The organism is Burkholderia sp. L27(2015), assembly GCF_009765705.1.
Classification (GTDB): Bacteria; Pseudomonadota; Gammaproteobacteria; order Burkholderiales; family Burkholderiaceae; genus LMUX01.
Genome location: NZ_LMUX01000016.1, coordinates 142,661 through 184,695 on the forward strand (window position 1 = coordinate 142,661; position 42,035 = coordinate 184,695).

A 42,035-nucleotide genomic window follows, 5' to 3' on the forward strand; every position below is an offset into this window, starting at 1 on the left:
TGCATAAGTGCGGCCCGAAGACCGCCCTCAAGTGGCTGGACCAATACCAAACCCTCGAAGGCGTGATCGCTCATGCCGGCGAGATCAAAGGCGCAGTAGGCGATAACCTGCGGCAGGTGCTCGATTTCCTGCCGCTGGCCAAGCGGCTGGTGACGGTGAAAACCGATTGCGTACTGGCGCCGCATGTCGAGACCATCGAAAGCACCTTGCCCGCGCGTAGCGAAGCGCACGAACTGCTGCGCGATCTGTTCGTCAAGCATGGCTTCAAGACCTGGGTGCGAGAACTTGACGGTGGCGGCAGCGGCGGCAGCGGCGGTAATGGCGCCGGCGCCGCAAGCGCGGGCACGCCGCGCACCTACGGCAACGATACCAGCACGGTAGCGGCGCCGCAGATCAGCGCCGTGCCGCGCGAATACGAGACGGTACTGACCTGGGCGCAATTCGACGCATGGCTGCACACCATAAGCACCGCCGAACTGACCGCCTTCGATACCGAAACCACTTCGCTGGACGCAATGCAGGCGCAGTTGGTGGGAATTTCACTATCGGTGGAAGTGGGGCGCGCTGCGTATATTCCGTTGGCGCATCGCGGGCCGGGCGTGCCCGAGCAACTGCCGCGCGCAGAAGTGCTCGAACGGCTGCGTCCATGGTTCGAAGACGCGGGCCGCAAGAAAGTCGGCCAACACATGAAATACGACGCGCAGGTGCTGGCGAATTACGGCATCGCGCTCAATGGCATCGAGCACGACACGATGCTGCAGTCGTACGTGCTCGAATCGCATCGCACGCACGACATGGACAGCCTCGCGATGCGCCATCTGGGCGTGAAGACCATCAAGTACGAGGAAGTGTGCGGCAAGGGTGTGGCGCAGATCGGCTTCGATGAAGTCGCGCTTGAAGAGGCTTCGGCCTACGCGGCCGAGGATGCTGACATCACCTTGCGCTTGCATCAGGCGCTGTACCCGCAGATCAGCCAGGAAGCCGGGCTGGAATATGTGTATCGATCGATCGAACTACCGACGGCTCGCGTGTTGCGTACGGTGGAGCGCAATGGCGTGCTGATCGACGGCGCGTTGCTGGGGAAACAAAGCCATGAAATCGGCGGCAAATTGATCGAGCTGGAAAGCGAGGCGTACAAGCTCGCGGAAGGGCCGTTCAATTTGAATTCGCCGAAACAGATCGGCGAGATCTTCTTCGAGCGCCTGCAATTGCCCGTCGTCAAAAAGACGCCGAGCGGCGCGCCTTCCACCGATGAAGAGGTGTTGCAAAAGCTCGCCGAGGACTATCCGTTACCGAAAATTCTGCTCGAGTACCGCGGCTTGTCCAAGCTCAAGTCGACCTATACCGACAAGCTGCCGAAGATGGTCAATCCGCAAACGGGGCGCGTCCATACGCACTATGCTCAAGCCGTGGCGGTAACGGGACGGCTGGCTTCCAACGATCCTAATCTGCAGAATATCCCTGTGCGTACGGCAGAAGGGCGGCGCATACGCGAAGCCTTCGTGGCGCCGCCGGGCAGCCGCATCGTGTCGGCGGACTATTCGCAGATCGAGTTGCGCATCATGGCGCATATTTCGGGCGATGAGAGCCTGCTGCGCGCATTTGCCCAGGGCGAGGACATCCACCGGGCGACCGCGGCTGAAATCTTCGGCGTGACGGTGTTGGAGGTGGGCGCCGATCAGCGCCGGGTCGCCAAGACGATCAACTTCGGTTTGATTTACGGCATGAGCGCGTTCGGGCTGGCAGCAGGCTTGGGCATTACGCGCGATGCCGCCAAGCTGTATATCGACCGGTACTTTGCGCGGTACCCGGGCGTCGCGCTCTATATGGAGGAGACGCGCAACTCAGCCAAACAGCGTGGTTATGTCGAGACCGTATTTGGGCGCCGTTTATGGCTGCCGGAAATCAATGGCGGCAATGGGCCGCGGCGACAGGGCGCGGAGCGCGCGGCGATCAATGCGCCCATGCAGGGTACCGCTGCCGACCTGATCAAGCTCTCGATGATTGCCGTGCAGGACTGGCTGGAAAGTACGCACAAGCAATCGAAAATGATCATGCAGGTGCATGACGAACTGGTGCTCGAAGTGCCGGACGCTGAGTTCGATGAGGTGCGCGTCCGATTGCCGGAACTGATGTGCGGGGTTGCAAAGCTGAAGGTGCCGCTGGTTGCCGAAGTGGGCACCGGGGCCAACTGGGAGGTGGCGCACTAAGTCATAGCTTCTCGAACCCTAGCATCATCGAGCGGTAGCATCATCGAGCCATCATAAATCGAACCAGCATAAGGGGTGACGCATGCATAGGATTATCGTGGTGGGCGGCGGTGCAGGGGGGCTGGAACTCGCGACGCGCTTGGGAGACCGCTTCGGTTCCGAGAGTCGGGCCCCGCGCGCCCAGGTGATACTGATCGACCGCAATCCGACCCATATCTGGAAGCCGCTGTTGCACGAGGTGGCGGCGGGCAGCATGGATCCGTTTACGCATCAGCTCGAATACGCTGCGCAGGCTCGCTGGCATGGCTTCGAATTTCAGCAGGGCGAGCTGGTGGGAGTGAACCGCGCTGCGCGCACCGTCACCGTAGGCCCGTTGATCGATACCGACGACCACGTGGAATTGCTGCCGCAACGCGTACTGCCTTATGACACGCTGGTTATCGCGATCGGCAGCACCACGCATTTCTTCGGCGTGCGTGGGGCGCAGGAGCACGCGTTGGCGCTCGATACGGTGTGGCAGGCCGAGCGGTTTCGCCGGCGCCTGATAGCAACCTGCATGCGGGCTCAGTCACTGCCGCTGGCGATGCAGGCCGTCGAAGCGCCGGATGTGGCGGAGATCGGCGTAACCGATGTCAGGCCACGGCCGCGCGTGGAAATTGCGATCATCGGCGGCGGGGCGACCGGTGTGGAGTTGTCGGCCGAATTGCGCGCCACGGCCAAGGTGCTGGCCAGCTACGGTTTGCACCAGCTCGATCCGCAACACGATATCGGTATTACGCTGCTCGAAGCCGGCTCGCGGATTTTGCCCGCGCTGCCTGAACGCGTCTCGTCAGCCACCGCGGAATTGCTGGCCAAGCTGGGCGTAACGGTGCGCACCGATCAGCGCGTCATGGAGGTGACGCCGAGCGCGTTGCACACCGCGAGCGGCGAGAACATCCGCGCCGATCTGACCGTCTGGGCCGCGGGCATCAAGGCGCCCGCGGTGCTCTCGGAACTCGATGGCCTGGAGGTGAACTCGCTCGGGCAGTTGAACGTGCGCGCGACGTTGCAAACCACGCTCGACGACAATATTTTCGCGCTGGGCGATTGCGCAGCCTGCGCTTGGCCCGAAGAGAAGCGCAACGTGCCGCCGCGGGCCCAGGCTGCGCATCAGCAAGCTAGCTTCCTGATGCATACCTTCCAGGCGCGGCTCGATGGTGCGGCGCTGCCCGATTTTCATTACCGCGATTTCGGCTCGCTGGTTTCGCTCGGCCATTTCAGCGCGGTCGGCAGCCTGATGGGTGGCGTGATCGGGCGCAATATGCTGGTCGAGGGCTTGTTCGCGCGCTTCATGTATATGTCGCTGTATCGCTTGCATATCGCGGCACTGCACGGCTGGCCGCGCATGGTGCTGGACACGGTGGCGCATTGGTTGCATCGCTCGACGATGCCGCGCGTCAAGTTACACTGAGTTGCATCGGCGTTTTCGTCTGAGCTTGAGCCCGCGGCTCGGAGTTTGAGGTCTATCCGGATGCGCCGCACGCTTTTTTTGCCGATTATCGGTCCAGCTATCGGCCGGCCGATGCTAAAGACGGTTGGCAGCGTTGCCTTGCCTGGTTCCGCTCGCACGGCGTTGCCTAGCGAGTTTTATCAGCGTTAGGGATTGGGTCCGGTCGCGATCGGCCGGGCTGGGTTCGCACACCATTCGCTCCAGGACCCGCCGTAGAGCGCCGAGCCTTGCAAGCCGGCAAGTTCCATTGCCAGTGCGTTGTGGCAGGCCGTCACGCCCGAGCCGCACTGCAGCACGACGCGCTGCGCAGGTGTGTCGCCGATCAGCGCAGCAAATTCGTCGCGCAGAGTATGACCGGGTTTGAAGCGGCCTTCGGCGTTCAGGTTATCCATGAAAAAGCGATTGCGTGCACCCGGGATATGGCCGGCGCGCGGATCCAGCGTTTCGTTTTCGCCCCGATAGCGGTCGGGGGAGCGGGCATCGATCAGCAACTGCGCATGGCGCGTCAGGTTCTGTTCGACCTCCACAACGCCTACGGTCGTTGTCAGCGGCGCCGCGGGCACGAAGCTACCGGACGCACTGGGTGAAACCGAAACTGCAGAAGTGTCGATCGGGTGGCCGCCCGCTACCCAAGCGTGCAGACCGCCATCGAGCACGGCCACCGTGTCGTGACCCAACCAGCGTAGCAACCACCACAGCCGCGCCGCGTACCTGCCGTCTTGCGCGTCGTACGCGATCACTTGCACATCGCGCCGCATCCCTCGGCTTTCAAGGGTACGGGCAAAGGCGTCGCGTTGCGGCAGTGGGTGGCGGCCGTTCAAGCCCGTTTTCGGGCCGGAGAGATCGTCGTCGAGATGCAAATAGTGAGCACCCGGCAAGTGGCCGCCGGCATACGCCGTAGTCCCCGCCGCGGGATCGGCCAGGTCGAAACGGCAATCGAATACCAATACGCTTTGGGGCGCGGCGGCCATGCGCTGAGCCAGCGTATCGGCGCCGATCAGGGTGGTATAGCGAGTGTGCGGCATGGCGTGCGTCCCCTTAGATGGGCCCCAGTTGCTGGCGTAGAAACTCATGGAAGTGCTGCATCCCGTCTTCCATCGGGCTTTGATACGGCCCCACTTGCGATTCGCCGCGTTGCATCAGGGCCAGGCGTCCGGCATCCATGCGTTCGGCGATTTCATCATCTTCGAGCGCGGTTTCCTGATACGCAGCACGCTCTGCCTCGACAAATTCCCGTTCGAACAGCGCGATTTCCTCGGGATAGTAAAACTCGACGATGTTCGTGGTGTGCCTCGGCCCGCGCGGAATCAGCGTGGAAACGATGAGGACATGCGGATACCACTCGATCATCACGTTCGGGTAGTAGATCATCCAGATTGCGCCGAATTCCGGCGCCGTGCCGTCGCGGAAATTCAATACCGCGTCTTGCCATTTGCGGTATTTCAGGCTGCCCGGCTTGGAAAGGTCGGCATGCACGCCCACCGTCTGGACACTGTACCACTCGCCGAATTGCCATTTCAGGTCTTCGCAGGACACGAAACTGCCCAGGCCCGGATGGAACGGAACGACGTGATAATCCTCGAGGTAGACCTCGACAAAAGTCTTCCAGTTATAGGCGCACTCATGCACTTCGACATGATCGAGCAGATAGCCGTCGAAGTCGAAGTAATGCTTGGTGGTCATGGCGGACAGATCGTCGCGCACGTCGCGGGTGCCCGCTTCGAACAGCAGGCCCTGCCAGTTTTGCAGCGGCGTGGCGCCCAGATTCAGGCAGGGATTGTCGGGAAAATGCGGCGCACCCAGCAATTGACCCTTCAAATCATACGTCCAGCGATGCAGCGGGCAGACGATGTTGTCGGTATGACCGCGCCCGTTCAGCATGATGGCTTGACGATGGCGGCAGACGTTGGACAGCAGTTCGACCTGCTTCTCTGCATTGCGCACCAGCACGCGGCCTTCGCCCTCGCCTGGCAGCGCATAGAAATCGCCGGCCTCGGGCACCATCGACGCGTTGCCGATGTAGCGGGGACCGTTTCTAAATAGAGTAGCTATCTCGCGCTTGAAAAGCGCTTCGTCAAAGTAAGCCGTGACAGGCAGCTGACTATGTATACTTTTCAGCTGCAAAGCAGTGCTCAGATTGGACATTCCCACTCCCGGAAAAAGCGTGAAAGCAGTGAACAACCCAACCATCGAAAATTCGATTTAGGGAACCTGAGATTATACTCAATTCATGCACTTGGGGGCGGATAAGCCCCCGATCTTTGTTGGTAAAGGTTGACGCAACTACCCTGTTTGGGCCGCTTTAGACCGCGGCTACCGCGCAGATGCCGCGCTTGTGCCACGCTAGCATAGGCATCTTGTCTCGAACTCGACCGTTTTTGCCGTAAAATAGCGAATTAGTTACATTTTCCTCATTCCATGGCAAAAACAGCAGGATCCAACGAAGCATCCGAGCCGCAGGCCTCTGCCATCGCGGCGCCGGTTTCCTATGAAGCTGCGCTAGCCGAGCTGGAGGCTTTGGTCGGCCGTATGGAAGGCGGGGCACTCAGTTTGGAAGACTCGCTAGACGCCTATCGGCGCGGCGCGACTTTGGTAGCCTTCTGCCAGCAACAGCTCGAAAAGGTCGAGCAGCAGGTACGCGTGCTCGACGGCGAAAGCCTCAAGCCATTACCTGTGGAACTCGTCGACGATATTGGGGACGCATGATGGGCGCAACACAGCCAAGTATGAAACAGGGCGATAGCGCGCCTTTAGCCGATTTCAAGTCATGGATGCAAGCCGTCCTCGATCGCACCGAAATCGCACTGGACGCGTTTTTGCCCGCGGCAGACGTGCTTCCGCAAGGCTTGCACGAGGCCATGCGCTACGCAGTGATGGGCGGGGGCAAACGGGTACGTCCATTGCTCGTCCATGCAGCCGGCGAAGCGGTTGGCGCACAGGCCGAGTCGCTTGATGCGGCGGCCTGCGCGATCGAAATGATCCACGTATATTCGCTAGTGCATGACGACATGCCGGCGATGGACGACGACGCGTTGCGACGCGGCAAACCCACCGTCCATATCCAATACGATGAGCCTACGGCGCTGCTGGTAGGCGATGCCTTGCAATCCCAGGCGTTTGTTACGCTGGGCGCGCCGGCCTTGGCGCCGCTTCAGCAGGCCTTATTGACGCGTGAACTGGCGATGGCCAGCGGTTCGGTCGGCATGGCGGGCGGCCAGGCAATCGACCTTGCCAGCGTCGGTAGGCAACTGGCTCGCGCCGAGCTGGAGACCATGCATAGACTCAAGACCGGGGCGCTGCTGCGCGCTGCGGTCAGAATGGGTGCATTATGTGGTCCGGCGGCGCAGGCCAGCGCCAGCGAACGAGACGCGCTGGACGCCTATGCCGCGGCGATTGGACTGGCTTTTCAAGTGGTGGATGACATTTTGGACGTCACCGCCGATTCCGCTACGTTGGGCAAGACCGCGGGCAAAGACGCGAAGGATAACAAGCCCACTTACGTGTCTATCCTTGGGCTGGACGCTTCGCGTGCGCTCGCCGAGCAGTTGCGCGGCGACGCACATTCGGCGTTGTTGGCTTTTGGGCCGCGGGCCCAGCGTCTGGCCCAACTGGCTGACTTGGTGGTCGACCGGGCGAACTAGGCGCGTTCTGGCACAATCCCGCATTTGGGGAACCAGACGGCTTGCGAAGCAGACCAAACATTAAACCGGAGCTGATGCGCTGCAGGACCAAGTGAACAGCTCCCAGAATGGAATGACGATGTACGATTTGCTGAAAACCATCAATGATCCTGCCGCTTTGCGTCAACTCGACCGCACTCAATTGCGGCCGCTGGCTGACGAGTTGCGCGCTTTTGTCCTTGAAAGCGTTTCGCAGACCGGCGGACACCTGTCGTCGAATCTCGGCACGGTCGAGCTGACGATAGCGTTGCACTATGTGTTCAGCACGCCGGAAGACCGGATAGTCTGGGACGTCGGGCATCAAACCTACCCGCACAAGATCCTGACCGGGCGGCGTGACGCCATGTCGACTCTGCGTCAAGCGGGCGGCATTTCGGGTTTCCCGCGCCGCTCGGAGTCGCCGTACGACACCTTTGGCACGGCCCATTCCAGCACCTCGATTTCGGCCGCGCTGGGCATGGCGATCGGCAGCAAATTGCGCGGCGACCACCGTCATGCGATTGCCGTGATCGGCGATGGCGCGATGACGGCCGGGATGGCATTTGAAGCGATGAACAACGCGGGCGTTTGCGATGATCTTCCGATGATCGTCATTTTGAACGACAACGACATGTCGATTTCACCGCCGGTCGGCGCGTTGAATCGTTACTTGGCGCGCCTGATGTCGGGCAAGTTCTACGCTGCGGCGAAGAAAGGCGTCGAACGCATGCTCAGTGTTGCACCGCCGATGCTTGAGCTCGCGCGCAAGCTGGAAGAGCATGCCAAAGGCATGGTCGTGCCGGCCACCATGTTCGAAGAATTCGGTTTCAACTATATCGGACCGATCGACGGTCACGACTTCGAGTCCTTGATCCCGACCCTGCAGAACATCAAGGGCTTACGCGGTCCTCAGTTCCTGCACGTCGTCACGCGCAAAGGGCAGGGCTACAAGCTGGCCGAAGCCGATCCGGTGCTCTATCACGGCCCGGGCAAGTTCAACCCGGCCGAAGGCATCAAGCCGGCCGCCAAGCCCAGCAAGAAGACCTACACGCAGGTATTCGGCGAATGGTTGTGCGACATGGCGGAACTCGATTCACGCGTGGTCGGCATTACCCCGGCCATGCGAGAAGGTTCCGGCATGGTCGAATTCGAAAAGCGCTTCCCCGATCGTTACTACGATGTCGGCATCGCCGAGCAGCATGCGGTGACCTTTGCCGGCGGTATCGCCGCAGAGGGGCTCAAACCCGTGGTGGCGATTTATTCGACCTTCCTGCAACGCGGCTACGATCAGTTGATCCACGACGTTGCACTGCAGAATTTGCCGGTGGTGTTCGCGATCGACCGGGCCGGTTTGGTCGGCGCCGATGGCGCGACCCATGCGGGCGCGTACGATCTGGCTTTCCTGCGCTGCATCCCGAACATGATCGTGATGGCGGCGTCGGACGAAAATGAATGTCGCCAGATGCTCTACACGGCGGTTCAGCAAAACAGCCCGACCGCCGTGCGTTATCCGCGTGGTGCGGGTGGCGGCGTCGAGACGGTCAAGCAGATGACGGCCTTGCCCGTTGGCCGAGGCGTGGTGCTGCGCGAGTCGACCCAGCCCGCCGGCAGCCGCATCGCTATCCTGGCTTTCGGCACGATGGTTGCACCGGCTTTGGCGGCCGGCGAGACCTTGAACGCGACGGTCGTCAACATGCGGTTCGTGAAACCGATCGACGCCGCCTTGATTGCCCAATTGGCGCAGACTCATGACGCGTTCGTCACCGCCGAAGAGGGCTGCATCATGGGCGGCGCTGGCTCGGCCTGCGTCGAAAGCCTACTCTCGGGTGGGGTTATTCGCCCGGTATTACAATTAGGGCTGCCCGATCAGTTCATCGATCATGGCGATCCAGCGAAACTGCTGACGTCGTGTGGCCTTGATGCAGCGGGCATTACCGCTTCGATCCGCAAGCGCTTCCTGGGCGCTGAACAAGGAAGTGCTGGTAATAACGTCGCAAAATTGGTCGCATAGTGAAATCCAATTTGTAGCGAGGGCGTCGCTCCCGATTCCGCGGAGCGATGTTCGGTCAGGCGGGTTGGCGTGCCTGGTAGAAGTCCTTCAGGTATGTCGCTTGACCGGCCAAACGCTAGATCTGCTGAAACAATACGTACTGGATGAAAAGCATGGCCGCGCGGGTAGGTAAAACGCTGCGGTCGGCGACCTGTCGTCGGGGGCAGCCTCGAGGTCGGTCTCGGGGTTGGTCTCTGCGTTGGTCTCCGAGTCAGGCCAAGGGGTCTGACTATCGGCGGCGAGTCATCCAGCGCGCACCAAAGGAATTTTGATGAATCAGATGAATCCCGCGTTCGTGATGCCAGACGTGCAGAGTACCGTCGATACGCGTCAAATCCCCATCCAGCGCGTCGGCGTCAAATCGGTACGTTATCCGCTCTCAATACGCACGGCCACGGGCGCGGTGCAGGCGACGATAGGCACGTTCGGATTGGACGTTCATTTGCCGGCCGATAAAAAAGGCACGCACATGTCGCGTTTTGTCGCGTTGCTTGAAGATAGCGCGCAACCTCTCGATGTCGCGGCTTTTCGCACCATGCTCGCGAAAATGCTGGTCAGGCTGGAAGCGAATGCTGGGCGTATCGAGGTGAGTTTTCCGTATTTCATCAAGAAAGTGGCGCCGGTCTCGGGTGTCGAGAGCTTGATGGACTATGAGGTGTCGCTGATCGGCGAAGTGCGGGACGGCGTGACGCGCGTATTCCAGAAGGTTGTGGTTGCGGTCACCAGCCTGTGTCCGTGCTCGAAGGAGATCTCGCAATACGGCGCACATAATCAGCGCTCACACGTGACGATCAACGTCGAGTTGGCGGCAGACCTGCCCATCGAAGCGCTGGTGCGCATAGCCGAAGAAGAAGCGTCGTGCGAATTGTGGGGCTTGCTCAAACGCCCCGATGAAAAATTCGTTACCGAGCGCGCCTACGAGAATCCCAAATTTGTCGAGGATCTGGTGCGCGATGTGGCCGTGCGTTTGAATGAGGAACCGGCGATTGCCGCCTACGTGCTCGAAGCCGAGAACTTCGAATCGATACACAACCACAGCGCTTATGCGGTGATCGAGTTCGACAAGCGGACTGCGGTCCTGTAGTTCGGCTATCGATCTGGCGGGGCGGCCTGCAGTGGTTATCAGACGCCTGCCAGGCTCGTCAAATCCCAGCGCGGTTTGACCGTAAACGCGTAGTCGCAGCCGGCTTGCTCCGGCCAGCGGGCCAAGCGCAACGCGCCTGCCAGCGCGATCATCGCGCCGTTATCGGTACAGAGCGCCAGGTCCGGGTAGTGCACGCTAAAGCGTCGCCGGGCCGCTGCGCGATTCAGCGCCTCGCGCAATTGCTGGTTGGCGCCCACGCCGCCCGCCACCACCAGCCGGTTCAAACCAGTTTGCTTGAGTGCGCCTAGCGACTTCGCCACGAGTACGTCGACCGCTGCGTCGACAAAGCCGCGCGCGATATCGGCCTTGGCTTGTTCGCACAGGTTGCTTGCGCCCAATTTTCGCACTTGCGTCAGCACAGCGGTCTTGAGGCCGCTGAAACTAAAATCGAGATCGCCCGAATGCAACATCGGTCGTGGCAAAGTGACCGCGCCGGGCACACCGAATTCAGCCATGCGCGACACCGCGGGGCCGCCCGGATAACCGAGTCCGAGCAGCTTGGCGGTTTTGTCGAACGCTTCGCCTGCCGCGTCGTCCAGGGTTTCGCCTAGCGTTTCGTAGGCGCCGACGTCAGTGACGCGCATCAACTGGGTGTGACCGCCCGAAACCAGCAACGCGACAAAGGGAAAGCTCGGCGGCGCATCGGCCAGCAGTGGCGAGAGCAAGTGGCCTTCGAGATGATGGATGCCGATGACGGGTTTTTGCCAAGCCATGGCCAACGCATTGGCGACGCCGGCGCCGACCAGCAAGGCGCCAGCCAAGCCAGGCCCCTGGGTAAATGCGATTGCGTCGATTGCCGCAGGCGCGGTTTGGGCTTGAGCTAGGACTTCTTGGAGCAGCGGCAGTACGCGGCGAATATGGTCTCGCGAGGCAAGTTCGGGCACGACACCACCATATTCCCGGTGCATGGCGATCTGCGAATGCAAGGCGTGCGCGAGCAGGCCGCGTGTCGTGTCATAGAGCGCGAGACCTGTTTCGTCGCAGGAGCTTTCGATACCGAGAACAAGCATGGGAGAGCAGCATTACTGCGCCGCACACGTGCGGCGCAGATCAATAGGTAGGACCGTGGAGTATAGCAGCGGGGCGCTCATGCTCATGCTCATGCTCATGCTTACGTTGTTGCGCTGGCCCGGCTGAGAATTGCCTCCACGTCGAGACCGCCGATATCGATCGCGCCATAGACCCGGCCTTGGCTCGCGGCTCCTGCGCCCAGCCGGGTCGCGACAAATGCGTCCGCGACTGCGCTGGGCGCGAATTGCCGCAGCAAGCTGGCCTGCGCCGTCAGCACCAGGCGCTGGGCCAGCAGACGCGCGCCGGCTTCCAGCGTCTGCGGCGCCGCGCATGCCGTGCGCAGCGCTTGTATTTCGGCATGGATCGCAGGGTCTGTGCCTGCTGCTGCCGAAAGCTCGTCGAATAGCGCGCCGACAGCCTCAGGCTCGCGGCCGATTGCACGCAAAACGTCCAGGCACATGACATTGCCCGATCCTTCCCAGATCGAGTTGACCGGTGCTTCGCGGTACAAGCGCGCCATCGGTGCATCGTCGATGTAGCCGTTGCCGCCAAATATTTCCATCGCCTCGCCCGTCAATTCGACGGCACGTTTGCAGACCCAAAACTTGGCAGCCGGCGTCACAATGCGCTTCCAGGCGCGTTGACTGGCGTCGTCCGCTGCTTCGAACGCTTGTGCGAGGCGCATCATCAACAGTGCCGCGGCTTCGCTTTCGAGCGCCAGATCCGTCAGCACGCTGCGCATCAGCGCATGTTCAATCAGCGTCTTGCCGAACGCGCGCCGCAGCCGAGTGTAGTGGAGCGCTTGCACGACCGCTTGGCGCATCAGCGCCGCGCTGCCGATGACGCAGTTCAGTCGCGTATAGGTGGCCATCTCGATGATGGTGGGAATGCCTCGGCCCTCTTCGCCGAGCAAGATGCCCCAGGCATCCTGGAATTCAACTTCGCTGCTGGCGTTCGAACGGTTGCCCACTTTGTCCTTCAGTCGCTGCAACTGCACGGCGTTCCGGCTGCCGTCCGGCCTCCAGCGGGGCACATAGAAGCAAGAGTGGCCCGCGTCGGTGCTGGCTACTACCAGATGCGCGTCGCACATCGGCGCGGAGAAAAACCACTTGTGACCCGTCAACGTATATTCGCCGCCGCGCCCGCCGACGGTAAGCGGCGTCGCGTGCGTGGTGTTGCTGCGCACATCCGAGCCGCCCTGTTTTTCGGTCATGCCCATGCCCACCCACATCGATTCTTTGGCTTCGATCGGGACATCGCGAGGATCGTAGCGCGGTGAATACAGCTTTTTGCGCAAGGTGTCGAACAAGGCCGGCTCTTTTTGCAGGACCGGGATACTGGCCAAGGTCATTGTGGCGGGACACAATGCGCCGCCTTCGATTTGGCCGTGCAGATAGAAGGCCGCCGCATAAGCGCTCCAACGCCCTGCGCGGGTCTGCGCGAACGGTTGGGCCGCGAGTCCATGGGCACGGTAAAGCGTCATCAGTGCGTGCCAGCTGGGATGAAAATCGACCTGGTCGATGCGCCGCCCACGGTGGTCGAACGTCTGCAGTTGCGGCGGATGACGGTTCGCCTGTGCGGCTAGTTCGAAGGTTGCGGCGCACCCCAGTTCGGCGCCGTAAGACGTCAGCTCATCGGTGTGCCAGCCGGCTTGCCCGCGTTGCACCGCCTCCTGCAGCGGCAGATCGGTGGTGTAGAGGTTGTAGTCCTGCAGCTCGTCGACTTGATTGGTGATCTCGTGGGTCTGCCAAGGCATGGTGATCTCCGCGCGGGGATGGTCGGTGAGTCATTCGGCCGTGAATCATTAGGCCGTGAAGCGTGAGGCCATGCGAATGGCCCCATGCTTCGGTCGGCAACTAATCATAGACGATTGCGCTCGAGCTACGGCCCGCGGTTACAATGCGCGCCATGGAACATTTCGATATTGCCGTGGTCGGTGCGGGCGCCGCTGGGATGATGTGTGCCGCGGTCGCTGGCCAATTGGGGCGACGCGTGGTGCTGATCGACCATGCAGAAAAGCTCGCGGAAAAAATCCGCATATCCGGCGGCGGGCGGTGTAATTTCACCAACCTGCAAGCCAGCCCGGCGAACTACCTTTCGGATAATCCACGCTTTTGCCGCTCGGCACTGGCGCGCTACACGCCGCGCGACTTTCTCGACCTGCTGGCTCGGCATCGTGTGGCCTGGCACGAGAAGCATAAGGGGCAACTCTTTTGTGACACGTCGAGCCAGACCATCATCGACGTCCTGCAGCGCGAGTGCGAGACGGGGCGCGTCAGCTGGCGCAGGCCGGCCGTGATACAGCAAGTGCAGGGCGGCGCGGATCAGCCATTTCATCTGATGACCAGTGCGGGGCCGATTGCCGCACGCGCGCTGATCGTTGCAACCGGCGGCCTGTCGATTCCAAAAATAGGCGCGACCGATTTTGCTTATCGTCTCGCGCGGCAATTCGGCCTGAAGCTGATCGAGCCGCGTCCGGCGCTTGTGCCGCTGACCTTTACCGCGGCCGACTGGGCGCCTTTTGCGGCGCTTTCCGGCTTGTCGCTCGAGGTGGCCGTGCGCACGGGCGCTGGGCGCCAGCGGCAGGAATTCGTCGAGGACCTGCTGTTGACCCATCGGGGCCTGTCCGGGCCGGCTATTTTGCAGATTTCGAGCTACTGGAAGCCGGGCGAGCCGCTGGAAGTCGATTTGTTGCCCGGCCAGGATCCGGTGGCGGCATTGCTCGAAGCCAAAGGCGGCTCGAAACGGCAATTGGCCAATTTGCTGGGAAGCTGGCTGCCCGCGCGTTTGGCCACAACCTGGGTGCAGGCGCAAGGCTTGTCCGCCGAAGCACGGTTGGCGGATCTGCCGGATCGCGCATTGCGCGCGCTAGGCGGTGCGTTGGCAAGCTGGTCGCTTACGCCCAGCGGGACAGAAGGTTGGCGCAAGGCAGAGGTGACGCTAGGCGGCGTGGACACCCGCGAATTGTCGTCGACAACGCTGATGGCCGAGCGCGTGCCCGGCCTGTATTTCATCGGTGAAGCGGTGGATGTGACGGGCTGGCTGGGCGGCTACAACTTTCAGTGGGCCTGGGCTTCCGGCGTTGCCGCAGGGCAGGCGGCTGCGCAAGCGACCCGTACAGCCTAGCCGTTCGGTGAGCGGCGGTGAAATAGCGAAGATCAAACGGCGTAGATCAAACAACCAGCGCTAGCAACCGGGCTAACGACCGGCCTCATAACGGCGTTCGAACAACGGGGCCGGGGGCGCCGCCGCAAATTCGCCTGACGAATTCAAACGTAGCGCCGGGCGTGATATTATCCGGGGGATTACATCAGACATTCCCGTGCGTCGCCCGATATGACTCATGTCACCGTGCAACCCAACGCGGCGCGCCTGCGCGCGATAGTTGGCACGGTAGTTTTCAACAAGCCAGATTCTGACACAGCTCGTCCGGCGGTCGCGCGTTGGAGCGAACTCGATGGAGCAAATCCGCTGAAGTAAACCCGCTTTGGGACCGTTGTCCCCCAGCGGGTTTTTTGTCTGGCCTGGCGCGCAAGCGCGCTCCGGCGCCTCTAAAGACCCACTGAAATTCAGGACGTTGTCGATGAGCCTCAAAGAACGCATTACCGAAGATATGAAAAATGCCATGCGCGCCAAAGATACCGAGCGCCTTGGCACGATCCGGCTGTTGCTGGCAGCGCTCAAGCAACGGGAAGTCGACGAACGCATCGTGCTGGACGACGCGGCGGTGGTCGCGATCACAGACAAGCTGATCAAGCAGCGCAAGGATTCGATCAGCCAGTTCCAGGCGGCCAACCGCCACGACCTCGCCGACAAGGAAGCCGCCGAGATCGTGGTATTGCAAGCCTACATGCCGCAGCAGTTGTCGGCGGAGGAAGTCGCCGCGGCGGTCAAGGCGGCGGTGGAGCAGACGGGGGCGACAGGCGCGCAGGAAATGGGCCGCGTGATGGCGGTGCTCAAGGCTCAGTTGGCCGGGCGTGCCGATATGACCGCGGTTTCGGCGCAGGTCAAAGCTGCGCTGTCCGGTGCCAAATAAGGTCGACGCGCGCTGATGATTCCGCACGCCTTTTTACAGGACCTGTTGAACCGGGTCGACATCGTCGATGTCGTGGGCCGGTTCGTCCAACTCAAAAAAGGCGGCGCGAATTTCATGGGGTTGTGCCCCTTCCATAACGAAAAAAGCCCGTCGTTCACGGTCAGTCCGACCAAGCAGTTCTACCATTGCTTTGGCTGCGGTGCGCACGGCACCGCGATCAGTTTCCTGATGGAACACACCGGCGTGACCTTTCCCGAAGCGGTCAACGATCTGGCTCAATCGGTGGGCATGACAGTGCCGCACGAGGCGCCGTCGGGGCAGTTCGGCGGGGGCAGCGGCGTGGGCGGTAGCCCGCGTGCACCGGCCTCGCCCGCGCTGAGCGACGCGATGCGAGTTGCCTGCGATTACTATCGCAAGCAACTGCGGGGCGCGGCCAACGCGGTCGATTATCTGAAGCGGCGCGGCCTGACCGGTGAAATTGCTCTCCATTTCGGGCTGGGCTATGCGCCCGAGGGCTGGCAGAACCTCGAAGCGGTATTCGACAACTATCGCGACGACGCGCTGGTCGAGGCCGGCCTGCTGATTACCAGCGACAAGACCGATTCCCAGGGACAGCCGCGGCGTTACGATCGTTTTCGCGATCGCATCATGTTCCCGATCCGCAACGTCAAAGGCCAGGTGATTGGCTTCGGCGGACGGGTGCTGGACAGCGGCGAGCCCAAATACTTGAATTCGCCCGAAACACCCCTATTTAGTAAGGGCAGCGAGCTTTACGGCCTGTTCGAAGCGCGTCTTGCGATTCGCGAAAAAGGTTATGCGCTGGTGGTCGAAGGCTATATGGACGTGGTTGCGCTGGCGCAGTTGGGGTTTCCAAACGCGGTGGCGACACTGGGCACGGCCTGCACGCCGGTGCATGTCCAAAAGTTGTTCCGTCAGACCGATACGGTGATTTTCAGCTTCGACGGTGATAATGCCGGCCGCAAGGCGGCGCGGCGTGCACTGGATGCCTGTCTGCCGCATGCGGCAGATAACCGGACGGTGAGGTTTTTATTTTTGCCGACCGAGCACGACCCCGATAGCTATATTCGCGAGCAGGGGGCTGACGCCTTTGCCCAGGCCGTCGAGCGCGCGCAGCCGTTGTCGCAGTTTTTGCTTAATGAAATCGCCGCGGGTAAGCAACTCGACCAGCCGGAGGGGCGGGCCAAGGCCCTGTTCGACGCCAAACCGCTGATACAGGCGCTGCCGGCCAATGCGTTGCGGGTGCAGATTTTGCATATGTTGGCCGACCGGCTGGCTACCCCTTTCGAGGAGGTCGCGGCATTGTGCGAAGTCACCGGCCGCGCGATCGCACCGCAGCGCGCGGCGCCTGCCAAGAGCGACCGGCGCCGCGTAACCGGTAACGAGCAGCGCGCATTGCGCAATCTGGTGATGTTCCCGCGTATAGCGCAGACCTTGAACGCCGAGGACGAAGCGACGCTGATGGAAGTCGCACGCAATCGCGAGTTGTTCGAGGAAGTGTTGGTCCATGCCCGCGCGCTTGGGGACGCTGCAAAATTTACCGTGTTGTCGACTTCGCTGCGGGCGTCGCCGAACGCGCCGTCGTACGAGGAAATTTTTCGCGAAATTCTGGTCTATGATGAAAATGTCCGGGACGTGATGTTGCACGACCCGGACATTGAAGCTGATACGCTGCGCCACGAGGAGCAGGAGCGCGTGGCGGCCGAAGAGCTGCGCGCCGCGATTGCCCGGCTGCGCTACGACGCTTGGTGCGAGCGGCTCGAACGGCTGTCCAGGCAGGCGCGGCTCGAACCGGAAGAAACCGCCGAATTCACGGAATTGTCGCGCCGAGCAGCGGAATTAAAGAAGCAGCTGGCGACGCCTTCCAGTTCGAGCGGCCTCGCGTGATATAATTGAAGGTTTTCAGCGTTTCGTTTTCTGTAAAGGGCGAGATCAGGATGGCAAAGACTACGAGCGGCAAGGCAGCGGTAGGCAAGACGTCTGAAGGACAGAAGAAGGCCGTAACGGCCGCCAAGACTGTTCGGATCGACCAAAAAGGGGCGAAAACGACTGTTTCCGAGTATGGCCAGGAAGCAGGTAAGCAAGACAAAACCACGGTTGCGGTAACCGCCAAGGGGGCCAAAGGGCCTGCCAAGGTCGCTGCACAGCCTGCGGGCAAATCGGTCGCCAAGTCAGCTCAAGCTGTCAAGATAGCGTCCGAAGCTGCGATCACAGGTACCGACAAGCGTGGCGTCGTGAAGGGTGCTGCAAGCAGCACCGTAAAGCAAGTGAAAGAAGCCGCGGCTGCCTCCGGGACAGCCGCACGCTCCAGTAAAGTACCCAAGGCTGAGGCCGCTGAAGTTGAAGTCGAAAGTCAGCGTGTCGAAATCAAAGCCGCTACGGCGAGTTCCATGAAGAAACAGTTGAACGAAGTACCTGTCGGGGAAACGGCTCCCGTCACCGAACCTGCGCAAGCCGCAGTGCCGGAAGTGCCTGTCAAGGTGGAAAAGTTGAAAGCCCGGGACCGTCGCGCCAAGGAAAAAGCCCTGCTCAAGGACGCGTTCGCGTCGCACCAGCCGGGTACCGCCGAAGAGCTCGAGGAACGGCGTGCCAAGTTGCGCGCGTTGATCAAGCTCGGCAAAGAGCGCGGCTTCCTGACGTATGCCGAAATCAACGATCACTTGCCGGATAATTTCGCCGAAACCGAAGCGATCGAAAGCATCATCAGCACGTTCAATGACATGGGCGTGGCTGTCTACGAGCAGGCTCCCGACGCCGAGACGCTGCTGCTCAACGACAACGCACCGGCCGCAACCAGCGATGATGAAGTCGAAGAAGAAGCCGAAGTGGCTTTGTCGACGGTCGATTCGGAATTCGGTCGGACCACCGATCCGGTGCGCATGTACATGCGCGAGATGGGTACGGTCGAACTGTTGACGCGCGAAGGCGAAATCGAGATCGCCAAGCGGATCGAAGAAGGCCTGAAGCACATGGTGCAGGCTATCTCCGCCTGCCCGACGACGATCGCCGACATTCTTGCGATGGCTGAGCGCGTTGCTGGCGAAGAAATTCGTATCGACGAACTGGTCGATGGCCTGATCGATCCGAACGCCGCGGACACCGACGGTTTCAATGCGGCGCAAGCCGAGGAAATCGAAGCGGAAGTGGTCGAAGAGGTCGAATCGGAACCGGTAGAAGAGGAAGAGGACGATGACGGCGCTGCCGCCGCGTCGGCCAATGCTGCCCAGCTCGAACAGCTCAAGCGCGATGCGCTGGAGCGCTTCGCACAGATTAGCGAATGGTTCGACAAGATGCGCCGCGCCTACGAGAAGGAAGGCTATAAGTCGAAGGCCTACCTGAAAGCGCAGGAATCGATACAGTCGGAATTGATGTCGATTCGCTTCACGGCCCGTACAGTCGAGCGTTTGTGCGATACATTGCGTGCGCAGGTCGATGAGGTGCGTCAGGTCGAGCGTCAAATTCTGCATACGGTCGTCGACAAATGCGGCATGCCGCGTGGCGAGTTCATTACCCGTTTCCCGGGTAATGAAACCAATCTCGACTGGGCCGTCAAGATTTGCGACGAAAACCACGCTTATAGCGCGGTGCTGATCCGCAATACGCCGGCGGTTCAAGAGCAGCAGCAAAAGCTGATCGATTTGCAGGCTCGCGTGGTGCTGCCGCTCAAGGATTTGAAGGAAACCAACCGTCGGATGGCGGCCGGTGAATTGAAGGCGCGCCAGGCCAAGCGTGAAATGACCGAGGCCAATCTGCGTCTGGTGATCTCGATTGCGAAGAAGTATACGAACCGCGGCTTGCAGTTCCTCGACTTGATCCAGGAAGGCAATATCGGCTTGATGAAAGCGGTGGACAAGTTCGAATACCGTCGCGGGTACAAGTTCTCGACGTATGCGACATGGTGGATACGCCAGGCGATTACGCGTTCGATCGCGGACCAGGCACGCACTATCCGGATTCCCGTCCACATGATCGAAACCATCAACAAGATGAATCGGATCTCGCGCCAAATTCTTCAGGAAACGGGCCTTGAGCCCGATCCGGCGACGTTGGCCGAAAAGATGGAGATGCCGGAAGACAAGATTCGCAAGATCATGAAGATTGCGAAAGAGCCGATTTCGATGGAAACACCGATTGGCGACGACGACGATTCGCATCTGGGCGATTTCATCGAAGACACCAATACCGTTGCGCCGTCGGATGCGGCACTGCATGCCAGCATGCGCGATGTCGTGAAAGACGTGCTGGATTCCTTGACGCCGCGCGAGGCAAAGGTGCTGCGGATGCGTTTTGGTATCGAAATGAGCACGGATCACACGCTTGAAGAAGTCGGCAAGCAGTTCGATGTAACCCGCGAACGGATCCGTCAGATCGAAGCCAAGGCACTGCGCAAGTTGCGTCATCCCAGCCGTTCAGACAAGCTGAAATCGTTCCTCGAAGGTAATTGAGGTACAGGCAAACCCAAGTTACCGTGCGGTGGGTTCGCACGGTAACGGCAGGCGGCATTGCCGCCTGATAGATCGGGCCTGTAGCTCAGTTGGTTAGAGCAGAGGACTCATAATCCTTTGGTCGTCGGTTCAAGTCCGACCGGGCCCACCAATCAAGACGAAGCCCTATGGGATCTCCATCCCGTAGGGCTTTTCTTTTGCGTCACGCGACCCCGTTTGCCCCCGCCAGCAGGACCATGGCCGTATCGAGCAGTGTTTTGGCAATCCGGCACTACAAAGAACAATTGCATCGCCAGATAGCTCCCGGCAATATCGCTGAGCAGGCCGCTAATCGATATTGGGCGAAATTAGCTCGCACACTTATTTCATCGTCACGGGGGGTGCCTTGGTGCGTGATATCTCATATATTCAGCAAACGACAGAATCCAGCAATCCGTTGGCTCGCTTTGCGCATCGAGAGCGCATGGCCTTGGCGTTGAAGCTGGTGATGGAGTTCTGCGGGCCATCGGGGACAGTGGTCGATTTTGGCTCCGGTCCGGGCCTGTTCCTGCACACCTTGGGCGAGTCCAGGCCAGACATATGCTTGATCGGCCACGAACCGTTCATGGAGGGTCAGTATCCCGAGGTCAGGTACGTCGAGTCGCTCGACTCGCTGGCGCCCCGTAGCGTCGACGTGCTGACCGCCTTCGAGGTTTGCGAGCATCTCTACGCGCACGAGATCGCTGGCCTGCTCAGCGACGTCGACCGGGTCTTGAAGCCCGGCGGCACGCTCATCATCTCGGTGCCCATCATGTACGGCCTGGCGGTCGTTCCCAAGGTACTGAACTGGATGGTGCGCAGTCGCAAACTGAAGACTGAATATAGCTTCGCCGAAATATTGAAATCGGCTGCCGGTATTTCGGTGCCCCGTCCGGAGAATCCCCGTCCTACTCACAAGGGCTTTGATTTCAGAGATTTGCGAAAGACCATTAATGAACGATTTCCAATCGACCGTGTTTATCACAGCCCGGTTGCGCTCAGTCCGTGGTGGATGAGTTCGCAATATTTCATGACCTGCCGCAAATCCGCATAAATCAATCTCGGATTCAATCCGATCTCCTTTGAGTTCGCTCAATGCCCGGCCGTCGAAGTTGCATCGACGGTGTCCGCTTTCCGGGCATTTAGCGAGCTTAGTCCGAATGCACAGCGACATGCACTGTTACGGTTCGCCGGCGCACCGTAAAGACACGCATCGTCGGCGCGATGTTTCGAGCGTGAACGCTTGATAAGCATCGTCGTGACACGCGGTTTTTCTTGCTAGGGTTTACGCTCGGCAGCGTGTCACGTTTTCTTGCCACGCGGGAATCGAGAGTAGTCCGACATAGGCAATTTGGCTGACTTCCGCACGGGCAAGAAAATTAAATGCGCCAGCCAATTTCGGACCCCGAATAAGCACGCAATGTCCTTACAAAATAAGGGTTTAAGCCAATTTTTCAAGCCCGTGTTGCGACTGGGATAAGGGTAATCATGGGGGCAGCCGGTGATGTGGCGCTTTCACAACGGGGCAGTGCGGAAAACGTACGGAATACTGGGATAAACCAGTCACGTTTGGTATCGTTCACTCGAACTTCTCGCGAAGTCGCGTTAGCAAGGAATTATGGCTAGTAGCCTTGTTACGGAAAAAACTAAACGACACAATTGATTGGAGATCATTCGATGAAAAAGTCGCTTCTCGCTCTAGCAGCTCTGAGCGCGTTCGCTAGCGTCGCACATGCGCAAAGCAGCGTTACTCTGTACGGTATTATCGACGAAGCTGCAGTGTATGAGAGCAGCCAAAAAACCAGCGGCGCCAATACGGCTGCTAGTCCTAACGTCGGTGGCAAAAAGATTGCGTTTGATTCGTTGTCGGGCCTGAACGGTAGCCGTTGGGGTTTGAAGGGTACTGAAGATCTGGGTGGCGGCCTGAAAGCCGTGTTCCAATTGGAAAACGGTGCCAACATCAACACCGGCGGCTTCGGCCAAGGCGGTCTTGAATTCGGTCGTCAAGCTTATGTCGGCTTGAGCAGCGCGCAACTGGGTACGGTAACCATGGGTCGCCAGTACGACTCAGTGGTTGACTTCATCGGCCCGATGATTTTCGCTGACCAGATCGGTTCGGCCTACTCGGCACTGCCGGGTGACGTGGACAACGCTAACAACGGTCAACGTATCAACAACACGATCAAGTACACCAGCCCGAACTTCAACGGCCTGTCGTTCGAAGGCGTGTATAGCCTCGGTGGTGTAGCAGGTGAAATCACCCGCAACTCGGTGTATTCGGGTGGTGTCGGTTACGCGAACGGCCCGTTTGCATTGGCTGCTGCGATCTTGCACGTCAACCAGCCCAACGTTTCGTACTTCAGCAACGGCGCGATTGGCGCAAGCACGATCGGCACCGCGGCTAGCAGCGTCACGACCATCAGCAGCCCGATGTACGGCGGCTACGTGAATGCGAACTCGTTCCAAAGCGTTGCGGCCGGTGGTACTTATGCACTGGGTCCGGCTAACTTCGGTTTGATCTACTCGAACGTTAAGTTCTCGAACCTGAACAGCGGCTTGTCGGCAATCAGCGCCACAGCGGGCGTCCCGGCTGGCAACGGTGTAGGCTCGGCGATCTTTAACTCGCTGGAAGCGAACTTCACGTGGCACTGGACGCCGGCCTTGCAGACTGGCGGTGCGTATTCGTACACCAAAGGCACCAGCGTGCAGTTTAGTGGTGCGCCGCTCGCCGCTACCGGCACGAACAACACGGGTGGCGTGCATTACAGCCAGTTCAGCTTGTCGACCGACTACGCGTTGTCCAAGCGTACCGATGTCTATATCCTGGGCGTTTATCAACTCGCTTCGGGTGTCGACTCGACGGGCACCCGCGCTACTGCATCTATCAATACGCTGAGTGGCTCGACCAACAACCACGAAGGTGTGGTTCGCGTGGGTCTGCGTCACAAGTTCTAAGCTGTTGTTTAAACAGCTGTTGTAGAAAAAGCGCCTTCGGGCGCTTTTTTTATTCGTAAGACAATTTCCCCGGCTTTAGCGGCTTGTTTAGTGGCTTGAATTCGCGCGGCGGGCGCTCACGCTAAACTGTCGATACCGCATCTTCGCGGACATTCCCTTAGGTCCCCGTCATTTTCCAGGAGCGAGTCCTGCCATGCCTCGCAAACAGCGCTTGCGTGCCAACGACGGCATCACCTTGCACCAGGTCGCCGAGCAATTGGGTGTCAGCGCGATTACCGTCTCGCGGGCGCTACATAATCCGGATAAGGTCTCCCAGGCGTTACGCGCGCGTATTCTGAGCGCGGTCGACGAACTCGGCTACGTGCCCAACCGTTCGGCGCGCTCGCTGGCGTCGGCTCGTTCCCGTACTGTAGTGGCGCTCGTGCCTTCGCTATCGAACACGGTGTTTATCGAAACGCTCGCCGGCATACACGAGGTGTTGCATCCGCTGGGCTACCAGGTCCTGATAGGCAACACCGGTTACAACACCGAAGAGGAAGCGCGCTTATTGCGCACGTATCTGGAGCACGCCCCGGACGGTATCTTGCTGACCGGCTTGGGACAACCCGAGACGATACGCAAGTATCTCGAGCGCCTGGGCCTGCCTACGGTCTACATGATGGATTTAACCGACGACGGGCGTGCGTGCGTTGGATTGTCTCAAATCGATGCCGGACGCAGCGTGACGCAGCATTTGCTGGCGCGAGGCTATCGCCGCATCGCCTATCTGGCGGCTCAACTCGATGAGCGCGTGATGAAGCGAGCTGCGGGTTACCGAGTGGCGCTACAGGCGGCTGGATGCTACGACGCAGGGCTCGAGTACCTGAACCCTGCGCCGTCGTCTGTAGGGCTCGGTGCGCAGATGGCGGCAAGGCTGCTCGCCGAGCGTCCCGACTGCGATGCCGTCTTTTGTTGCAACGACGATCTGGCGTTGGGGGTCTTGTTTCATTGCCAGCGCAATGGTCTTGCGGTGCCGCAGCGGCTGGCCATTGCGGGCTTCAACGATCTTGAAGCGTCGGCCTGGACTTGTCCGCCGCTCACATCGATTGCTACCCCGCGGCATCGGATCGGCGTCGAGGCGGCGCGTATGCTGATCGAAATGATGGATGGCGCGACCCTCAGCGAGCGGCAGCGCGATCTGGGCTTTGTCTTGCAAGCACGCGGTAGTAGTTAACCTTGATAGTCAAGAACGAAAGATAGCGCTAACATTTCGCCTCGAATCGAGGTCTAAGCGGGGTCCGAGTTGGATCTAAGCTGAGCCTGAGTTGAATGAAGCGGAATCTGCGCTGCATTCGGGCTGAATCTACGCCGAATGCAGGGCGAATTTGCGTACAGGCACGTAATGAAGGTAACGCAATGAATGCTGTCACCGGGCATAACGACCCCACAACGCCAGTCGGTGCACCGAACCTCGTGGTCATGGGGGTATCCGGGTGTGGCAAGAGCCTGATCGGCACGCAACTGGCCGCCGCCCTGGGATTCGAGTCGCTGGAGGGCGACGCCTTTCACAGTGCCGAGAACATCGCGCGCATGTCCGCCGGCATCGCTTTGACCGATGAGAATCGAGCCGGCTGGCTCGCGAATCTGAGCGAACGCCTGGCCCAAGCGCGTGCGCAGGGCCGACACATCGTGCTGTCGTGTTCGGCGCTGAAACGTCGTTATCGAGACGTCTTGAGGCAGGGCGATCCGCAACTCGTATTTGTCTATCTGCACGGCGAGCGCGCCGTGATCGAGGCCCGCATGGCCAGCCGGACTCACCACTTCATGCCGGTCACCTTGCTCGATAGCCAGTTCCACGACCTGGAAGTGCCCCAGGCCGACGAAGATGCGCTCACCGTGAATATCGAACACTCTCCCGAAGAAATCGTGAATCAGGTGGTGACGGCTTTGCGTGTCCGCACGTAGAAAAACAAAACAGAAAAATAAACAGGAGACAGCATGAGCGACACCTACGCTAGTACGCCAGCGAGCAGCGCGAAGCGCATTCCAAGACGCCGTTGGGGGATCGGCGCGTTGCTGGGTGTGGGCGTGCTGATCAACTATTTCGACCGGATCAACCTATCGGTGGCGGGACCGCAACTGCAGGAAGCATTTCACCTGTCGCCCGGTCAATTGGGCCTGCTGTTCAGTGCATTTTTCTGGTCCTATGCGATGCTGCAAATTCCGACGGGCTTGCTGCTCGATCGTTTCGGCGTGAAGCGGGTGGGGCGGTGGGGTGCGTTCCTGTGGGGTGTCGCGTCGATCATTACGGCGCTGGCCGGTGGCTTCGGCGGCATCTTTGCTGCGCGCGTGCTGCTTGGCGTGGCCGAAGCGCCGGGCTTTCCGGCAAGCTCGAAAGCCACGGGCTACTGGTTTCCGCGTCAGGAACGCGCGCTGGCGACGGCGTTGTTCGATGCCGCCGCCAAGTTTTCCAATGTCATCGGCGTGCCACTTGTCGCGTTGGCGGTAGTGGGACTAGGCTGGCGCTGGGGATTTGCCGTCACAGCGATCCTGAGCCTCGCGTATTTCGTCGCGTTTTATGTTTTCTACCGCGATCCGAGCGAAGACCGCAAACTCAGCGACGCCGAACGCGACTATATCCGAGCCGGCGGCGCGACCCAGGAGGGCAATAGCGCGACGAATTCGCTAGGCATGCTCGCTTACTTGCTGAAGAACCGCAAAGTGTGGGGGCTCACGATCGGTTTTGCCGCTTACGGTTATTCCTTTTATCTATTTTTGACCTGGCTGCCCGGTTACCTGGTGCAGACCATGCACATGAGCATCCTCAAATCGGCCAGCTACGCGGCGATTCCATGGGTATGTGCGACGCTCGCCGATTTGTTGGTGGGCGGCTGGCTGATCGACCAGCTGATCGGACGTGGCGTTGATGAGACGCGCGTGCGCAAGAGCGTGCTGGTCGTCGGTATGCTGTTCGGACTCGCCGTGTTTGGCGCAACGTTGACCCAGGATCCGCACTGGGCGATCGTGTGGATTTCGGTGGCGCTCTCGGGGCTGGCGGCGGCCGCCCCGGTCGGCTGGTCGATACCTTCACTGATCGCGCCGACCGGGGGCACGGCTACGGTCGGCGGTATCATGAACTTCGCCAACAACCTGATGGGCGTTGCGGCGCCCATCGTGACCGGTTATATCGTTGGCTACACGCAGTCGTTCACCAACGCGTTCCTGGTTGCGGGGGTTGGCTTGGTCCTCGGTATTATTTCATTCGTCTTCGTCCTCGGACGCATCGAGCCGATTCCCGATGCACCCCGCGGCGACTTTTAAAGCACCCTGCTCATGCGCTACAAGCACTACAAAGGCGGCATCTACGAATTTGTCTGCGAAGCCACGCTGGAATCCGACCCGTCTGTCACGATGATCGTCTATCGTGCCTACGATGGCCGGATCTGGACCCGGCCATCGACGGTTTTCTTCGAAATGGTCGAGGTGGATGGTCAACAAGTGCCGCGGTTCGCTCCGCTGGATTGACTGGCTGGACAGATTGAGCGGCACAACCGTGTCCGAAGGCATCGACTGATCGGACGACTTGCGAAATCAATCAGGCCTATGCAGTAAATCTATTGGATGAAATTTTTGATAGTCGTTACATTGCGAGTACTGACTCTAAACCCTCGCTTTTTAACGCATCCAGGAATTCACCATGCAACGTCCGGAAATCAAGACGCTACAAAACCTCGAATCGGCATTCGCCGGCGAATCGATGGCCCACGTCAAATACCGTTATTTTGCCAAGCTGGCGCGCGCCGTCGGTGACGAAGAGACGGCACGCACCTTCGAGGAAACGGCCGATCAGGAACTCCTGCATGCTTTTGGGCACCTCGACTTGCTCTACCCGGCGGCCGAAATGACGCCTGCGAAATCGCTGCAAATAGCGATCGACGGCGAGACGTACGAATACACCGAGATGTATCCGGGGTTTCGCAAGACGGCGGAAGCCGAGGGCAACGAGGCTGCGCTCAAGGAGATCGACGAGCAGATCGTCGAATCGAAAGAGCACGCCGAGCGGTTTCAAGCTACGCTAGCCAAAGCGGCCAAGCGTTTTGCCGCGCTCGCCAAAGTGGAAGAGCGGCATGCCAACAATTATCGTGCGGTACTCGAAAAAGTTAGTGTCTGATGCCTAGGAGCCGAGTGCCGTGCGCGCCTTGGCCGCGAGCAGCAACCAACCTTGAAATGAAATGACGGAGTGATTTGATGAAAACGTGGGAATGTATCGTGTGCGGTTTTATTTATGACGAATCCAAGGGCTTGCCGGAAGAAGGTATCGCTGCCGGCACGCGATGGGAAGACATCCCCGACGATTGGGAGTGCCCTGATTGCGGCGTGGCGAAGTCCGACTTCGAAATGGTTCAGGTGGCCTGAGCGGCACGGTATCATCGTGCCTGAGCGCGGAGCTTGAGCAGGGTCACATCGGGGACCCTGGCCCCTCGGCTCTTATTGCGCATCGAGTAATACCCCATGGCGGGATTCGGCGAGCAGCGGATAATGCGCTCGCCGATTGTTTTTTCAAACCCGTTTCCAAACCCGTTACTAAAATCGTTTTTTAAAGTCGAAAACGGCCTCGCACTTTTCCTATTCTCTCAGACTGTAGATCGCTTATGGAACCCGTCATCATTGTAGGCAGCGGACTTGCCGGATACACCGTAGCGCGTGAATTCCGCAAGCACGACAAGACCACGCAAATCATCATGATCACGCAGGACAACGGCGACTTCTATTCGAAGCCGATGTTGTCCAACGCTTTTGCGCAAAAGAAGACGCCCGAGCAACTTGTTTCGAGCCCGGCCGCAACCATGGTCGAGCAAATCAACTTGACGCTGCTTGCGGGCGCCAAGCTGGGTGGCATCGATGTGGCCAAACGCCAGGTGGATACGAGCCTGGGCCGCTATGACTACAGCCGGCTGGTGCTGGCGCTGGGCGCCGACGTGGTGCGTCTGCCGTTTGGCGGGGACGCGGCGGATGAAATCCTGTCCGTCAATGATCTTGGCGATTATGCGCATTTTCGCAAGAAGGTCAGCTCGGCCAAACGGGTGGTGGTCATCGGCGCCGGCTTGATCGGCTGCGAATTTGCCAACGATTTGCTGGCGGCCGGCATCGCGCCCACCGTGGTCGATCCGATGAGCCATCCACTGACCGCGTTGCTGCCCGAATCGGCCGGCCTCGCCGTCAAATCGGCTCTGCAGGCTGCCGGGGTCGAGTGGCGATTCGGCACGACCGTGCAGGCGGTCAACCGTGCCGACGGCTCCGACGGTGCTGACGGAGCCTACCGCGTGGCACTGGCCGACGGCAGCGTCGTGGCGACGGATCTGGTTTTGTCGGCAGTTGGCCTACGCCCGCGCACTGCGCTTGCACGTGAGGCAGGCCTGACGGTGAACCGCGGGATCGTGGTCGATTCCCTGGGCAAAACCAGCAACGAGGATGTCTACGCGCTAGGCGATTGTGCCGAATATGAAGGCGCAGTCCTGCCTTACGTGCTGCCTATCATGACCGCTGCGCGCGCAATCGCGCAGACGCTGGCCGGCACACCTACGGCGATCGCGTTTCCTCATATGCCCGTGAGCATCAAAACGCCGGCTCATCCGGTTTCGGTACAGCCGGCCAAGGCGGGTGTCGCCGGCACGTGGGAAATCGCCGTTTCCGAGGACGCGGGACTTAAACTGCTATTTACCGATGAGACAGGCACGCTGCGTGGTTTTGTATTGACGGGTGCGCGCACAGTCGAGCGTGCGGCTATCGTGAAGCTGCTGGGGTAAATTGCGTGTGCGATGGGGATGGCATGGGTTGCCGTGCGTCCCCCGCGGGTTTGCTATCGCGCTTGCTATCAGGTTTGCCATCGCAGTTGCTATCGCAGTTGCTATGTTAACATCGCGGCCCTGACCCAATCGGATCGTCCGGTTGAGCCAACCCGTTAGCCTGCTTTAGGAGATCTCGATGACCTACTCAGCCCGAATCGGCACCCCTCTCACTGCTTCGGCGACCCGCGTGATGCTGCTCGGAGCCGGGGAGCTCGGCAAGGAGGTCATCATCGCCTTGCAGCGCCTTGGTTGCGAGGTGATCGCGGTGGATCGCTATGCCAACGCGCCTGGCCACCAGGTCGCCCACCGTGCGCATGTGATCGACATGACCGATCCGGCGGCCTTGCGTGCCTTGGTAGAACAGGAGCGGCCGGATCTGATCGTGCCGGAAATCGAGGCGATCGCAACCGATGCGCTGGCGCAGATCGAAGCCGACCAACTGGCTGAAGTGATCCCAACCGCACGCGCCACCCAACTGACGATGAATCGCGAAGGCATACGCCGATTGGCTGCCGAGGAACTGGGTGTGGCCACTTCGCCCTATGCCTTCGCGCAGTCGTATGAGGAATTGCAGGCCGCCATCGATGCCGGCATCGGCTATCCGTGCGTGGTCAAGCCTGTCATGTCGTCGTCCGGCAAAGGCCAGTCGGTGATACGCAGTGCCGCCGACGTACGCAGCGCATGGGACTACGCGCTTGCGGGCGGCCGCGTGAATCGCGGTCGCGTAATTGTCGAGGGCTTTATCCGTTTCGACTACGAGATCACGCTGCTGACGGTGCGCGCGATCGATCCGGCCACCGGCGACGTGGCGACTTCCTTCTGCGAGCCTATCGGCCATCTGCAAGTGGACGGCGACTACATCGAATCGTGGCAACCGCAACCGATGTCGGCGTTGGCGCTGCATCGCTCGCGTGAGATTGCCGACAGGGTTACGCGTGCGTTGGGCGGGCGCGGCGTGTTCGGGGTCGAACTATTCGTGCGTGGCGACGAGGTGTGGTTTTCGGAGGTCAGCCCGCGTCCGCATGACACGGGATTGGTGACCTTGTGCTCGCAACGGCTCTCCGAGTTCGAGCTGCACGCGCGCGCTATCCTCGGCCTGCCGGTCGATACCGCTTTGCGCGAGCCGGGTGCCTCGGCGGTGATCTATGGCGGCCTGGACGAAACGGGAATTGCGTTTGAAGGCGTCGCGCAGGCGCTGGCGGTACCGCGCGCGGACTTGCGCTTGTTCGGCAAGCCCGAGAGTTTCCGCAAGCGGCGCATGGGCGTGGCGCTCGCCGTGGGCGTGTCGGTGGAGCAGGCGCGCGAGCGTGCCAAAGCCGCGGCAAGCAAAGTCAAGCCAGTCAGTACTGTCAGTGCAACACCGGCCTGATCGACACGCACGGGTCGGCGGTGCCATCCGATCGCGTGAGGGTGGTACAATCCCTAACTTATGTGATAAGCAGGTTCCGATTTATCACGCCATCCCCAAAGGCGCTGAATCAACAGGCCGTCGCAGTCGCCCGAATTCGGTCTGGCTGCCTAAGTTTCAGCATGGCGGACTGATAGTCCGCGCGGGTTTGCCCCGCAGCCCCGACCTATAAGCGAAAGTTCAATGTCCGATACACCGGTTTCTCCCGTCGATTTGCCGACCAGCACGCCCAGCGCGTTACCAGCCGATGCAAGTGTCGCCGCTCCTGACCTCGATGCGGCAGTTAGCAAAACGCCCGTGGAAGCCGCCCCCACCAATTTCGATGGGTTCGGGCTACACCCCGATATTCTGAAAGCCGTGCTGGAGTCGGGTTACACGATTCCCACGCCGATTCAAGCGCAGGCGATTCCCGTGGTGCTGGCAGGCCGTGACATGATGGGCGCGGCGCAAACCGGCACCGGCAAGACGGCCAGCTTCGCGCTGCCGATCATCCAGCGCCTGTTGCCGCTGGCGAGCAGCAGCGCATCGCCGGCACGCCATCCGGTGCGCGCACTGATCTTGACACCCACCCGCGAGCTGGCTGACCAGGTCGCCGACAACGTCCACAATTACGCCAAACATACTGCGCTACGCAGCATTGTCGTGTTCGGCGGAGTCGACATGAACGCGCAGGCCGCTGAATTGCGGCGCGGCGTTGAAATCCTGATCGCGACGCCGGGCCGCCTGCTCGACCACGTGCAGCAGAAAAACACCTCCTTGAGCCAAGTGCAGATGCTGGTGCTGGACGAAGCAGATCGGATGCTGGACATGGGCTTTCTGCCCGATTTGCAGCGCATCCTGAATCTGTTGCCCAAGGAACGCCAGACCTTGCTGTTTTCGGCGACGTTTTCCAACGAGATCAAAAAGCTCTCGTCCAGCTATTTGCGCAGTCCCGTCACCATCGAGACGTCGGTGCGCAATTCGACCGCAACCAACGTCAAGCAGATCGTCTTCGAAGTCTCCGAGGGTGACAAAACGGCGGCGGTGGTGCAGTTGATTCGTGAACGCGGTCTGAAGCAAGTGATCGTGTTTTGCAACAGCAAGATCGGCGCGGGTCGTCTGGCACGCCAAATCGAGCGCGACGGCATCGTCGCTTCGGCGATTCATGGCGACAAGTCGCAACTCGAACGGATGCAGGCGCTTGAAGCGTTCAAGCGCGGCGAGCTGGTTGCTCTGGTCGCAACCGACGTGGCGGCGCGCGGCATCGATATTTCCGACCTGCCGGCCGTGATCAATTTCGATCTGCCGTTCAATGCAGAAGACTATGTGCACCGGATCGGCCGCACGGGACGAGCAGGTGCGTCGGGCGACGCGCTCTCGCTGTGCTGCCCGAACGAGCGCAAGCAATTGGCTGATATCGAAGCGTTGATCAAGCGTCCGCTTGAACGCGGCACGCTGGTGGTCGACAACCCGTCTGCGTTGCGTGAACGCAGCTCGGCGTCAGGGGAGCGCGGCCGCTCTTCGGGAAGCAGCAGGTCTCGCTACGAGGACGACAGCCGTCCGGCACGCAGCGCATATGCCGCGCCGGTGGATCGTGACCGTACGCGTCACGCGCGGGCTACGCCGCATAAAGTGGAAGACGAAATCTTTTCGAAGCCGTATGTGCCGTCGCAGACCAGTCGTGCGGCCGATACCGTCAACGACGGCGTTCATGGCAGCAAGAAGCCCGCGCCCAAGCGTCAGGTTGCGGCACTGCTGGGTGGTTTTCCACGCAAGCCGGCATAAGCCAGTTGGCACATCGCTACAGCCCAGCGTAAAAACGGGTGCCGTAAAACGAGTGCCATAGAACGAGTATGACTGGGGCGGTTTGCTAGCCCCTTCCAAGCAACCCTCTGCACAATCTTCTAAGCAATACCGCGAGCACTGGCCCAGGCCGCGCACGCGTTTCGATAAAACCCTTCGAGTGTGTCCGCCTGTATTTCCAGGCCCAGATGCCGCGCCGCAATTTTCAATTCGGTCAGCGGTTGCTTGGCGTCGAGCGCCGTCGCGCCGGTCTGTTTGCTGAGTTTCTCGCCCGTATCGGCTTGCACCACGGGTACATGCAAGTACGTCGGCGTTGCCATTGCAAGCAAACGTTGCAGATAGATCTGGCGCGGTGTCGAATCGAGCAAGTCTGCCCCGCGGACCACATGCGTGATCTGCGCGTCGGCATCATCCACCACGACCGCCAGTTGATAAGCCCATAGCCCATCGGCGCGCTTGAGCACGAAATCGCCCACGTCAGTGGCCAGGTTTTGCGTAATCGGACCTTGCCAACGGTCGACAAAGGTCAATTCAGGCTCTCGTGTTGCCGGCACGCTGCCGAGCGTCACTCCAGCGGCTCCAGCGACTTCGGCCGCGTCAGTTCCTCCACTCGCGGTCGGCACGCGAACCCGCCACGCGCGCGCTGGCCGGCCGTTCAACCCGTTGCGGCAGGTTCCCGGATAAGCCAGCGTGGCGTGCCGCTCATGACCGCCCACCAGCGAATCGGCGATCTCCTTGCGCGTGCAACCGCACGGATAGATCCAGCCATCCGCGCTCAGACGTTCTAGCGCAGCCTGGTAGGCCGCATCGCGGGTGCTTTGCCAAAGCGGCGGCGCGTCGCCATCCATGCCGTAAAGCGCCAATGTCTTGAGGATATGCTCCGCCGCACCCGGTTGAGTGCGCGGCGTGTCGACGTCTTCGATACGTATCAGCCAACGCCCGTGATGCGCACGCGCGTCGAGATAGCTGGCCAATGCGCTGACCAACGAACCGAGATGCAGCGGGCCGGTGGGCGAGGGCGCAAAACGGCCGCAATAAGACGAAGACATGTCGACCGAGCCTAGCGCTTGGCTTCGGCTGCGATGTTCGCCGCGTGCTCAGCCGCGACGTTAGCCGCGTAGTCAAGCGCTACGTCCGTCGCTGCGGTCACCGCTGGTGCCGCCGGCTTGAGTGCCGGGTCGAGCGCGGTGCGTTCATCGAAAACAAAACAGTCGCCTTGATAATGCGCCGCGCCCACTTCCTCGAAGTACTTGAGGATTCCGCCTTCGAGTTGGTAGACGTGATCGATGCCGAGGTTGCTCATATGGATCGCGGCTTTTTCGCAGCGTATGCCGCCGGTGCAAAACGACACGACGGTTTTATCGGTCAGCGCGTCGCGATGCTCGGCCACGGCCGCGGGAAACTCGCTGAATTTGCCGATACGGTAATCGATCGCGCCTTCGAACGTGCCGAAGTCGACTTCGAACGCGTTGCGCGTATCGAGCAACACCACAGGGCGTCCATCGTCGTCGTGACCGCGATCGAGCCAACCTTTGAGCGTGCGTGCATCGACCGCTGGCGCGCGACCGGCCTGCGGACGAATCGCCGGTGCGTGCATGGTAATGATTTCTTTTTTGAGTTTGACACGCATGCGCCGAAACGGCTGATGTTCGGAGAAACTCTCCTTGACCTGCAAGTCGGCGAATTTACCGTCAAAAATTGCAGCGGTACGCAGGCTCAGCAGCAATTGTTCGACCGGCTCGCGCCCGCCGGCCACGAACAGGTTGATGCCTTCGGGCGCAAGCAGGATGGTGCCGCGCAGGCCCAGCGTCGTGCAACGCTCGAGCAGATACTCCTGGAGCGCCGGCAAACCGTCCAGCGAGACAAATTGATAAGCGGCAAGATTGACTACATTCATGGCAAAAACCAACACCTTTTCTCAAAACCTGGCAGGATGCGCCGCGCGCGGGGTATCCGGGTCGTGTACTAGCGCACCAAACGTGCGAGCCGAACCCGCGCATTAAACCCGTATTATCCCGCAAGCGGCCACCCGCTCCAATTTATCCGTTCGGCCGGTCGTGTATCCGTTCATCCCGCCGTGCGCCGTGTCGATCGTGCCCGTTATTTTGCCGCGTGCAGAAACGCGAATCGAGCGGGGCGACGCGTTACAATAATCGCTATGCCAAATCCAAGCTTCGTTCATCTACGCCTACACTCCGAATACTCGATCGCCGACGGTACCGTGCGCATCGACGACGTGGTCAAGGCTGCCGCCGCAGACGGCCAAGGCGCACTCGCGCTGACCGACCTGAGCAATACCTTCGGCCTCGTCAAGTTCTACCAGGAGTCGCGCCGTGCCGGCGTCAAGCCGATTGCCGGCTGCGACGTCTGGATCACCAATCCGGGCGACCGCGAGAAGCCGGCTCGGCTATTGCTGCTGGTCTGCTCGCGCCAGGGTTACCTGAATTTGTGCGAGTTGCTCACGCGCGCGTGGCTCACCAATCAATACCGGGGCCGTGCGGAAGTCGACGCAAGCTGGTTCGAGGAGGGCCTGGCCGAGGGGCTGTTGGCGCTGTCCGGCGCGCTGCTCGGCGACATCGGCATGGCGCTGGTCGCCGGCAACTCCGAGCTCGCAACGCTGCATGCGCAACGTTGGGCGCGCGTGTTCCCGCAGCGCTTCTACATCGAGTTGCAACGCACCGAACAACCGGGCGTGGCGGCCTACGTGAGGCATGCTGCGGCGCTGGCCGCGCAAATCGGTTTGCCGGTCGTGGCGACGCATCCGGTGCAGTTCATGACCGGCGACGATTTCATGGCGCACGAAGCGCGCGTATGTATTTCCGAGGGGGACATGCTGGCCAACCCCCGGCGCTCGAAAAAATTCACCACCGACCAGTATTTCAAGTCGCAGCAGGAGATGGCGGAGCTGTTTGCCGACATCCCTTCGGCACTGGCCAATAGCATTGAAATTGCGAAGCGCTGCAACCTGACGCTCGAGCTCGGCAAACCCAAATTGCCGCTGTTTCCGACCGACGGCATGTCGCTCAACGACTACTTGGTCCATCAGTCCAAGGAAGGCCTGGAACAGCGGCTCCTGCAACTCTATCCGAATCAGGCCGAGCGCGACGAACAGCGCCCGACCTATTACGCGCGTCTGGAATTCGAGTGCAGCACCATCATCAAGATGGGCTTCCCCGGTTACTTCCTGATCGTTGCAGACTTCATCAACTGGGCCAAGAACAACGGCGTGCCGGTCGGCCCAGGCCGAGGCTCCGGCGCAGGTTCGCTGGTGGCTTATGCACTGAGCATTACCGATCTCGACCCGCTGCAATACAACCTGCTGTTCGAGCGCTTCCTGAATCCTGAACGCGTTTCGATGCCCGACTTCGATATCGACTTCTGTCAGCAGGGTCGCGATCGCGTCATTCAATACGTGAAGGAAAAGTACGGCGCAGACGCAGTGTCGCAGATCGCCACCTTCGGTACGATGGCGGCCAAGGCTGCGGTGCGCGACGTGGGCCGTGTGCTCGATCTCGGCTACAACTTCACCGACGGCATTGCCAAGCTGATTCCGTTCAAGCCCGGCAAGCATGTCACGATTGCCGACGCGATGAAGGAAGAGCCGCTGCTGCAGGAACGGTTCGACAACGAAGACGAAGTGCGTCAATTGATCGAGCTTGCGCAGCGCGTCGAAGGGCTGACTCGCAACGTCGGCATGCACGCCGGGGGGGTGCTGATTGCGCCGGGCAAGCTGACCGATTTCTGCCCGCTGTACTCGCAAAGCGGCAGCGACGATGGCGGCGGTGTGATCAGCCAGTACGACAAGGACGACGTCGAAGCGGTCGGTTTGGTCAAGTTCGACTTTTTGGGTTTGACCACGCTGACCATCCTCGACTGGGCCGAACGGTATATCCGACGGCTCGATCCTGCGATGAAGGACTGGAACTTGAGTCAGGTTTCGCTGACCGATCCGGCCGCTTTCCAGATCCTGAAAAAAGCCAACACGGTGGCCGTGTTCCAGCTGGAAAGCCGCGGCATGCAGGGCATGTTGAAAGACGCGCAGCCCGACCGGTTCGAGGACATCATCGCGCTGGTGGCGCTGTATCGTCCGGGCCCGATGGACCTGATCCCGAGTTTTTGCGCGCGCAAGCACGGTCGCGAAGTGGTCGAGTATCCCGATCCTCGCGTCGAGCCGGTGCTCAAGGAGACCTACGGCATCATGGTCTACCAGGAGCAGGTGATGCAGATGGCGCAGATCATCGGCAACTACTCGCTGGGCGGCGCCGACTTGCTGCGCCGTGCGATGGGTAAGAAAAAAGCCGAGGAGATGGCGCAGCATCGCGAGCTGTTCCGCGACGGCGCGGCGCAGAACGGCCTGAGCGCTGCCAAGGCCGACGAAATTTTCGACTTGATGGAGAAGTTCGCCGGTTACGGTTTCAATAAATCGCACGCCGCCGCTTACGCCTTGCTGGCGTATTTCACCGCATGGCTCAAAGCACATCATCCCGCCGCGTTCATGGCCGCCAACATGAGCTTGGCGATGGACGACACGGACAAGGTCAAGATCCTGTTCGAGGATTGCTTGAACAATGGCTTGGAGGTTCTGCCGCCCGACGTCAATCATTCGGCTTACCGCTTTGAGCCGGTGGCGCCGGAGGTCGCGACGGCACCGAATTCAGCGAACGCAGCATCTGCGCGCGCCGCCGCACCCAGCAACACATCCAGCAACACACCGCCGCCTGCCACCAAGATTCGTTATGGTCTGGGCGCGGTCAAAGGCAGCGGGCAGGGCGCCATCGAGGAAATTCTGCGGGCACGCGAAGAACGGCCGTTCACCGACCTGTTCGATTTCTGCATGCGGGTGGACCGCCGTGTCGTCAACCGCCGCACGATCGAATCGCTGATACGTGCCGGTGCGTTCGATGCCTTGCATGCCAACCGCGCCGCAGTGCTGGCGTCGGTCTCGCTGGCCATTGAAGCGGCCGAGCAAGCCAGCGCCAACGCGCATCAGGTCGGCCTGTTCGATATGCCCGACGGCGAGCCGGATCGACATGATTTGATCGTCGAAACGGAATGGCCCGAAAAGCGCCGCCTGCAGGAAGAAAAGGCCGCGCTGGGATTTTATCTGTCGGGCCATCTGTTCGATGCCTACGCGAGCGAGGTGCGTCGCTTTGCTCGGCAAAAACTGGTCGACCTGAAAGAGGGGCGCGACAAACTCGTGGCCGGCATCGTGACTGGTTTGCGTACGCAGATGACACAGCGCGGCAAGATGCTGATCGCGTTGCTCGACGATGGCACCGGCCAGTGCGAAGTGACGATTTATAACGAGCAGTTCGAAGCCAACAAAGCGCTGCTCAAAGAAGACGAACTGCTGGTGGTGCGTGGTCAGGCCCGCTTCGACAGCTTCAGCGGCGGCTTGCGCTTTACGGCCGATACCGTGATGGATCTCGAGCGCGCCCGGCGTCAGTTTGCCGATGCGCTCACGCTGTCGGTCAATGGCAATGCCAATGCCGGCCGTCTGCGCGAATTGCTGCAGCCTTATTGCGTGCCCTTGGACGAAGGCGGCGCACAGATTGCCCCGGCGCCGGCGTATGCCGCGAGTGCGAAGTCAGGCGGGGGGCAGTCCGGCGGCTATAGCCGCGGCGGTCAAGGAGGGCAGGGCGGCGGTCGCGAGCGACGTAGCGAGCCGATTCCGCTGCCGCCCGGGCTGAAGGTGCGCGTCCACTATCGCGGCGAAGGCGCGGAATGTTTATCGGAACTCGGCGACACATGGCGCGTGCGGCCTAGCGACGATTTACTGAGTTTGCTCAAGCAGGAATTTACCGGCGAAGCGGTCGAGATCTCATACGGGCCGCGCTGACGTTTGGCGCCTGACGCTTGCATGGAGCGTCAGGTAAGAAGCGATGGCGCTGCACAATCGAGTACTCATCCGGCTCATCTGGTACTCATCTGGCGCTCCCGCAGCACTGCTACGGCGTGAGTTCCCCGATTCCCACCTCGGCACGCGTGGTGCGATCGGCGAGTCGCGCGACCACCTTGTCGTAGTTCGGCCCTTCTCGATCTCGCGGTTGCTCGCGATGCCACAGATGAAAAATCTCGGTCGCGTACGCGCCGAGCTTGCGGTCCACTCCTGCATTGAATAGGCGCGCAACCAGATCGGCGTCCTCATGTCCCCAGCCCACGAAGGTTTCGTCAAAGCCATTGACGCGCTCCAGATCGTCGCGCCACGCACTCATATTGCAGCTTTTGATGCCGCGCCATTTGAAGCGATCCAGGCGGCGCCAGGCGCGATCCGGCAATTTGGCCCACAGCGGCAAGATCTTGTTGACGTTGCCGCCGAGCCGCTGTTTAAACCAGAAGCCGGGGTGCGCATCGGGCAGCGAAAGCGGCTGGTCGATCACGGCGCGCGTGAGAGTCTCGTTGAGCAGAATGCGGCTGCCGGTGACCACTGCGTCTTCTTCCGAGAGGCGACGATGCTGGGCGATAAAATCGTGCTGCGGCACGCAATCGCCATCGAGAAAAATAATGTAATGACCGCGCGCGCGGGCGATGCCCTTATTGCGTATCGCTGCGGCGCGAAAGCCTTCGTCCGGATGCCACACGTGCTCGATGGGAATGGGTGTGGTTTGCGCGAGCCGCTCGACGAGTGCGCGCGTGTCCGGGCCCGATCCATCGTCGGCGACGATGAGCTCGTAATACGGATCGTACTGCGCCATGCATGCGCTGAGCACGCGCTCCAAGGCGTCGGGCCGGTTGTAGGTGGTAATCACCACCGAAATCAGCATCTTGTTGTTCATGACGACTCTCGCTCATCTTTCAGCTCAGCCAGCAGCATCAGCTTCAGGTAACGGTAATACGTCCCTTCCGCGTTCGAGATCGCCAGAATCAAACCCATGCGGCCATCGAGAAAGCCGCGCTGGATAAAATACGTGCGTGCGAAACTCCAGAAGCCGTGCAGAAGTGCTTTACGCAGGCTGCCACGCTTGCCGCGCACAGCGCCCTGCGTGGCGCCGTAGGTCGAGTAGCTATCGACTTTTTGCAGCACCTCGGAGAAGTCGCGGAAGCTGTAGTGGATCAGCGCATTGCGCAAGGTGCCGAGCGCAACGTCCGCATGCGGGCGCAGCGTTTCATGTACCAGATCGGGCGAGAATTGCGCCGAATCGCGCTGGAACAGACGCAGCACGTAGTCGGGCGACCAGCCCGCATGCTTGATCCACGTACCGCAATAGCTCGACTGGCGCGGCATTCTATAGACCTTGGCGGCGGGGGCCGCGACGGTCTGCAAGATTTCGTCGCGCAGGGCCGGCGAGACCCTTTCGTCCGCATCGAGCGATAATATCCAGGGTCCGCGCGCAGCACTCAGCGCGCGTTGCTTTTGCACCCCGAAGCCCGGCCAGTCGGTTTCGCTGACCTGGGCGCCCAGCTCGCGGCACAAGGCCTGCGTGCCATCGGTGCTGCCGGAATCGAGCACCACGATCTCCTGTACCCAGTCACGCACCGATTCGAGACAATCGCGGATATCGTGCGCCTCGTTCTTGGTAATGACGATGACGCTGATGGCCTGAGCCGAGTCCGCCAAGTTCGCCGAATCTGCCGAATCCCTCAAACCGATATCGGTCATGCCCGGCCTCCAGCCCTAGCGTACGGCAAGCGGATATCGGCATGGTGTTGCGCCGAAGGCGGGGCTGCACACGGGGCTGTAGGCAGGGCCGCACACGGGGTTGCCTGATTCGGTTCGAACAATGAAGTAAGCAATGGTTATTTCCTGCAATAACGTATCGGTCGGATTGGCGGCACGGCGAGGAGGTGCTCCCGGTACAATACGGCATTCTGACGCGGCGGCAGGGCGCTTGGAGCCGGCCAGCCGCAGTGGCAACGACCGCTTTAACGACAAATCCGGCACCCCTCGCGCCCGCCTTCGTGCATCGAGTGGCGCCCGCCGCGCATTCTCTAATTTTGAGGCCGCATTGAGTATACAAGGAAATTCCGCCGCTCCCGGCGTCGCCAAGCCCGTTGCTACCCCCAAGGTCATGGCGCGTCTATGGCTTTATCTCAAGCCGCATATCGGGGTATTGATACTCGCGATGGTCGCGATGGCCATCGTCTCCGCGACTGAACCCGCCGTACCCGCGCTGCTCAAGCCCTTGCTCGACAAGGGCTTCGGTTCGCACGACCACAGCAGCGCGCGATGGTGGATTCCGCTTGCCGTGGTCGGCTTGGCGTTGTTGCGCGGGGTGGCGCAGTACGCTGCCAACTACCTGCTCTCATGGGTATCTAACCGAGTGCTGCTCGACCTGCGCTTGAAAATGTTCGAGCAGATGCTGCATGCGCCTGCCGCATTTTTCCAGCGTGAGACAGCCAGCACCATCATCAATGCCATCGTCTTCGAAGTGAACCAGGTGTTGAACGTGTTGACCGGGGTGTTGATTACCCTGGTGCGCGATTCGTTCACGGTGATCTTTCTGCTCGGCTACCTGTTCTACCTGAATTGGCGCTTGACGCTGATCGTGGCGGTGATACTGCCGGGCATAGGCTGGCTGGTCAGCAAGATCAATCGGCGGCTGCGGCGCTTGAACCGCGAAAGCCAGATGCTGACCAACAAGCTGTCGTATATCGTCGAAGAGACGGTAGGCGGTTATAAAGTGGTCAAAGTGCACAATGGCGAGCGCTACGAGCAAACCCGCTTTGAAGAGATGAGCCGGCGGCTGCGCGGTTACTCGATGCGCATGACCGTATCGGGCGGCCTGGCACAGCCTCTCACGCAATTTCTGGCCTCGATCGCGCTCGCGATCGTGATTTCAATCGCGGTGCTGCAATCGTCGAGTGACCAAACCACGGTCGGCGGTTTTGTCGCGTTCGTGACGTCGATGCTGTTGATCATTTCGCCGCTCAAGCACTTGATCGACGTCAACCAGCCCTTGCAACGCGGCATGACCGCGGCCGAGCTGATCCTGGGGCTGATCGACGAGCCGGCCGAACCCAAGGGTGGCGATATTGCGCTTGCGCGCTCCGCAGGCAAGGTGCAGTTCGATCACGTCGCGTTCACGTACGGCGCGGTGCCGCAGCCCACGCTCGACGATATCTGCTTTACCATCAAACCGGGTGAAATGGTGGCGCTGGCCGGGCCCTCCGGCAGCGGCAAGACCACGTTGGTCAATTTGCTGCCGCGCTTTTTCAACCCGACCGGTGGCCGTATCCTGATTGACGACGTGCCGGTCGAAGATTATCGCTTGGCCGATTTGCGCAGCCAGATTGCGTTTGTCAGCCAGGACGTGGTGCTGTTCAACGATACGATCGCCGCCAACGTCGCATATGGCCAGACGGTCGATCGCGACAAGGTGAACGCGGCATTGGAGGCGGCCAACCTGATCGGAGCCGTGGCGGCAATGCCGCACGGCATCGATACGCTGGTCGGCGATAACGGCATGCGTTTATCAGGCGGCCAGCGTCAGCGCCTGGCGATCGCCCGTGCCATCTATAAAGATGCACCTATCCTGATTCTCGACGAAGCCACGTCGGCGCTCGATTCCGAATCGGAACGCTACGTGCAGGCGGCGCTCGAAGTGTTGATGAAGGGCCGCACTACGCTGGTCATCGCGCACCGGCTATCGACCATAGAACGCGCCGACCGTATTCTCGTGCTCGAAGGTGGGCGCATCGTCGAGCAGGGCAGCCACGCGCAGTTGTTGCAGCATGGCGGCCTCTATGCCAATCTGCATAAAATCCAGTTTCAGAAAGAGACTGTCTAAACGCGCGTCGCGCTGCACCGACGCGTTTTCAGCAAGCGGGGCGCCAGACCCCGCTAGACCCGCCCGCGGGACATCTTGCGCCCCAATGACGAGTTCTACACGATGGGCCGCGCGCCTAAAGCGTGAGATAGGGCGGCATAGCGGGCCGTCCCCAGCCGCCAACCGCTAGACTGGTGCCGCCTCGCGTACGGCGGGCGAGCCTGCGTCGTGCTATATGAGATGATAACGGCGGGGTTGGCTCGCGGGGGCTGAAT

31 protein-coding genes, 1 tRNA gene and 1 pseudogene are annotated in these 42,035 nt (G+C 60.6%); 25 read left to right on the top strand and 8 right to left on the bottom strand.

Annotated features, from left to right (window positions below; genetic code table 11):
* From polA to GSQ77_RS08615, 3 genes and pseudogenes are all read left to right on the top strand, one after another.
* Positions 1 to 2,210, top strand: a 2,210-nt coding sequence (polA, locus tag GSQ77_RS08605) for a DNA polymerase I (protein WP_158901071.1), incomplete at its 5' end; no start/stop codon positions are given.
* Positions 2,211 to 2,292: 82 nt separating this feature from the next.
* Positions 2,293 to 3,660 carry an NAD(P)/FAD-dependent oxidoreductase gene (locus GSQ77_RS08610; RefSeq protein WP_158901074.1) on the top strand — a complete coding sequence of 456 codons (1,368 nt, stop codon included), beginning with the start codon at positions 2,293 to 2,295 and terminating at the stop codon, positions 3,658 to 3,660.
* A 29-nt stretch (positions 3,661 to 3,689) separates the two neighbouring features.
* Positions 3,690 to 3,830, top strand: a pseudogene (locus tag GSQ77_RS08615) (dienelactone hydrolase family protein); the annotation flags it as partial.
* A gap of 15 nt (positions 3,831 to 3,845) precedes the next feature.
* Here the strand turns inward: GSQ77_RS08615 and GSQ77_RS08620 are convergent.
* Both GSQ77_RS08620 and GSQ77_RS08625 read right to left on the bottom strand, forming a co-directional pair.
* On the bottom strand, positions 3,846 to 4,724 hold the full coding sequence (locus GSQ77_RS08620) for a sulfurtransferase (RefSeq protein ID WP_158901076.1): 879 nt from the start codon (positions 4,722 to 4,724) through the stop codon (positions 3,846 to 3,848).
* Between the two features lie 13 nt (positions 4,725 to 4,737).
* Positions 4,738 to 5,844, bottom strand: a complete 1,107-nt coding sequence (locus GSQ77_RS08625; RefSeq protein WP_158901078.1) for an aromatic ring-hydroxylating dioxygenase subunit alpha — start codon at positions 5,842 to 5,844, stop codon at positions 4,738 to 4,740.
* A 273-nt stretch (positions 5,845 to 6,117) separates the two neighbouring features.
* Here GSQ77_RS08625 and GSQ77_RS08630 point away from each other — a divergent pair, with 273 nt between their 5' ends.
* The 4 genes from GSQ77_RS08630 (at position 6,118) to folE2 (ending at position 10,492) form a co-directional block, all read left to right on the top strand.
* Entirely contained in the window at positions 6,118 to 6,405 is a 288-nt protein-coding gene (locus tag GSQ77_RS08630) for an exodeoxyribonuclease VII small subunit (protein ID WP_158901080.1), read from the top strand.
* A 20-nt stretch (positions 6,406 to 6,425) separates the two neighbouring features.
* Entirely contained in the window at positions 6,426 to 7,340 is a 915-nt protein-coding gene (locus GSQ77_RS08635) for a polyprenyl synthetase family protein (protein ID WP_254067526.1), read from the top strand.
* A gap of 118 nt (positions 7,341 to 7,458) precedes the next feature.
* A complete protein-coding gene (dxs, locus tag GSQ77_RS08640) occupies positions 7,459 to 9,369 on the top strand; it encodes a 1-deoxy-D-xylulose-5-phosphate synthase (protein WP_158901082.1) in 1,911 nt (636 codons plus the stop codon).
* 310 nt (positions 9,370 to 9,679) lie between these two features.
* Complete coding sequence (folE2, locus tag GSQ77_RS08645) at positions 9,680 to 10,492, top strand: GTP cyclohydrolase FolE2 (RefSeq protein ID WP_158901084.1); 813 nt, start codon at positions 9,680 to 9,682, stop codon at positions 10,490 to 10,492.
* 38 nt (positions 10,493 to 10,530) lie between these two features.
* Here the strand turns inward: folE2 and tsaD are convergent, their stop codons facing one another.
* Both tsaD and GSQ77_RS08655 read right to left on the bottom strand, forming a co-directional pair.
* On the bottom strand, positions 10,531 to 11,562 hold the full coding sequence (gene tsaD, locus GSQ77_RS08650) for a tRNA (adenosine(37)-N6)-threonylcarbamoyltransferase complex transferase subunit TsaD (RefSeq protein ID WP_158901086.1): 1,032 nt from the start codon (positions 11,560 to 11,562) through the stop codon (positions 10,531 to 10,533).
* A 101-nt stretch (positions 11,563 to 11,663) separates the two neighbouring features.
* Positions 11,664 to 13,319, bottom strand: coding sequence for an isovaleryl-CoA dehydrogenase (locus tag GSQ77_RS08655; protein WP_158901088.1), 1,656 nt, complete (start codon positions 13,317 to 13,319; stop codon positions 11,664 to 11,666).
* Between the two features lie 152 nt (positions 13,320 to 13,471).
* Here GSQ77_RS08655 and GSQ77_RS08660 point away from each other — a divergent pair, with 152 nt between their 5' ends.
* The 16 genes from GSQ77_RS08660 to GSQ77_RS08735 all read left to right on the top strand — a co-directional run bounded on the left by GSQ77_RS08660 (position 13,472) and on the right by GSQ77_RS08735 (position 32,035).
* The gene (locus GSQ77_RS08660) at positions 13,472 to 14,689 is read left to right on the top strand and encodes an NAD(P)/FAD-dependent oxidoreductase (RefSeq protein WP_158901090.1); all 1,218 of its coding nucleotides are present in this window, start codon (positions 13,472 to 13,474) and stop codon (positions 14,687 to 14,689) included.
* A gap of 457 nt (positions 14,690 to 15,146) precedes the next feature.
* The gene (locus GSQ77_RS08665; RefSeq protein WP_158901092.1) at positions 15,147 to 15,599 is read left to right on the top strand and encodes a GatB/YqeY domain-containing protein; all 453 of its coding nucleotides are present in this window, start codon (positions 15,147 to 15,149) and stop codon (positions 15,597 to 15,599) included.
* Between the two features lie 15 nt (positions 15,600 to 15,614).
* The gene (dnaG, locus tag GSQ77_RS08670; RefSeq protein WP_158901094.1) at positions 15,615 to 17,504 is read left to right on the top strand and encodes a DNA primase; all 1,890 of its coding nucleotides are present in this window, start codon (positions 15,615 to 15,617) and stop codon (positions 17,502 to 17,504) included.
* A gap of 50 nt (positions 17,505 to 17,554) precedes the next feature.
* Positions 17,555 to 20,062: an RNA polymerase sigma factor RpoD gene (gene rpoD, locus GSQ77_RS08675; protein ID WP_158901096.1), complete on the top strand. Its 2,508-nt coding sequence runs from the start codon at positions 17,555 to 17,557 to the stop codon at positions 20,060 to 20,062.
* A gap of 74 nt (positions 20,063 to 20,136) precedes the next feature.
* A tRNA-Ile gene (locus GSQ77_RS08680) sits at positions 20,137 to 20,213 on the top strand.
* A gap of 237 nt (positions 20,214 to 20,450) precedes the next feature.
* Complete coding sequence (locus tag GSQ77_RS08685; protein WP_254067527.1) at positions 20,451 to 21,134, top strand: bifunctional 2-polyprenyl-6-hydroxyphenol methylase/3-demethylubiquinol 3-O-methyltransferase UbiG; 684 nt, start codon at positions 20,451 to 20,453, stop codon at positions 21,132 to 21,134.
* 623 nt (positions 21,135 to 21,757) lie between these two features.
* Positions 21,758 to 23,035, top strand: a complete 1,278-nt coding sequence (locus GSQ77_RS08690; RefSeq protein ID WP_158901098.1) for a porin — start codon at positions 21,758 to 21,760, stop codon at positions 23,033 to 23,035.
* A gap of 193 nt (positions 23,036 to 23,228) precedes the next feature.
* On the top strand, positions 23,229 to 24,248 hold the full coding sequence (locus GSQ77_RS08695; RefSeq protein WP_158901100.1) for a LacI family DNA-binding transcriptional regulator: 1,020 nt from the start codon (positions 23,229 to 23,231) through the stop codon (positions 24,246 to 24,248).
* A 182-nt stretch (positions 24,249 to 24,430) separates the two neighbouring features.
* The gene (locus tag GSQ77_RS08700) at positions 24,431 to 24,979 is read left to right on the top strand and encodes a gluconokinase (protein WP_254067528.1); all 549 of its coding nucleotides are present in this window, start codon (positions 24,431 to 24,433) and stop codon (positions 24,977 to 24,979) included.
* Positions 24,980 to 25,012: 33 nt separating this feature from the next.
* Positions 25,013 to 26,335: an MFS transporter gene (locus GSQ77_RS08705; RefSeq protein ID WP_158901102.1), complete on the top strand. Its 1,323-nt coding sequence runs from the start codon at positions 25,013 to 25,015 to the stop codon at positions 26,333 to 26,335.
* A gap of 12 nt (positions 26,336 to 26,347) precedes the next feature.
* Positions 26,348 to 26,539, top strand: a complete 192-nt coding sequence (locus tag GSQ77_RS08710) for a DUF1653 domain-containing protein (RefSeq protein ID WP_174246415.1) — start codon at positions 26,348 to 26,350, stop codon at positions 26,537 to 26,539.
* Between the two features lie 172 nt (positions 26,540 to 26,711).
* Complete coding sequence (locus GSQ77_RS08715) at positions 26,712 to 27,185, top strand: rubrerythrin family protein (RefSeq protein WP_158901104.1); 474 nt, start codon at positions 26,712 to 26,714, stop codon at positions 27,183 to 27,185.
* A gap of 77 nt (positions 27,186 to 27,262) precedes the next feature.
* Positions 27,263 to 27,430, top strand: coding sequence for a rubredoxin (locus tag GSQ77_RS08720; RefSeq protein WP_158901107.1), 168 nt, complete (start codon positions 27,263 to 27,265; stop codon positions 27,428 to 27,430).
* 236 nt (positions 27,431 to 27,666) lie between these two features.
* Positions 27,667 to 28,821 carry an FAD-dependent oxidoreductase gene (locus GSQ77_RS08725; protein ID WP_158901109.1) on the top strand — a complete coding sequence of 385 codons (1,155 nt, stop codon included), beginning with the start codon at positions 27,667 to 27,669 and terminating at the stop codon, positions 28,819 to 28,821.
* Between the two features lie 178 nt (positions 28,822 to 28,999).
* Positions 29,000 to 30,232: a formate-dependent phosphoribosylglycinamide formyltransferase gene (gene purT, locus GSQ77_RS08730; protein WP_158901111.1), complete on the top strand. Its 1,233-nt coding sequence runs from the start codon at positions 29,000 to 29,002 to the stop codon at positions 30,230 to 30,232.
* Positions 30,233 to 30,454: 222 nt separating this feature from the next.
* Positions 30,455 to 32,035 (top strand): DEAD/DEAH box helicase, encoded by a 1,581-nt coding sequence (locus GSQ77_RS08735; RefSeq protein WP_158901113.1) that lies wholly within the window; start codon positions 30,455 to 30,457, stop codon positions 32,033 to 32,035.
* 119 nt (positions 32,036 to 32,154) lie between these two features.
* Here GSQ77_RS08735 and gluQRS read toward each other — a convergent pair whose 3' ends face one another.
* Entirely contained in the window at positions 32,155 to 33,102 is a 948-nt protein-coding gene (gene gluQRS, locus GSQ77_RS08740; RefSeq protein WP_158901115.1) for a tRNA glutamyl-Q(34) synthetase GluQRS, read from the bottom strand.
* 11 nt (positions 33,103 to 33,113) lie between these two features.
* Positions 33,114 to 33,950, bottom strand: a complete 837-nt coding sequence (locus tag GSQ77_RS08745) for a sulfurtransferase (protein ID WP_158901117.1) — start codon at positions 33,948 to 33,950, stop codon at positions 33,114 to 33,116.
* Between the two features lie 261 nt (positions 33,951 to 34,211).
* On the opposite strand from GSQ77_RS08745, the gene dnaE reads away from it, so the two are divergent.
* Positions 34,212 to 37,892, top strand: coding sequence for a DNA polymerase III subunit alpha (dnaE, locus tag GSQ77_RS08750; protein WP_174246416.1), 3,681 nt, complete (start codon positions 34,212 to 34,214; stop codon positions 37,890 to 37,892).
* A gap of 109 nt (positions 37,893 to 38,001) precedes the next feature.
* On the opposite strand, the gene GSQ77_RS08755 is transcribed toward dnaE, so the two are convergent.
* Together GSQ77_RS08755 and GSQ77_RS08760 are read right to left on the bottom strand one after the other, a co-directional pair.
* On the bottom strand, positions 38,002 to 38,829 hold the full coding sequence (locus tag GSQ77_RS08755) for a glycosyltransferase family 2 protein (protein ID WP_158901120.1): 828 nt from the start codon (positions 38,827 to 38,829) through the stop codon (positions 38,002 to 38,004).
* A complete protein-coding gene (locus GSQ77_RS08760) occupies positions 38,826 to 39,653 on the bottom strand; it encodes a glycosyltransferase family 2 protein (protein ID WP_158901122.1) in 828 nt (275 codons plus the stop codon). Before GSQ77_RS08760 ends, GSQ77_RS08755 begins: the two co-directional genes overlap by 4 nt.
* A 409-nt stretch (positions 39,654 to 40,062) precedes the next feature.
* Here GSQ77_RS08760 and msbA point away from each other — a divergent pair, with 409 nt between their 5' ends.
* On the top strand, positions 40,063 to 41,781 hold the full coding sequence (gene msbA, locus GSQ77_RS08765) for a lipid A export permease/ATP-binding protein MsbA (RefSeq protein ID WP_254067587.1): 1,719 nt from the start codon (positions 40,063 to 40,065) through the stop codon (positions 41,779 to 41,781).
* Positions 41,782 to 42,035: the final 254 nt, after the last annotated feature.

Excerpts from the sequence above, each read along its gene's own strand:
- purT (WP_158901111.1), top strand. The coding sequence starts at position 29,000 with ATGACCTACTCAGCCCGAATCGGCACCCCTCTCACTGCTTCGGCGACC.
- msbA (WP_254067587.1), top strand. The coding sequence starts at position 40,063 with ATGGCGCGTCTATGGCTTTATCTCAAGCCGCATATCGGGGTATTGATA.
- folE2 (WP_158901084.1), top strand. The coding sequence starts at position 9,680 with ATGAATCAGATGAATCCCGCGTTCGTGATGCCAGACGTGCAGAGTACC.
- GSQ77_RS08760 (WP_158901122.1), bottom strand. The coding sequence starts at position 39,653 with ATGACCGATATCGGTTTGAGGGATTCGGCAGATTCGGCGAACTTGGCG.
- GSQ77_RS08735 (WP_158901113.1), top strand. The coding sequence starts at position 30,455 with ATGTCCGATACACCGGTTTCTCCCGTCGATTTGCCGACCAGCACGCCC.
- GSQ77_RS08710 (WP_174246415.1), top strand. The coding sequence starts at position 26,348 with ATGCGCTACAAGCACTACAAAGGCGGCATCTACGAATTTGTCTGCGAA.
- GSQ77_RS08720 (WP_158901107.1), top strand. The coding sequence starts at position 27,263 with ATGAAAACGTGGGAATGTATCGTGTGCGGTTTTATTTATGACGAATCC.
- GSQ77_RS08625 (WP_158901078.1), bottom strand. The coding sequence starts at position 5,844 with ATGTCCAATCTGAGCACTGCTTTGCAGCTGAAAAGTATACATAGTCAG.
- dnaG (WP_158901094.1), top strand. The coding sequence starts at position 15,615 with ATGATTCCGCACGCCTTTTTACAGGACCTGTTGAACCGGGTCGACATC.
- gluQRS (WP_158901115.1), bottom strand. The coding sequence starts at position 33,102 with ATGTCTTCGTCTTATTGCGGCCGTTTTGCGCCCTCGCCCACCGGCCCG.
- GSQ77_RS08745 (WP_158901117.1), bottom strand. The coding sequence starts at position 33,950 with ATGAATGTAGTCAATCTTGCCGCTTATCAATTTGTCTCGCTGGACGGT.
- tsaD (WP_158901086.1), bottom strand. The coding sequence starts at position 11,562 with ATGCTTGTTCTCGGTATCGAAAGCTCCTGCGACGAAACAGGTCTCGCG.
- GSQ77_RS08660 (WP_158901090.1), top strand. The coding sequence starts at position 13,472 with ATGGAACATTTCGATATTGCCGTGGTCGGTGCGGGCGCCGCTGGGATG.
- GSQ77_RS08630 (WP_158901080.1), top strand. The coding sequence starts at position 6,118 with ATGGCAAAAACAGCAGGATCCAACGAAGCATCCGAGCCGCAGGCCTCT.
- GSQ77_RS08610 (WP_158901074.1), top strand. The coding sequence starts at position 2,293 with ATGCATAGGATTATCGTGGTGGGCGGCGGTGCAGGGGGGCTGGAACTC.
- GSQ77_RS08665 (WP_158901092.1), top strand. The coding sequence starts at position 15,147 with ATGAGCCTCAAAGAACGCATTACCGAAGATATGAAAAATGCCATGCGC.
- GSQ77_RS08690 (WP_158901098.1), top strand. The coding sequence starts at position 21,758 with ATGAAAAAGTCGCTTCTCGCTCTAGCAGCTCTGAGCGCGTTCGCTAGC.
- GSQ77_RS08620 (WP_158901076.1), bottom strand. The coding sequence starts at position 4,724 with ATGCCGCACACTCGCTATACCACCCTGATCGGCGCCGATACGCTGGCT.
- GSQ77_RS08715 (WP_158901104.1), top strand. The coding sequence starts at position 26,712 with ATGCAACGTCCGGAAATCAAGACGCTACAAAACCTCGAATCGGCATTC.
- dnaE (WP_174246416.1), top strand. The coding sequence starts at position 34,212 with ATGCCAAATCCAAGCTTCGTTCATCTACGCCTACACTCCGAATACTCG.
- rpoD (WP_158901096.1), top strand. The coding sequence starts at position 17,555 with ATGGCAAAGACTACGAGCGGCAAGGCAGCGGTAGGCAAGACGTCTGAA.
- GSQ77_RS08705 (WP_158901102.1), top strand. The coding sequence starts at position 25,013 with ATGAGCGACACCTACGCTAGTACGCCAGCGAGCAGCGCGAAGCGCATT.
- GSQ77_RS08635 (WP_254067526.1), top strand. The coding sequence starts at position 6,426 with ATGAAACAGGGCGATAGCGCGCCTTTAGCCGATTTCAAGTCATGGATG.
- GSQ77_RS08655 (WP_158901088.1), bottom strand. The coding sequence starts at position 13,319 with ATGCCTTGGCAGACCCACGAGATCACCAATCAAGTCGACGAGCTGCAG.
- dxs (WP_158901082.1), top strand. The coding sequence starts at position 7,459 with ATGTACGATTTGCTGAAAACCATCAATGATCCTGCCGCTTTGCGTCAA.
- GSQ77_RS08755 (WP_158901120.1), bottom strand. The coding sequence starts at position 38,829 with ATGAACAACAAGATGCTGATTTCGGTGGTGATTACCACCTACAACCGG.
- GSQ77_RS08695 (WP_158901100.1), top strand. The coding sequence starts at position 23,229 with ATGCCTCGCAAACAGCGCTTGCGTGCCAACGACGGCATCACCTTGCAC.
- GSQ77_RS08700 (WP_254067528.1), top strand. The coding sequence starts at position 24,431 with ATGAATGCTGTCACCGGGCATAACGACCCCACAACGCCAGTCGGTGCA.
- GSQ77_RS08725 (WP_158901109.1), top strand. The coding sequence starts at position 27,667 with ATGGAACCCGTCATCATTGTAGGCAGCGGACTTGCCGGATACACCGTA.